This window comes from Corynebacterium sp. LaCa78 (assembly GCF_046717505.1).
Taxonomy (GTDB): domain Bacteria; phylum Actinomycetota; class Actinomycetes; order Mycobacteriales; family Mycobacteriaceae; genus Corynebacterium.
Genome location: NZ_CP177112.1, coordinates 57305 through 113817, shown reverse-complemented (window position 1 = coordinate 113817; position 56513 = coordinate 57305). Strand labels below are relative to the sequence as shown.

Here is a 56513-nt window from a genome sequence, read left to right as displayed (position 1 = left end):
CGGTGGATGGGGACTTGGGCGATTCCTTGGTAGACAAGGATGAAACCAGCAACGGATTCGGGCCGAATAATATCCCCGAATCCATCGAGCCTGAGGATCAGGATTCTGCTTCTGTGGGTGCCATTGGAGATAGCTCCCAAGATTCCGACTCCACCAGCCAAGACGATGCCACCGCTGGGACGGATAAGGAATCGGGCGGGGATTCTTCTGATGATTCGCAGGAGACCCGCCGCGCTGGGAAGAAGGCTTCAGAAAGCACCGATACGTCTGAAGGCGGTGTCCGCGGCACGAAGGGCGTCAATGGCTCGACCATGCACCTGCCCTTCAACTTGGACTACACCAGCGTGCCAGTCTTGGGCTCCTACACCGAAAGCCAAGAGTCGCTGTCCCAGGTAACCACGAAGTGGTATCACCTGCCGGAGACTACGGAAAATACCCCGGTTCTGGCTGTCAGCGCCGCGGGCAAGATTTATCACCACGATGTCAATGATGTGGAACAAGAGGGCATGGAGCTCACCTTGGAATACGGCACCATTGATGAGGATGGCAAGGTCACCGATAAGGGAGAAAAAGAGCTTTCCGATGTCGGCGCCACCCCCAAGTGGCGCAACCTGCGCCTGCCCATGGATGAATTGCCGGAAGAAGCCAATGTCGTGCGCCTAGTGGCCGAGGACGATTCCACCGATGAAGATGACTGGCTAGCCTTCACCCCGCCGCGCGTGCCGGAACTAGACAGCATCAATAACCAGTTCCCTGCGGAAAAGCCCGCGCTCTTGGACTGGGCGGTGGCTCTGCAGTTCCCCTGCCAGCGCACCTTTGACCACTACGCCGGCGTAACCGAGATTCCGGAGTATCGCATCCTCCCAGATGCGGCGGCGCAAACCTCCCTGACGGATTTCCAATCCTTCTCCGGCGGCGGTGCCATGTCCACTGCGGAAGCGGTGAACTACTCCTACGAAATCCCGAGCTACCTCAATAACGATTGGGCGCGCGACTGGGGCGCCATTGAAAAGTACGAATTGCGTACCGATTCACAGGGCAATACCCCGGCCAAGGCAGAGATCGATTATGAGGACGTTACTCGTTCTGGACTGTGGAAAGAGTCCGAGATGAAGATCCGGCCAGAGGGCGAGCAATAGCGACCGCCCCTAGCTGTGCAGCCAGCCGCAGCCGGTTTTATTGCGTCAGCTCACCGCGCAAAAATTCGGCTGCATCCTGCACCCGCTGGCGCGCCACGGCCGGGGTGGACACGCGGTGGGTCGAGACATAATCGCGCTCTTTAGCTTGGGGAATGTGGACACGATCGGCTATCTCATCCTCGGTCGCGGTCTGCACGAAGGTCTCAGGGAATTGTTTAGGCAGCTCATAGCCCACGCGGTAGTCCTCCGGCAGGTTGGCTAGGGCGCCGAAGTCGGGGAAGGTGAGCAAGAGGGCATCGGCAGGCGCGAGCGCTGCCAATGCACCGCCGGAAGAATATCCCCACGTGGTGACGTGGGAGGCGCCCTGCTCGCGGGCATAATCAATGGCGCGGTTGACCGCCGCGACCATGTCTTTGACCGTATGCTCCGGCGCGAGCGGATAATCCACGTCAATGATCGTGGTGCCGGAAAGCTGCGCGGCGGCGGCAACCTCGGGGCGCCACTGCATTTCCAGCGCCTTCCCATCGCCGCGCCACCAGCCGCCGGAGTGCAACGATACCGCCCACCGGCCAGTGGGCTCAGAGGGGCGAAAAATGGCGCCGACCTCGGCGGAGTCTACGGTAATGCCGTCCGTAAACGCCGTACCCGGAAGCGCATGATTAACGCCGGTGCCCAACACCATCATGGCGGCGTGGGTGATGCGGTCTGGCAGTAGGGCGCAATACTGGTCCGCCTCCGGCGAGCCACCGCCGACCCAAGGCGGGCGGAAATCCGGCGCCTCATAATGGGCGTCGATATAAGAAACCAGCTGCTCTAGCTGTTCTTCCTCGCTCATCTGGCGGTCTTGCCCGCCGATGCGCCATTGTTGGCCGGGCTCTAGCGGCCGGTGCGGATCTTTATCGTGTGCATCAGTCATATTTCCGAGCCTACGCGTGCACATGATGCGCACAAGGCAGGCTCGGGGAAGAACTAATTTACCAGATGGTGACGCGGTCCGCCGGGGCCAGGTACATCGGGGAGTCTTTGTCTACGTCGAAGGCCTCGTAGAATTCGGCGATATTCGCGGCGATGAGGTTGCAGCGGAACTCCGCGGGCGAGTGCGGATCAATGGCCAGGTACTGGGTCGCCATCTCCGGGCGGATGGCCGTGCGCCAGACGCGGGCCCAGGACAAGAAGAAGCGCTGCAGACCGTTGTAGGTGTGCTCGGCCAATTCCGGCTCGGCGCCGTCGACCACAAATTCTTCTTCTTGGCCCAGCAGGTCAATGCCCTTATCGGCGCAGTAATTCTTGTAGGCCACCACGGAAATGCCCAGTCCGCCTAGGTCACCAATGTTTTCACCCAAGGTGAATTTGCCGTTGACGCCGGAAGATTCGGTGCCAGCATCCTTTAGCACCGTAGGCACCTGGCCATCGAATTGCTCCACCAGCTTTGCCGTGAGCGCCTCAAAGTCCGCGCGGTCTTCATCGGACCACCAGGAGTTCAGGTTGCCCTGGCCATCGAATTGCGAGCCCTGGTCATCAAAGCCATGGCCGATTTCGTGCCCGATGACAGAACCAATGGCGCCGAAGTTCTCAGCGGCATCCGCATCCGGGTTATAGAACGGCGGGCGCAGGATGGCGGCCGGGAAGGTGATGTCATTGACCACCGGGTTATAGAAGGCGTTGACGGTCTGCGGGGTGGTGACCCACTCGTCGCGGTTGGCGGGCTTGCCAATCTTTGTCAGTTCATAGTCGTGGGAAAAGGCGGACCCGGCGCGGGCATTGGCAATCAGTTCCGCGCCCTGGTCAGAAATCTCCAGCCCGGAGTAGTCGCGCCAGGTATCGGGGAAACCAATCTTGGCCTTGAACTGGGAAAGCTTTTCTAGGGCGCGCTCGCGGGTCTGCGGGGTCATCCACTCCAGCTGGGAAATGCGCTCGCGGTAGGCAGCGATGAGATAATCCACCAGCTCATCCATCTCGCGCTTGGAGGATTCTGGGAAGTGCGCGTCCACGAACTCCTTGCCAATTTCCTCTCCTACCAGGCTTTCTGCCAGGCCCACCGCGCGCTTCCAGCGGTCGCGCTGCTGGGTCGCACCAGAGAGCCGGGTGCCGTAGAACTCGAAGTTCTTTGCGCCTACTTCTTCCGGCAAGAGGGCCGCGCGGGAGCGCAGGATGTGCCAGGTGGCCCACAGCTGCCAATCAGCCATGCGGTCAGCGGTAAAGAGCTTTTCCAGGTGCTCCAGGTAGGACGGCATCATATTGACCACGCGGTGCTCCGGCAGCTTTCCGCCGGCGAGCAAGGCTTGGGTGATGGAGGGCAGCTCAGAAAACTCGCACGGGTTATTGGTCTTTACCGCATCGCGGGTAGAAACCACGTCCCAGTGGCCCGCCGCCAGTTCTTTTTCCAAACCGACGATGCGCTCGGCGGCAACTTCGGTGCCGAGGCCAAATAGGCGGGTGGGCTCGATAAAGCCCAGCATCTCCGCCACGTGCTTCTCGTAGGCGGTCAGCGTTTCCGCGTGCGCTTCCTCGCGGTAGTAGGCCTCATCCGGCAGGCCTAGCCCGGATTGCACGATATAGGCAACGGCCTCTTCCGAGCCGGAGTCCTTTTCCACCCAGAACGTCGCCGGCGCCCCCACGCCCTCGCGCTCGAGCTCGCCCAAGCGGTGCGCCAATTCCGTGGGATCGGCGGCGCTCAAGCGGTCAAGGTCCGCATCCAATGGAGCCATGCCGGCATTGTTGACGCCCGCGGTATCCATGAAGGATGCATACAGCTTGCCGGGGCGAGCATCGTTGTCTTTGACGATGTCATGAACCAGTTCTTCTGCTTCATCGCGCAGCGCGTGGAAGGTGCCATCCACACCGCGATCATCTGGGACAACGTGATTTTCTACCCAAGGTCCGTTGACTAATTGATAAAGATCTTTCATGGTTGCCACTGTAGGCCAAACCTTCCAGTTAAGGTATGGACTATGGAAAAATTCCGCTTTCCACCAGCCCGGCCGCGCGTCCTCTTTATCGCCGTCCTTGCCTTCGTGACGGTGGTCCTCGCCTTGCCCGCCATCGTCCACGCGGTGCTACCGCCGCACCCCGCCGATGTGGAGCAAGTAACCCTGTCTGATCCCAGCCAGGACTGGGATATTACCGTGCCTGATCTGTACTGCGAGCGCGACTATACTTCGCTGGCTAGCGTTGGCTGGACCTGCGGTGACACCTCCGTGCAGGCGGTCATCGTGGAAGATACCGACGACGATGAACACACCCTGCGCCGCATGGTCCGGGCCTATGGCATGGCCCCAGGTCTTCCCGAGGGCGAGGTCTACGAAGGTAAAAATGGCGCCCTCGCGCTTGCCGATGCCCCCTCCTCCACCGCCGCCATCTCCATCAACGGCACCGGTGCGGACGAAAATAAGGACTGGGTGGTCACCGTCACCGGGGAATCCGCCGCAACGCGCACGACCACTCAACGCCTCTGGAAGGCCTTCGGGCAAGACGAACTACCAGAAGAAGTCACCGCTGATATCGAGGAGTTTTCTGGAAAGGCCTTGGTTTAAATGTCTAAGCTCTTTCGCACCGCGCTGTGGATTTTCTCCGGTCTGGGCCTTATCGGTTTTATCTCCCAGACGGTCATCACCCTATTGATCTCACCGCTGATGGGCATTATCAGCATCCTCATCGCGGCGATCCTCGTCGCGGTAGTCATCGCGCTATTGCGCCTGAGCCCTATGTGGGCGCGCCCGGCGCGCGTATGGGCACCGCTTGCCTTTTTATGGGGCTCCGGCATGGCCATTAGCTTGGCATCTATGAGCTCCCCGGCGGTCATGCAGCTCGCCATCAATTCAGGCTGGATCGATTCCTTCATGTCCTGGAGCGGCGCCTATCCCGAAGAGATTTCCAAGGCCACGGGCGTTTTATTCGTCCTGATGTCCTTCCGCCAACTCAACCGCCCCTGGCACGGGTGGATGGTCGGCGCCGTCATCGGCCTTGGATTTGAAGCCAACGAAAACATCCTTTACGGCTCCATGAGCGCTACCACCCACCCGGATAGCGATTTCACCGGGCTCATACAGATGTGGGGCCTGCGCCTTATCGCCGGCCCTGGCCTGCACGTTTTGCTCACGGCGCTGGCCGGTTGGGGCATCGGCTGGGCCCTCTACGCTGCCGCCAAGCCGCTCTGGTGGCGCATCAGCGTGGCACTCGGCTGCCTCGCGGTATCCTTCCTCCTCCACTTTGGTTGGAATTACCTGCACGATTCCGATATCGCGGCCGTTATCCAGGCCCTTGCCGTAGCTATTATCTTGTACCCGCTGAGCGTCTGGCTCATCCTGCGCGGCAATAAATACGCACACGACGATGACAGCTACAGCCACAGCACCGCAGAGGAGGCGCTATCCTTCACCCGCTAACCCCAAGCCGTGCTTGTTTCTCCCAAAATGTCCAAACCAACCGCATTCCGCCAAAACTTCTCCAGCTTTCAGAGAAACGCGGTTGCTTTAGACGCTCGAGCCTTCCGTAGATCCCCCCCGGCCGCAAAAATCTGTGGTTTAAGGCACATGCGGGTAGTGACTTTCGCTACACTCTCTACAAGGCGCTTTTGCCACCTATCCTCCACTTTAAGGACTGAGGACCTTCATGAATGCCCCAACCCACGAGTCCCGCACGGATGACAGCACGGAAAGTACCGAGGGGGCAGCTCCGACAAATTCCGCAGAGGAAGCCAACCGGCAGAAGGCGGTGGGCTCCGCCCTGTCTTGGGTCATCGCGCTTTTTGGCACCGGTGTTGGTGCCGGCATCCTCTTCTTGCCGCTCAACGCCGGCGCCTTCGGATTTTGGCCGCTCGTCTTCGCCACCGTGTTCATCTTCCCGCTGGTGTATTTTTCCCACCGGACCTACGCCCGCATAGTCAGCGGCGCACCACAAGAACAACACGGGAAAGACGTCCTAGAGCTGGTGCGCTACTACCTTGGCCGCAATAGCGGCCTTTTCATCGCCGTCTTGTATTGGCTGGCCATCGTGCCAACAGTGCTCATTTATGGCATCAGCATTACCAATGTGGTCGATAGCTTCATCGTCAACCAGCTCGGCGGGCCGAGCATCAACAGGTGGATACTATCCATTGCCTGCGTAGGCGTCATGACGGGCCTTTTTGCCATCGGCCGCCGCCCCATGCTGTGGCTGGCCCAGATGCTGGTCTACCCGCTCATCGTCGCCTTGGCGGCAACCTCCATTTATTTGATCCCCAAGTGGGATTTCGAAAGCTTCCTCAACGTTGAATACGAAGGCGGTATCTGGGGAATCCTTAAGGGCATCCTGCTTATTCTTCCGGTGCTGGTCTTTTCCTTTTCCCACATGGCCGCGCTATCGCAATTCTCCGTAGACGTGCAGCCGGCCTACGGCAAAAAGACGGAGAAGTTCGTCTCCCGCGTGGAGCTCTATACCGCCGCAATGCTCGTGGTATTTACCATGTTCTTCGTCTGGTCCTGCGTCCTCGCGCTCGGAGCGGACGGATTGAAGGAGGCAGCCGATCAAAACATCCCGGTGCTGTCTTATTTCGCCAACGTCACGGGCACGCCGTTCATTGGTTATATGGCACCGCTAATTACCATGTGCGCGATCATCTCTTCCTACTTCGGGCACATGCTTGGTTCCGAGGAAGGCACCGAGTACCTCCTGCGCATTGCCGTTCCCCGCATGGCCAATAAGCTTTCGCGCCGCGCGCTGCTCAACATCATTTATGTCATCGTATTCGTGGCAACGGCCCTCGTGGCCGTCTTCAACCCCTCCATCATGGACATGATTTCAGTGGTTGGCGGCATCTTCGTGGCATTCTTGGTCTATCTGGTGCCGGTCTACATGTTTAAAAAGGTCGATGACTATTCCCAGTTCAAAAACGACATCTGGAATTACTTCGTCTTTTGCATGGGACTTGTCATCATGGCCGTGACCGTCTGGAACCTGATCTAACGGCCAGTCCCTCGGCGCTTATTGGCACACCCGCACTTGGCTTACCTGCGCCAGGGCTTGATTAGCGTTCGCGCACGCTTGGCGCTCAAGATCGGCCGCGGTGCGGGTGGCATCGCGAAGCGCCTGCTGCGCAGGTTCTGGCAGGTTGAGGTCGTTTTCGATGCGCGCGCCGATGGCCTCACTGGACCCGCCGACCGGCGCATTGTCGATGCCGCGCATGACATCCGCGGTATGGGTCTGCGCATCGCCATACGTATTGGCGGCTACGGTAAACCCATGCCCGGTAGATACGGAGGCGTGGATGGTGCGGTCATCGGACCAACCGAATTTGGTGCCCCATACTCCGGGAATGTGGTCGGTGCCGAAATCCTGGCGGTACCCATCCGCAGCCACGGGAGCAGCAGTGGCCATTCCCGCAAAAATGGGTGCTGCGATGGGGTCGTGCTGGATCTCCGCGGTAAACCGCGCGATATCTTCGGTCGAGGTCTGCGTGGTTCCCCAGTAGCCGGTGTAGTGAGTTTCACTCAGCCCGAATTCTTGGATGATGCTGGGAATGGCCTGCGGGTAGCGGCGGTCCAGGTCGCTGGCCACATTATCGTCGCTATAGCGAATCATATTTTCCACTTGGGCCTTATCGGCGGCAGAACCATACTTGAGCACCCAATATCCCAGGTAGAGCTTGCTCAAGGATAGCGCCGGGCGGGACTCGTGACTATTGGCAGTCGAGACGGTGGCGCCGGAATCGTGCCTAACGGTGATCTGCGTACGATCAGGCACTGATTGGGGATCGAGGCTGACCGCTTGGGCAGCGGGAATGGTCACGAAGGAAAGTGCGGTAACGAGAGAACCAATAGCTAATTTTTTCATAACGCATATAGCGTAGCCGTGGATGTACATCGCCGCAGGCTATAAATGCAAAAAGTTTCCCTATTGTACTATCTATCGCAGCAATACTTCTAGGTCCCGCGCATCCATGCCGTGCTTATGCATGGCGACGCGCCCGTGGGAGTGCTCGATGCCCTCGCGGTTCCAGTATTCTTCCGCGCGAACGGGATCGTGGGAGGCACCATTGGCGCGGACCACGCGCCACCAGGCGGCGTTACCGCCGTGCCTATTCATCACGGTGCCGACATTGCGGGCCCCGCACCCGGCGAGTTTTGCCACCTCCCCGTAGGAGGACACATTGCCGGGCGGGATAACGGCCACGATGGCTAGCACGCGCTGTGCCAAATCAGAGGAGCCTGTCATCAACGCCTCTCTCCCCGCGCTTAGTCCCTGGTGGGGTTGAGCACGTCGTCGGATTCGGTGGGCTCATCCTCGGGGGCGTCTTCGACCTCAGTCAGGGTGACGGTCGCGCCGGTGGAATCCGCGAGCAGGCACATGCGCCCGAAGGGGGAATCCCACGGCTCGCGGATGATTTCACCGCCGAGCTCTACCGCTTTCTTGGCGGCTTCATCGATATCGCGCACCCCTAGGTAGGTCTGCCAGAAGCTCGGCACCTGGGGTGGGAACTGGCCTTCAGCATTCCACAGGCCCGCGAACGGGGCGCCGTCTTCTTCCACGGTGGCGTAAATGAAATTCTCGTCCTCAGACTCCATGGCGCGAATCTCCCAGTTGAATAGCTCGCCATAAAAGTCCATGGCCTGCTGGAATCGCGTCGTGGCGGTCAGCTCGTGCCATACCGGGGTGCCGGGTTCGCCACCGGCGACGAAGTGCTCTGGGCCAGAGGGCTGGATGAGGCCGAACATGCCACCGGCGGCATCGGCAAGCAGGGCCATGTGGCCCAGCTGCACGGGCTGGGGCGCGGCGAGGATCCTCCCGCCGAGGTTCTCCGTGCGCTGGCAATCGCCGTCGATGTCTTTGGAGAGGAAGTAGGTCACCCAGGTATCCGGCGTGGGGGCTTCCTCCGGCTGCGGGATGAGGCCGGCGATGGGCAGGCCCTGCAGGCGCGCCATCTGATAGGGGTTGTCCTCCTGGGTCTCGGCCGAAATTTCCCAGCCCAAGACCTGCTCATAAAAGTGGGCGGACTTGCGCGGATCCGAGGTGGTCAGATCGATCCAGTAGGGCATGCCTACTTCGGCTTCAAATGCGGGCATTTATAGATTCCTCCACTTTTCCGGATCAAAGTCATCGTCTGCGGTGGCTTCATCAAAATAGTCATCATCATCGTCGGGCTCGCCCACGCGCGCGCAGGTGCCTTCGATGCACACCTCATCGCCAATCTGCAGCGTAGCGCCGCGGCGGGTCTCGGTGTCACCGTTGACCGTGACCGCGCCTTCTGCGATAAGTTCCTTGGCTTCACCACCGGTTCCGACCAAGCTGGCCAGTTTAATAAACTGGCCCAATTTGATGGACTCGCCAGAAATTGCAACCTCAAGCATGCCGCCCAGCTTACCCAGAGCCCGTTGCCGCGCGGCTATGGGTGGGGGTGGACAGGCTTAGTCACGCGCGCGCAGGGAGACCGCCGTGCCCGTGGCGGTGACCAACAGCATGTCATTATTGGTGCCCATTGGGGAATAGTCGAAGGCGATGCCCACCACGCCATCAGCACCCAATTCCTGGCCGCGGCGCCACAATTCATCCAGCGCCGCCTCGCGGGCCTTGATGGCTTCGCTTTCATAGCCTGAGGCGCGTCCACCGGTAATATTGCGTATCGATGCCCCAAAGTCTTTGAGCATATTGATGCCGGTAACGGTCTCACCAGCGATGATGCGCAGGTATTTGGTGATTTCATAACCGTCGACGGTATTTGTGGTAGTAAAAATCATAAGTTCAGCCTACATCGCAATAAGCCCACGGATGCCTTCAAAGAGGATAACCACGCCGAGGAGCAGGAAGACGATGCCACTGACGATGTCCACCCACGCCGAGTTCTTGGCCATCCACTTCGATACCGCGCGCGTGCTCAAGCCGACGCCGACGAAGAGCACCAAGCTTTCCAGCACCAGTACCGCGGCGACGACGACGTTTCCGCCCACGCCCATTCCTGGGTCGATGAAATTGGCAAAGATGGCGCCAAAAAAGATGACCACCTTGGGGTTGGAAAGATCGCAGACCAACCCCATGCGGTAGGCCGTCTTTGCCTTAATAATTCCGTCCGGGGTAAACCCTCGCGGTTGGGGTGCCTGCTTTTCCGTGCCCACGACGGTGGCGGGTGCGCGCCGTTCCCGCAGGCCGGAGGAAATCGCGCTATAGGCCATCCACAGCAGATAGCTGCCGCCGAGGACCTGCAGGAGCACCAGGATGCCCTCATGCGTAGAGATCAATGCCGAAAGCCCGGCGAGCGAAGCGATGGTCCACAGGGCAAGGCCCGTCGTGCTGCCAATGGCCACCCACACCGCCGCGCGGGTGGACCGCGCACCCAGGCGGATAATCTGCACCACATCCGGCCCCGGCGAAGCCATGGCCGCGAACCATACGCCCATCAGGGTCACAAGGGCACCTATAGCCACCTAACACCTCCACATTCGTATGCATTTTTACTAACGCATTCAACTGTAGGAAGTGTCTCACCTGCAGCGAAACAGGTAACTACTGTGATTTCAGCAGCGCGGTGGCACCCTCCCCGGCCATCACCACACCGAGCAGGCCAAAGACGAGGCCTGAGACCATATCGATGCCGGCGGAATACCGCGCCGTCCACCGCGCGGCCGCGCGCACGAGCAGCGCAAAGGCGGAAAACCACACAAAGGACATGGCCGCGAGGATTAACGCCACCGCGATAGTCCACCCCACGGACATATCCGGGCGGATGAATTGGGCGAATACCGCACCGAAAAACACCAATGCCTTGGGGTTCGACAGGTTAGTCACCAGCCCCAGCTTGAAGGCCCGCCAGTTGGTCATGTCTTCGACGTCGGCATCGCCAGCCGCCCGTGCCTGGTCCGCATAGTCTTCCGTGTCCACCTCGTGAGCGGGCGCGCGCCGCGCGGCTAACCCGCTGCGCAGGGACGATACACCCATGTACAGCAAGAAAAGCCCACCGAGCAATTGCAAGATGCTCAGCACGCCCGGCCGCGCCGTAATTAGCGCCGATAAACCGGCCAGGGAGGCGACAATCCAAAAGACCGTCCCGCTAAATACCCCCACCGCGCACAATAGCCCGGCGCATGTGGATCGTGGGGCCACGCGAATGACCTGCACGATATCCGGGCCCGGAGACACCAAAGCCGCGAGCCAAATTCCCATCAAGGTAAGAAGAGAGGAAATGGTCACGGCTTTGTCTCCTTAATGTAAGCGGGCGTTAGTAAGCACCCTTCGGTGCCTCTTTGTGGTCACGGATTGCCTCGCCTTCGGCGTAGAGCGGCATATCCTCGTGTGCCTTGTACCACGGAGTGTAGTTGGGCTCGAGCGGCGTGCGGCCGGCAATGAGGTCAGCAGCCTTCTCGCCCACCATCATAGTCGGGGAGTAGATATTGCCGTTGGGAACCGAGGGGAATACGGAAGCATCGGCAATATACAGGCCATCGATGCCCCATACTCCCATGGTTTCTGGGTTCACCACGGCCATGGGATCGGACTCATCGCCCATCTTGGCGGTGCAGGATGGGTGCAGTGCGGTTTCGCCGTCATTGCGGACCCACTCCAAGATTTCCTCATCGCTCTGGACCTCTGGGCCCGGGCTGAACTCGCGGGCGCCAACTTCCTCCATTGCCTTGGTATCCAGCAAGGAGCGGGCGACGCGGACGGCTTCTACCCATTCGCGGCGGTCCTGCTCAGTGCGCAGGTAGTTAAAGAGGATGGAGGGCTTTTGCCGGATATCGGAGCTCTTGATGTGCACGTGGCCCTTGGTATCGGAGAACATCGGGCCGACGTGCCACTGGAAGCCGTGCTTAACGTCGGCCTTTTGGCCGTCATAGCGCACCGCCATGGGCAGGAAGTGGAACATCAAGTTCGGGTAGGCCTCATCCTCGTTGGAGCGCACGAAACCGCCGCCCTCAAAGTGCGAGGTGGCCACTGGACCCTTCTTCGTCAGCAGCCACTGCAGGCCCATGAACGGCCAGCGCCACTTATCCAGGTAGGGCTGGGAGGAAGCGGTGGACTTGGTGGTCTCGTACTGGATGTAGACCTCGAGGTGATCCTGCAGGTTCTCACCCACGCCGGGCAGGTGCTTGACGACGTCGATGCCGTGCTTTTCCAAGATCTCGCGGTCACCCACGCCAGAGACCTCAAGCAGCTGCGGGGTATTGATGGCACCGGCAGACAAGACGATCTTTTCTGCGAAGACGCGGTGGGTGCCACCCTGCCACTCGTATTCCACGCCCACTGCCTTGGTGCCTTCAAAGAGGATCTTGGTGGTAAATGCGCGGGTCCGCACCTCGAGGTTGTCGCGGTCCTGGTTAGGGTACAGGTAGGCGCGGGCAGCGGACCAGCGCTTGCCGTGCTTGATATTGCGATCGAAGGGGGCAAAACCTTCTTGGCGGTAACCGTTGACGTCATTGGTCAGGTTATAGCCAGCCTCTTGTACCGACTTAAATAGCGCCTGGAACAGCGGCGAGGTAGCAGGACCGCGGGACAGGTAGAGCGGGCCATCGTGGCCGCGGCGCGGATCATCGTCTTCTGCGGCAGCGGTGGTTTCCATGCGGTTGAAATACGGCAAGCAGTGGGCAAAATCCCAGTTATCCATGCCCGGGTTCTGGCCCCACTTTTCGTAGTCCATGGGGTTGCCGCGCTGGTAGATCATGCCGTTGATGGAAGAGGAACCGCCAAGCACCTTGCCGCGCGCATGGTAGATGCGGCGACCATTCATCTCCGGTTCCGGATCGGATTCATACATCCAGTCATAGTTCTTTGCCCCGATGGGGAAAGAGAAACCGGAAGGCATGTGGATGAATAGGTCCCACAGGGAATCCGGGCGGCCGGCCTCAAGAACGAGCACGCGGGTGTCTTTATCCTCGGTCAGGCGAGCGGCGATGACGGAGCCGGCAGAGCCACCGCCGACGACGACCACATCGCTGACCTCATCCGTCGCCCTCTTTGTCGAGCGCTTCTTAGTCAACTTGTCCACAATACCCATAAATCCCCTTCCTTCTGTGAGCCATCTCACGCGTAGTTCTCGCCGTATTTCGGGCGGATCCATTGTATCCTGCGCAAAAAATCTATACTTTTCCGCTTTCATTTATGCGCAATAGCGCCCCCAGAATACACATCTGGTGGACGTTTTCCCAGATTAATGTATATTTACGGTGTTCGGGTATGCATCTGAGTAGATGAAATCCGGGGTCTTTACGCATAGATTGCTCGCATATGATTTATGCCACCAACCTATCTCTTACCCCTCTTTTCGGGGAATTGCGGGGCAGTCTTGCGAAAGATTCGACACTTAATCGATCAAGACTAGGAGAAGTAGATGGCAAACCGTGGTCCGCACGACCATGAAGAGTCCCACACAGGGGATTCCGACACCTCTCTCGCTCACTCCACTGGGGAAACTCACCCAACTGGGGACAAGGGCCATAAACCGCGCAACCAAGTCCGCGCCATCGTCGGCAGCTACAAGGCCGAAACCGGCGACGATGTCGGCGCAGACGAGGTGGCCGCGCCCAAGCCCAATTGGCCGGTCTTTATCATTTCCGGTGTCCTGATTATCGCCATGGCCCTGTATGCGGGCTTTGGCAAAGAATCCGCGGCGAATACCCTCGCCAGCGTCACCGGATGGATCGGCACGAACCTGGGATGGTTCTACGTCCTGACCGCCACCATCGCCGTGGTCTTCGTCCTCTACATCGCCTTTTCCAATACCGGCAGCATCCGCATGGGCCCGGACCACTCCCGGCCCAAATTCAATACCTTCTCGTGGGTATCCATGCTCTTTGCCGCCGGCATCGGCGTGGACCTCATGTTCTTCGCCGTGGCCGAGCCGGTCACGATGTACATGGACCCGCCGGTGGGCGATGGCGAAACCATGGAGGCCGCAAAAGAAGCCGTGGTCTATGCCATGTTCCACTACGGCCTTACCGGCTGGGCGCTCTATGCGCTAATGGGCATGGCCTTTGGTTACTTCGCCTACCGCCTGAATATGCCGTTGGCTATCCGCTCGGCGCTGTACCCGCTCATCGGCAAGCGCGTGCATGGGCCCATTGGTTCGGCGGTGGACATTGCCGCCATGCTGGGCACCGTCTTTGGCGTTACCGCATCCCTGGGCATCGGCGTGGTGCAGCTGTCCTACGGGTTCCACCTCATCTTCGGCATCGAGCAAGGACTGGGGCTGCAATCAGGGCTCATCATTATCGCGGTCGCCATTGCGACGTTGTCTGCCGTATCCGGTGTGGATAAAGGCATTCGCTTCCTCTCCGAGCTCAATGTCTACCTGGCCATCGCGCTGATGATCTACGTCGTGGTCTTTGGCAAGACCGCCTACCTTTTCGACGCCATCGTCACCAATATCGGTGACTACGTCTCCAAGTTCCCCTCCTGGACGCTGGAGACCTTCGCCTTTGCTGAGGACCAAGCCAGCGTGGATACCTGGATGCAGTCCTGGACCCTCTTCTTCTGGGCCTGGTGGATTGCCTGGGCAACCTTCGTCGGCCTATTCCTGGCCCGCATTTCCCGCGGCCGCACGCTGCGCCAGTTCATCCTGGGCACGCTGACCTTCCCCTTCCTGTTCATCTTGATGTGGATGTCCTTCTTTGGCAATACCGCCCTGGACATGGTGCGCTCCGGTGACTATCCGGAATTTGCAGAAAACGCCATCAACGTTCCGGAGCAGGGTTTCTACGACATGCTCCAGGAATTCCCTGGCTCCGCCATCGTCATCTTCCTGACCACCTTCATCGGCCTGCTGCTGTATATCACCTCGGCCGACTCCGGTGCGCTGGTCATGTCGAACTTCACTTCCCGCATCACGGATAACCGGCAAGATGGCGCCCGGTGGCTGCGCATTTTCTGGTCCATCACCGTCGGCGCGCTCACCTTGGCGTTGCTACAGCTCGATGGCATTGCCACCGTGCAGTCTGCAACCGTGGTCATGGGCCTACCCTTCGCGTTCGTGGTCTACCTCATCATGTTCTCGCTCTGGAAGTCGCTGCGCCTGGAAATCCTCCAGCGTGAGGCCCGGAAAACCGCGTTGCACGGCGCCATCAGCAGCCGCACCGAGCGCGAGCCGAGCGATTCCAACCTGTGGAAGAACCGCCTGGACCGCGCCAATTCCTTCCCCACCAAACAGGACATGGATGACTACCTGCGGGGAACCGCCACCTACGCCCTCGAGCAGGTGGCCACGCAAATGCGCACCCGCGGCTATGACGCCATCTTGCTCACCAGTGAGCTTCCCGATGCCGAATTGCCCCAGCTCGATCTCGAAGTCCGGCTGCACAACGAGCGCCAATTCCGCTACCAGCTCTTCCCTGTTTCCGCGGAGCGCCCGGACTTCTGCGAGGGCGACGGCGAGTACTACCGCCTTGAGGTCTACGACATGACCGGTTCGCTGGGCTATGACGTCTACGGCTACTCCGAAAACCAGATCATCAATAACGTGCTGGACCTGTACGAGCGCCACCTGGCATTCCTCTACATGCAGCAAAGCCAGCCGGGCGATTCCGATGTCTCCGATGGCGCCGAGCCGGAACGCACCTGGCGCGAAGATAGTTAAACTGGCGGGCGATACCGCCGCAATTAGAGAAAGGTTGCTTGCACTTTGAGCACCCAGAACACCTTGTTCGATCCCACGACCACCGAATTGCTCCAGGGCGTGCACTCCGGTGATGCCCCGAAGTCGCTCTTCATCAACGGCCAGTGGGAGGCCGCCCAGGATGGCGAGACCCGCACCATTGTCTGCCCTGCCGATGGCTCTACCGTCGGCGTCGTCTCCGAGGCATCCGAGGCAGATACCCTGCGTGCCATCCAGGTTGCACGTGAAACATTCGATAAGGGCGAGTGGGCCGCAACGCCGTCCGCCGAGCGCGGCAAGATTGTCATCCGCCTGGCGGATTTCATCCGGGAACACAAGGAACTTTTTGCCCAAGCCGAATCCGCGGATACCGGCAAGCGCTACGAGGAATCCCTGGGCGATATGGACGATATTGCCAATGCTTTCGAGTACTTCGGCACCTTGGCCCAGCACCAAGCCGGCCGCGTGGTCGACCCGCAAGATCCCAACCTGCGCTCGCGCATCGACGCCGAGCCGGTGGGCGTCTGCGGCCTGATTACCCCGTGGAACTACCCGCTGCTGCAGGTGTCCTGGAAGGTGGGCCCAGCCCTTGCTGCCGGCAATACCTTCGTGCTCAAGCAGGCGGAGCTGACTCCGCACACCGCCATGCTGCTCATGGCGGCGCTGAAGGAATGCGGCCTGCCGGATGGCGTGGGCAACCTCATCACCGGCGCCGGCGCCAACTGCGGCAATCCGCTCTCCCAGCACCCCGACGTGGACATGGTCTCCTTCACCGGCGGCCTTATCACCGGCAAGCTGATTGCAAAGAACGCGGCAGAGACCGTCAAGCGCACCGCGCTGGAGCTCGGCGGCAAGAACCCGAACGTCATCTTCGCCGATGCCAACTTCGACGTCGCCGTGGATAACGCGCTCAACGGCGCCTTCTTCCACTCCGGCCAGGTCTGCTCCGCTGGCTCGCGCATCGTAGTGGAAGAGTCCCTGCACGATAAATTCGTTGCCGCACTGGTCGAGCGCGCCGAGAAGATCAAGATCGGTGGCCCCACCGATGAGAAGGCCGAGACCGGCCCGCTCATTTCGGCCGATCACCGCGAGAAGGTAGCAGCCTACGTGGACAAGGCCCGCGAACAAGGCGCCAAGATCCTCACCGGCGGCCGCGCCGCCACCAGCGAGGACACCAACGGCCAGCACGGCACCGGCACCACGGATCTGGGCCAGGGCGTGTACTACCTGCCCACGATTATCGATGGCGCTACCCGCGAGATGGACTGCGTCCACGACGAGGCCTTCGGTCCGACCGTGACCATCGAGACCTTCACCACTGAGGAGGAGGCCATCGAGATCGCAAACGATACCGAGTATGGCCTGGCCGGCGCGGTGTACACCTCCGATGCCGGCCGCGCCGAGCGCGTTGCCCGCGCCCTGCGCCACGGCACCATTTGGATCAATGATTTCCACCCGTACCTGCCGCAGGCGGAATGGGGCGGCTACAAGCAGTCCGGTAATGGCCGCGAGCTGGGCCCCACCGGCCTTGCCGAATACCAAGAGCACAAGCACGTGTACCAGAACCTGGCCCCTGCCGCATGGGATCAGTTCGGTCTGCAATAAGGCGCAAAAAATTATAAAGCCTAAGGCCCCTCGCTCATTGATGAGCCTGCGGGGCCTTAAAAACTATTCATTAACCCATTTTGCTGCTGTGTAATTCATCTCGATCACCGCGTTGGCAACTATAATCATGGCCTGTACTTGGCCAAATCTATTTTTTAGGATCTCTAATGAAAGATCTCAGCACCCTCGAATTAGAAATAGAGAACCCCAAAACACGAGCACTCCTCTCCGAAGTTATTAATTGCTATCATGCAGGCGCCCACCGTGCCTCACTAGTTTCGCTGTGGATCACAGTTGCCGTAGACCTTATCCATAAACTTCGATATCTGGCAGATACTGGCGATAATGAAGTGCGCAAGCACTTGGAAGGCTATGACACTGCTATTAGCAGATAAAAACGTCACCCGAGCTCAAGAGTTCGAAAGGACACTCCTCAAGAAGTGCGAAGAAGAATTTAATCTTCTAACCCACCGGGAAAGAGAGGAACTCCAAAGGCTTAAGACAGATCGAGATTTGTGCGCTCATCCTGGCTTCATCGAGAATGATAAACTGTTTGAACCCGACGGAGAACTAGTACGCTCTCATATTATCGCCGCACATCGTGCAACATTCTCTCATCCACCGATAGCGGGTAAGGCTCAACTCGAACTATTCAAAAAAGAAATCTTAAGCGACGGTTGGCCCGACGATGAAGACTACTTTGTTGACCGTTTCTACCGGCATTCCACAAAATCGACACAACTGAATCTTTGCAAGCTCTTGATCAAGTGGAGCTTAAAATCCACTGCGGAGCTACCAGAGAAAGATCCGAGGGTAGGTTCACGGGCACGGTCATCAGCTTGTAGCCTGAGCACTGCAGCACCCGGTGATTTCGAAAGAGCTCTTAACAGCGTTCTTGCTAACTGGGAGAAAAGCGGAAAGCTAGATGACGCCACTCTTATTCGTGCTGTCGGGGCATACGGCTCACAGCAGACTTTTTGGGATACTATCCCGGGAACCGCCGAAAAACGTCTATCAACGGTAATCTCCGCAGCTAAAGACTCCGATCTCTTTTCAAAAGGTTACTTAGCTGGCGACCCTCCGCTCAAACAGAAATTTAGGGACCGCAGATCTCAACTAATCGACAATCTGGAAGCAAAGCAACTAGCTACATTACATAATTTAACTTCCGATCGTGAATCTTTAATTCAACGGGCTTTAGTGCTGGTCAGGGAATCTTGCAGTTTTCGTGATGCCGAGGCGAATCTTCGCGCTTTGGAACTTTTTGCTAAAGATTTAAAAAAGGATCATATAGAGACACTATTTCAGGCAATAAAGAACAATAAATACGATCAGGTTCGTCTAGCGGCGAGAACCGAAACAATTCTTATCAGCATCATTAAACAACAAGAAAATATAGATGCGTCACTGGATAATTGGAAGTCAATTGTCAACTGGCTTAGCGAACGTGGCTCAGAAGATTCAAATGATGACTACTTGTACTTAGATCTGTCAAAAGCCCTCAAGGATTTGAGTCACTAGTGACCGAGCATAACAGGCAGAGTAGTTTTGAAGTGAAACTCATCTAAACTCAGAAAACTTCACAAGCTTAATCATCCAAGCTTGGTTCCATGTACTAAGTAAAATTTGAGGCTTCGTAATTTATTTGAAAATCGCGAGCGCTTAATCCGTTTTCGCGATGTTCATCCTCGCATGTCACTCCAAGTCGACGGAACACATCAGCTAAGTAATTTTCGTTGTTCAAATCCTATTTGACTGCTTCTCGTGCAAGTTTGCACTGCTACTTAAACGCTCCAAACCTTTGGTGAACTTTCAAGAAAATTTTCAAAACTCTATAAATATTTGTCGCACAATATCGAGAACTCAGGTTCCTTTTCTCTCTTCTTCTAACTTACTTGTCGTTACAAAGGGATCGTCATTTACACTCCGGAGTATCAAAGGTTCGATGCTCGAAAGCAAGGCAGCCTAGCTTTGCGTGCGCGGCTTGATGGTCATCGTATCCACGTTGACGTGGGCCGGTTGGGCAGCAACCCAGCGGATGGCCTCGGCAATATCCTCTGCCACGAGGTTGAGCTGGCCGTCATACACCTTGGCCGCGCGTTTCTCATCGCCCTTGAAGCGCACCAAGGAAAAGTCCGTGGCCACGCGGCCAGGATCGATCTCGGTAACGCGCACATCGTGGTTTTCTAGGCGCAGCGCGCGAGAAATCACGCGCACGCCGTGCTTCGCGGTGTTATAGCCTGAACCGCCTTCGTACACCGTCCAGCCGGCAATGGAACCGACATTAATAATCAGCCCGGAAAGATCCGGCACCCGCTCTAACTTGGGCATGAGCGCCTGAATCATGCGCACGGTGCCGAGCACGTTGGTCTCGTACATCCACTGCCAGTCCTCAATGGAGGTATCGACAAGCGGCTCCAAGCCCTTGGCACCGCCGGCGTTATTGACCAAAAGATCTACGCGGTCGAGGTGGGAGACGAACTTGGAAACAGAAACATCGGAGGTAACGTCCAGCTCATAGGCCTCGCCACCGATTTCATTGGCAAGCTGCTGCAGGCGGTCTGTGCGGCGAGCTCCCACCACGACGTGCCAACCGTCCTTGGCCAAAGAGCGCGCGGTGGCCTCCCCAATACCAGAGGAGGCACCGGTTACTACTGCTACTTTCTTTTCAGTCATGCACCCCATGCTACGCAGCGCGCAGCACGGTGCAGGGCTTTTTCTACTGGAGTGCGTCCTCGAGCTCAGAAAGCAGGGAATTTGCGCGCTCGTAGGAGTCATCGCTGGGGCGGAATTCGCCGTCGTTCCAATCGGTAAAGATATTAAAGTCCAGCTGGTTGCGCAGCTGTGGCATGGAGAAGTTAGCCACGACATTGCGCCATGCCTCGACCGCGCGCACGCCGCCGACGGAACCATAGCCCACGAAGGCCACCGGCTTGCCCGCCCATTCCGCGCCGAGCGAGTCGTAAGCATTCTTGAACGCACCGGGCACGGAGTGGTTGTACTCCGGGGTCACGAAGACGAAGCCATCGCAGGCATCGACGGCCTTGGACCATTCCTGCACGTTGGCGTCATCGTACTGCTTATTCGCCGCACCCGGAACAACCTCGCTGGTGAGGATGGGGATATTGAACTTCTTGAGCTCCAACAGCTGGTACTCCACGCCATTCTCACGGCCTTGGGCGAGGTCGTTGACCCACTCGCCTACTGCCTGGCCTGCCGCCTTATCGCGGGTGGAACCGATGATGATGCCAATTCGGGACATAAGAAAAACCTCTTTTCTTCAACCTTTATGTAACCCGCCCTAGCCTACCGCGCTCGCCGAAACTTGTCTGATGGTGATATTGATTCTGCCTTCTTGCAGCCCGCATCCCTCCGGCAGCGTGCCATCATTTACCCGCACCACCCCGTGGTAGGCAAAGCGCTTCGGCCCGCCAAAGACCACCAAATCACCCGAGCACAGGGTCACATCGTCCCAGGGCTTGGTGCGATTTTCGGTATGGCCTATGCGGAAGAGGGCCTCATCCCCAATCGAAAGCGAAATCACGGGCGCGGGCGATTCCTCAGAGTCATCTACGTGCATGCCCATCGCCGAGCCGGGCGGATAATAATTCACCAGCGCCATCTCCGGCACGAAGTTATCCACCCATGGTTCCAGCTCCGGGGCAATCTGGGCCGCCTGTCGCAGCGCCGCCGGGGCCAATTCCCGCAGGCTATCCGGTACCGGCGGCACCCGCGTGCCTTCCATATTGTCCACGTACCGGTAGCTGGGATAATGCCAATACCGGCCAAGATGCAGCTGAAATACGCTCATCTGCCCACCCGATTTCAGCCGCGGCTGCACCATCGCCATCGGCGTATGCGCATACGCGCGAGCGATCTCCCGTGTCTCTTCTACCAGGGCCTTTTGCTTGCCGATGCCCACCCATCCCGGCACGTGCCCCACGCCCGGCGCGACGTACGCATTCGGCCGCGGCAGCGAATCAAAAAGCATGCCTCCACCCTAACCGCTAATCGGTTAGGCCACGCGCCCTCTACAATGGCCACCATGGATGAACAGAAGCTGCACGACCTGCAACGCTACGGCACTTGGGAGCGAATGACCGGTGGGCAGTGGCATCTGCCGGGCATGGGGGACATCGATAAGGAGCACCAGCGCACCTTTGGGTTGATTGGGCAGTTCAACGATCTGCACAACACCGATAAGGAGCAGGCGCAGGCAATCTTGCGGGAGATCTTGCCGGAGGAATCACACGTGCCGGGGGCGCACGCGCCGCTGAATATGGAATACGGTTGCAATATCGTCTGTGGGGAAGGCGTCTTCATCAACTTTGGCAGCAGCATATTGGCCCAGGCCAAGGTCACATTCGGGGACCGCGTGCTGATTGGGCACAATTGCTCGTTTATTACGGTGGGCCACCCCGTTAACGATCACGCGATGCGCGAGGGCGGGTGGGAAATCGCCCACCCCATCACCGTGGGGCGCAATACGTGGTTTGGGGCCAATGCCACCGTCATGCCGGGGGTTACCATTGGTGAAAACTGCGTTATTGGTGCCGGCACGCTGGTGACCAAGGATATCCCGGATAATTCGCTGGTCCTGGGCACGCCCGGCCGCGTGGTGCGCACGCTGGACGGCGATGAGGATTCGTGGGAGCGCAAGGATTTGGACGGCCCCGTGGAAGGTTTTGGGGCCGCCAACTAAATGTTCGATCTCGCCAGCATCGGCGCGGGGCTGCCCGTAGCCGAGACCATCGATTCGCTGCCTCGCACCGGAAACGTCGTCATTCAGGCACCGCCCGGCACGGGTAAAACCACGCTCGTGCCACCAGCACTAGCCAATCATTCCGCAGGGCGCGGCAAGGTCATCGTCACCGCCCCGCGCCGCGTGGCCGTGCGCGCGGCCGCCCAGCGCTTGAGCACCCTCAGCGGCACCCCGGAGAAGGTCGGTTTCGCCATCCGCGGCGAATCCCGCACGGGAAGCGAGGTCGAATTCGTCACCCCGGGCGTGCTGCTGCGCCGCCTGCTAAAGGATCCGGAGCTCGAGGGCGTGGCCGCCGTAGCCATCGATGAGGTCCACGAGCGCCAGCTGGATACGGATCTGGTGCTCGGCATGTGCCTAGAACTGGCCGAGCTGCGCGAGGACTTCCGCGTCATCGCCATGTCCGCCACGGTAGACGCACAGCGCTTTTCCCAGCTCATGGGCGCGCCCGTCCACACCACCGAGGCGGTGACCTATCCCCTGGATATCCAGTACGCGCCGCAGCCGGGGCGCGCGGCGGGATCGCGGGAGTTTTACGGGGGCATCGCCAAGCAAGCGGCCCGCCAACACGAATCCACGCTGGTCTTCGTGCCCGGCGTGCGCGAGGTCAACCTGGTGTGCGAGGAGCTGCAGGGCCATAATGTTTTCCCGCTGCACGGCAAGCAGACCACCGCGGAGCAGGATGCCGCGCTTTATACCGATGAGCAGCGCATTGTGGTGGCGACATCCATCGCAGAGTCTTCGCTGACGGTGCCTGGCGTGCGCGTGGTGGTAGATGCGGGGCTGGCCCGCGTTCCCCGGCGCGATGCGCAGCGCGGTATGTCCGGTTTGGTAACGGTCTCCACGTCGAAGTCGAGCGCGGACCAGCGCGCGGGCCGTGCCGGGCGTGAGGCGCCAGGTACGGTCATTCGTTGCTATTCCCAGGACGATTACCAACACTTTTCCCCGCACACCACTCCGGAGATCCTGTCCGCGGATCTCACGCAGGCTGCGCTGTTTTTGGATTGTTGGGGCGCGGGCCCGGATTTCCCGCTGCTCGATCCGCCGCCCGCCCAGGCCCTTGCGGCCGCGCGCGCCACCCTCGAGCGCATTGGCGCGACGCAGAAGCTCGCCCTCCTGCCCACCGATCCCCGCCTCGGCGCGGCCCTTATCCGGCACGGCAGCCAGGCGGCGCCCACCATCGCCGCGCTTGCCGATGCCCCCACCAATACCACCGATCTCACCCGCCGCCCCGCACCGCAGAAGGAAGTCAAGCGCCTGTCCCGCCTGGTGGAGGATCTCGGCCCCGCAGACCCCGGCGAGGTCGTCGCCACCGCCTATCCCGAGCAGGTGGCCAAGCGCGTGGGTGAAGACTATCTGCTGGCCAGCGGCACTCGCGCCCGGCTGCTGGATAACTCCGGGCTGGCAGGCTCGCCGTGGCTCGCCATCGCGGAGGTCACCCTCTCCAATGCCGGAAACCCCATCATCCGCACCGCCGCGCGCATCGCAGAATCCGCCGCGCTGGATGCCATCGGCGTGACCGAAGAAACTCGCGCCTTCCTGCGTGGGGGCCGCGTGCGCGGGGTCAAGGTCCGGGCGGCCGGGGCGATTGTGTTGTCCGAAACCCCGGTCAAGGTCACTGGCGATGCCGCTGCGCAAGCCCTAGCCGCCGGCATCCGCGAAGAGGGCCTGGGCTTATTTACCTTCAGCGAGAAGGCCCAGAGCTTAAAAGATAGGCTCCGCCACCTGCACGCGCACTACGGCGATCCGTGGCCGGATGTCGATACCGCCGATCCCGCCGAGTGGCTCGGGCCCGAGCTGCACCAGATTGCCGCGGGAACCCCCACCGCCAAGATAGACATGTACCCCGCCCTGCAGCGCCTGCTCCCCTGGCCCGAAGCCACCCGCTTAGACGAGCTCGCACCTCAGCGCCTCCCAGTGCCCTCCGGCCGCGATGCCAAAATCGACTGGTCGGGCGAGCGCCCCGTGGTCCACATCAAGTTGCAGGAGTGCTTCGGCCTGGCCGAATCTCCGGAGTACTGCGGCAACCGCGTGCAATTTCACTTGCTCTCCCCCGCCGGCCGCCCGCTGGCGGTCACCGATGATCTTGCTAGCTTCTGGTCCGGCCCCTACGCCGGGGTGCGCGCCGATATGCGCGGACGCTACCCCAAGCACCCGTGGCCCGAGGATCCGTGGAATGCCATCGCCACCGCGCGGACCAAGAACCGGATGTAGCCTAACCCCACTGCTGCCAGGATAAATAGCAGCTCATGACCACTACCAAGGTAAGCAGGGCATAGCGGATAAACTTCGTCCCGCCGCTGAGCACCGTCCGCGCGCCCACCTGGGCGCCGAGGATATTGGCGGCGGCCAACGCGATACCAAGGGTCCACCACACGTGGCCGCCAAGGATAAAGGTCACCAGCGCGCCAAGGTTCGTGGCGGTATTGACCACCTTGGCCATCGCCGCGGATTTTAAGAAGTTCTGGGAGAAGATAAAGGTAAAGGCCATGATCAGGAACATGCCGGTTCCCGGGCCAAAGATGCCGTCATAAAAGGAGATGGCCGCGACCGCCACAAGCCCCGCCCAGGTGCGCCATCCGCCGCGGATGCCGGGTGACTCGGTGGTGCCGAAGCTCGGCTTAAAGGTCACGAAGACGCCCACCACCACTAACAGCACGATAATGAGCGGGCGCATGATGTCGCTATTTAGATTCGCCGCCACACTCGCGCCCAGCCCGGCGCACACGAGGGCGATGAGGGCGTAGCGAACGAGCTCTCCTGCCGGCGGGCCCACCCTGCGCGCCAAGGTCACGGCCGCCGATGCCGTGCCCGATACCGCCGCGAGCTTGTTGGTGGCCAGCGCCGTTGCCGGTGCCAGCCCCGGCACGACGGCAAGCAATAGCGGAATAAGCACGAGGCCTCCCCCGCCAATGACCGCGTCGATCCAGCCTGCCCCCGCCGCTCCCATAAGGAGCACCGCCCACTGCGCCACGTCGATATCCATGAGGAGATCATAAACCCCGCGGCGGGGAGGTCTAGACTCGATCGAGGACGAGCAGAAGATGGGAGAATACGTGGCTAAACGGCACTGGGGAATAAGCGTAGACACCCACACCATCCTGCGGTGGGGCATCGTCGTCCCCGTCTCCATCCTCTTGGGCTGGCTTTTTAGCATGTGGCACGTGCCGGCCGCGTGGATTTTGGCCGCGATCATCGCCTCTGGAGCCATGGCCCTTATCACCGGCGAAGACCTCAAGGTCAACCGCAAATTTTATGGTCTATCGCGCGGATTCATCGGCATCATGGCCGCGCTGCCGCTAACGGTGGTCTCCTTTGGCCAATTGGTGGGATACCTGCCGGCGGCCATAACCATGTCCTTTGTCACCATCGCGCTGGGCATCTTCTGCGGCGTCATGCTGCACCGCCAGCAGCCACGGGACGTCTCCTCCGAAACCGGCATCCTGTCCATGCTCCCCGGGGGTGCCTCGCTCATGCCCGCGCTTGCCGATGAACTCGGTGCCGACTACCGCTACGTCGCGCTCACCCAATACCTGCGGTTATTGATCGTTTCCGTATCCCTTCCCGCCGTCGTGACCTTCCTCGATACGCCTGCAGGAAGGGGCGGTGACTTAAGGCTGGAGGCGGAAACCACCTGGTGGATCATCGCACTAGTGCTCGTTATCGCGCTGGTCGGCGAAAGCCTTGGCAAATTCCTGCACCTGCCCGCCGCTGCGGTCCTCGGCCCGCTGATCTTGACGGTGCTGGCCTCGTTCTTCCTGCCGGAGGGCCATACGTTAGAGCCGATCTATGCCTTTAAGGTCATCGCCTTTTTATCCATCGGTTGGGTCTGCGGCGGCGGGCTGTCTCTCCCATCGCTCAAGGCCTTTGCTAAGCAGCTTCCCGCGACGATTCTTTTTATCGCCGCGGTCCTCGGCCTGTGTGCGGCCACGGCGTGGCCGCTGATGCACTGGCTCAATATCAGCTACTTCGAGGCCTACCTAGCTACTAGCCCCGGCGCGCTAGAGACCGTGCTCGCGCTCTCCGCGGAAGGCGGGGCTGGCCCCGTGGTTATCGCGGTGCAGCTTACCCGCCTCATCGCGGTGCTGGTCATTGCGGGGTACCTGCCGCAGCTCATTAGGGCCGTCGGCAAGTTTGCTAAAAGGCGCTAGCCGGCGCGTTTAGTTATTTAGCACGGCCTCGCGCAGCACCGACATGGGCACCGAGCCAAGAGCCAAGGCCTCGGAGTGGAATTCGCGGGCGCTCATGTCCTGCTCCTCGGCGGCGGCGCGGGTTTCTTGCCACAGGCGCTGGCCCAAGGCATAGGACGGGGCCTGGCCCGGCCAACCCAGGTAGCGGTTGACCTCAAAGTTGAGGTTCGCATCATCCATGGCGGTGTTTTCGCGCATGTAGGTCTTCACGTGGGCCTTATCCCACGCGCCGGATACGGTGCAGTCCGGTAGCTTCTTGCCCAGGTGCAATCCGATGTCCACCACGACGCGGGCCGCGCGCAGGCGCTGGGCATCGAGCAGCCCCATCCGCACGCCAGGATCGTCCATGTAACCCAGCTCGGCCATGAGCTGCTCGGCGTATAGGGCCCAGCCCTCGCCGTGGCCGGAGTTCCAGGTCACCGCGCGGCGCCACAGGTTCAGATCCTCTTGTACCAGGGCAGAACCCAGCTGCAGGTGGTGGCCCGGTACGCCCTCATGGTGCACGGTGGTCAGCTCCTGCCAGGTGTGGAAGGTGTCTTGGCCCTCCGGCACGGACCACCACATGCGGCCCGGGCGCGAGAAGTCATCGCTCGGCGGGGTGTAGAAGATGCCACCGGTACCCGCTGGGTCGATGCGGCACTCGATCTCTTCGACTTCTTCCGGAATGTCGAATTCCTTGCCGTTGAGCTCGGCGATGACCGCATCGGCCTTGCTCTGTATCCACTCCACCAAGGCATCAGTACCGCGCAGGGTATAGCGCTCCTCGTGGTTCAGCTTGCGCATGGCAGAGCGCACCGAGCACTCCGGGCCATAAAGCTCGTGCGCGATCTTTTCCTGTTCCCCGCGCAGGTAGCGCACCTGGTCAAGGCCCCATTCATAGGCCTCGTCCAAGTCCACGGAATCGCCAACGAAAAGCTTGGAAAAGCGCTCGTAGCGCTCGCGGCCCACCGCGTCCTTATTAGAGGACTGCGGCTGCAGATCATTAGACAGCCAATCCGAGAACTCGCCAAAGGCCTCCTTGGCATTCTTCACCTCGGCGGAGTCGGGGGCGAGGCCGAGGCCCTCGAGCATGGAATCGGCATCGGCAAGCCGCTCGCACTGCACAATGACCTCAGAGATCTGGCGGTGCGGTGCCACCATGCCGTGGGAGGCCGCTTCCTTCAGGGACTCGCGGTAGCCATCGAGGGAGCCCTTGACCTTGGACAGACGGGAGCGAATGGCCTCGCGGTCCTCCTGGGTCTCCTGCGGCATAAGCAGCAGGGAATCCCGGATGGTCTGCACGGGCGAGGCAATATTATTAAGGCTGCGAATATCCTCGCCGTGGTGGTGCAAATCCAGATCTAAGCAGAGACGATCCCGCAAGACGGCGGCGGTGACATAATCCACGTCATCAAAGTCATCCTCATCATCGGATTCATCGGTGGTGTCATCCAAGGCATCCAGATCCGCAACCATATCGCGGGTGCGATCAGCGACAGCCTCAAAATAATCGGGGGAAAAATCCTGCAATTCGCCTTCAAAACCGTCAATGCCCCACGCGGTTGCATCTGTTGGGGATAGTTCGGCTAGGTCGTGAACGAAGTTATCGCACGAAGCGTCCAGTAGAGAGGGCTGGCGCTTAGCGGTCTGCTCAGAACTCATAAGAGGGAAGTCTAACCCTTTATCTTGTTGATAGGCCACCCAGCCCCACCCAAATGTTGCAAACTTGTTAGCTAATCGTTGTTCCACTTCGTGCCTGGGTAGTGCCACTGGGCAAAACCATCCAGCACGGCCGCGGGATTTTCCTCTATGAACAGCGCTTTTACAAAGCGGGGCAGGATGAAGCCCGCCTCGGCCATGGCGGCATACATGTCATAAAAGGGCTGCCAAAAGCCCTCCACGTCAACCAAGCCAACGGGCCCGCGAATGCTGCCCAGCTGTTGTTGGGTCAGTACCTCTGTTACTTCCTCCAACGTGCCCACGCCGCCGGGCAAACAGATAAAGGCGTCCGCCAGCTGCTCCATCCGGGTTTTCCGCTCGGCCATAGAATCCACTACCTCGAGGCGGGTCAAACCTGGATGGGAAATCTCTAAATCCACCAAGGATTGCGGCATGACGCCAGTGACGGTGCCGCCAGCCTGCAGGCAGGAATTGGCCACCTCGCGCATGAGGCCGATATTTCCGCCGCCATAGACCAAGTTCAGCCCGCGACGGGCAAGCTCGCCGCCCAAGTGTTGTGCCGCTGCGCTATAGGCGGGCGAATTGCCCACGGCAGAGCCGCAATAAACCGCTACTGATCTCATGCGCCCCAGCATAGGGAATTTTTGGCCTACCTCCACCTTTAGACCATTCGGTACATACACCTATGAATAGATTAGACAAAGCAGTCTGTGACACATATACTTTCTTTCATGATCAAACCTGGCCCCGTGTTCACCCGCCCCCGTACACCGGCTGCTAAGTGCCTTCACCTGGTGCGCCTGAACCCGATCATTACCCGTAGTGAGCTGGTAGAAGCCACCGGACTCTCCCAGCCCACCATTACCCGCGCTACCACCGCGCTCCTCAACGCAGGACTCATCCAAGAGCGCACCGACCTCACCCAATCCCAGGGCCGAGGCCGCCCTACGGTCCCCCTCGAGGCCGCGGATAATAACTGGGTGCTCGGCGGCATCGCCGTCGGCACCTCCGAGACCTATATCGGCCTCTATGACATCAAGGGCCGCACCATTTCGGAGGAAGAGATTGCCACTCCTGTCGCCCGCCTGACGGAGGAAGACTTTCTTGAACACATCATGGCCGGCATCAACCGCATGATGACGGGCCTGGATCGCCGCCTCGTGGCCTTGGGGATTACCACCTCGGGCACTGTGGACGAAGAGGGCCTGGTCACGGCGGATAATCTGGGATGGCACGGCGTGGATATCGCGGAGCGCTTGCGCTTCCAATTTAGCGTTCCCGTGGTGGTTACCTCCGCCATTTCCGCCATTTTGGGCTCGGAGACGCAGGCCGCCGAGATTGGTACGAACGAGCGCGTGCTCCTGCTCTTCGCGGATGATTCTTTAGGATCGGCGCTATCCGCCGATGACGAGGTAAATTCCATCATCCCACTGCCACAAACCCGCTCTGACCTACTGGGGCACGGCGCTTCCGAACACCTCTTGGCCACCCAGTCCATCCTGGAGGCCGTGCGCCGGCACGGCATCGAGGTCAACACCCTGCCCGAGGTCGCGACCATCGCCGAATCCAATTCAGCCGTGCGCGCCATTTTGGATGAGCGCGCCCGCCAGCTGGGCCAGATTACGGCGGAGATGGTCCGCGAATACTCGCCGAAAACCGTGGTCATTGCCGGCGGGGCCTTTACCGGCGATTCCCGCGCGCCCCAGCTTTTTGCCTCCACCGTCCGCGATTCCACCTCGGATGAACTGGAACTGCGCATGATCCCAAGCCACAAAGAAATCGTGCGCGCCGTCGCCCGTACCGTGGCTACCGATCAGCTATTGCGCGAACCATTGGAGCTGGGCCGCTCACTCCAGACCGCGTAAAACCTCGCGCGCGGAGTCGATCCCGGTAAACAGGTGGGCTTGCAACCCGCAATAAGTGGCGCCCTCGATGTAGTCGATGCGGTCATCGAAAAAATGCGTGTCCTTGGGCTGCGCCGCTAGCGCGTCTACCGCCACTCGGTAGGCCTCTGGGTGCGGCTTGGCCACCCCGATATCGCAGCTCAACGTTACCGCCGCGCACTCTGCCAACCACGGGTGCTGCGCGCGCACCTGTTTCGCCAAGGTCGTGGGGATATTGGATAAAATCCCCACGCTAAAGCCCTCCCCGATGAGCCCTCTGACCAGCGCTACCACCTCTGGGTCCGCCTCAAGCAGGTACTGGTTCTCGCAGGCCACGGCCCCAGCGCAGTCAATGGGCCCCATTCCCGCGCGGGCGGCTATCTCATTCCAGTAGTGACTATCACTAAAAATTCCGGCATCGTAATCCGGCCGGAAATAGTTATAGGCCTCCCAGAAGGCCTCCGGGTTCGCAGGCTCGAGGAAGCGCTCTAGTTCAGCGTGCGCTTCCGGCGTGGCGGGGCGCAGCAGCACGCCGTATAGATCAAACAGCAACTTCGGCATAATGCGTCCAGTTTATGCGCGCCTAGTAGCTTGGGTCTGCACGGCCACAATCCCTACCGCGGTGCCGGCGATAAAAATCACCAGCGCCAGCGTCGCCTGCGCCATCGGCAAAACGATGAGCACGGCCAGCGAAGCCAAAATCAGCATTCCACTCAGGGAATATAGGGAGCGGTTGACCAGCCCGCGCTTACCGATGACCCCACACGCCAGCATCACCACCCCCGCAAACGGGCTCAGCATAAGCGCTGCGGTGGTCAAAAAGATGCCGAGGGTGACGTGGCTTGAGATGACCGCAGCCCCAATGATGAGGCTTAATGCCAATACCGCCAGGGTGGCGGAGAGGGTTGTTTTGAGGTGTCCAGACATACGTCAATCCTCCCACAGCAGCGCAGTGCCATGGGAGGATTGATTTAAATCTTGATGTGTTTGTTATTCACAACTTAGGAGTTGCGGTTAGCCAAACGGGAATCGATGCGCAGCAGGCCAGCGCCATCGTTGCCCACCAGCTTGATCTGGTCGATGATCTCAGAAACGGTGTCCTCTTCCTCGATCTGCTCAGCCAAGAACCAGTCAATGAGCTGACGGGAGTCCAGGTCCTGGATGTCAAGGGCAACGCGGGCGATCTCGCGGATCTGCTCGGAGACCTTCTGCTCGTGTGCCAAGGAAGCCTCGAACGCATCCAGCGGGGTGGCAGCCTTGATGGAGCCAACCGGGATATCGTTGAGCTCTACGCGGTAGCCGCGTGCCAAGAGGTGATCCGCAAGCTTCTGTGCGTGAACGCGCTCTTCGCCAGCCTGAGCCATGAACCAATCGCGCATGCCCGGGAAGGACAGGTTGTCCATCTCGTAGGCCAGCTGGGTGTAGACCATAGCGGCGCCGTGCTCGTTAATGACCTGATTGTTTAGCAGGGTTTGCAGCTTCTCATCCATTGCTAAATCCTTTCTGTAGGAATCAATTAATTGGTTGTAGGCACTACAATACCCAAATAAAATCTCCCGTCTAGCAAGGCATGCTTAATCAAACCCGCACCTCAGGGGCATTTTTCAGATTGGATCACCTAAGTTAGTTAAGACAAAGCTGCTCCACGGCCCGAAGTTAATATCGCCTAATAGTTCGAGGTCATCGCCCTAAACGGCCAACCTCGCCGCGCTAGCCCACTCCATCCGACCCCCTACAGCCAGTACGCCCCCGCATATCAGATTTGCAATGTGATATTAATCACCCAGTTGCCCACTCAGGCGTTCTAGGCGCTGCGCGCTCGCCCCATCGAGGCCCCGAAACTCCACCTCAATGCCGCGATCCGCGTACTTTTTCTGCACCGCATCCAGCGTCGCCACCGTCGAGGCATCCCAGACCTCGGCATCGGAAAGGTCCACCACCACGAAGTCCGTATCGAGCGTGTAATCGAAGGCGTAGACCAAATCATTCGAGGAGGCGAAGAAGAGCTGGCCATGCACCACGTAGGTATATCCATCTACCAACTCAACCTCCACGAGGTGTGCCACCCGGCGGGCAAAGCCAACCGATGCCGCCACCACGCCTAATACCACACCCACCGCGAGGTTATGCGTAGCCAGCGTGCCCGCGACCGTCAGCAGCATGACGAGGATTTCAGAAAGCGGCATCAACTTCAGCGTGCGCGGGCGGATGGAATGCCAATTCACCGTCGTCGCCGCCACGAGGATCATCACCGCGACCAGCGCGGCCATCGGAATGCGGCCTACGGCCTCGCCAAAAAGCAGGCACAGCACGAGGAGGAAGGCGCCGGCGAGGAACGTCGACAAGCGCGTGCGCGCCTGGGATACCTTGACGCCGATCATCGTCTGGCCAATCATCGCGCACACGCCCATACCGCCAATGGCTGCGGCCAATATATTGCCAATGCCCTGGCCAAAGGACTCGCGGGTCTTATCGGAATGGGTATCCGTGATGTCATCGACAAGCTTTGCCGTTAGCAGCGATTCCATCAGGCCCACCAGCGCCATCCCAAAGGCGTAGGGCGCAATTACCTGCAGGGTCTCCAGGTTCCACGGAATATCCGGAATGAAAAGGCCCGGCAGCGTCGTGGGCAGCTCGCCCTGGTCCGCCACATCCGGCACCTTCCACCCCGCCGCGACGGCGATGAGGCTTACCACCACGATGGTCACTAGCGGCGCCGGAATTACCTGGGTAAACCGCGGCAAAACGATCATGATGGCTAGGCCTATAGCCACCAGCACGTAGACCATCCAGGGGACATCGATAAGGTGCGGCAGCTGCGCGGTAAACATCATAATTCCCAGCGCATTGACGAATCCGGTCATCACCGAACGCGGGATAAAGCGCATGAGCTTGGCGATGCCCACCCACGCCAACAGCACCTGGATGATACCGGCCGCAAGCACCGCCGCCACCACGTAATCATGCCCATATTCGTGCGCGAGCGGGGCCACCACCAGGGCTACCGCGCCCGCCGCCGCGGAAATCATGGCGGGCCGCCCGCCGGTAAAGGCGATGGCCATCGCCATAATCACCGAAGAATACAGCCCCACCCGCGGGTCGAGGCCGGCGAGAATGGAAAAGCTTAAAACTTCCGGGATCAAAGCAAGCGCCACCGCCAGTCCGCCAAGGACCTCCTTGCGCAAACGCGCAGGTGAGGAAAATGCAAAGCGGAAACTGGCGATGACGCCGGTGGGTGCAGGCTGCTCGTTAATCACGCCTGCACATATTAGTAGCTACTACGAGCCTTCCTGAAAGGAGCCATCCGCCGTGATCACCGGCAGCACCGACCAGGCAAAGTTGATCCACTTATCCGTCTTCTTCCACGAATAATCCGGCTCAAAGATGGTCTTCGGCTTGGTATAGACCACAGCGGAACGCACCTCATCGGCGGTTTCTTCCAAAAAGTTCACCACTAGATCCAGGGTCTTGCCGGAATCGGCCACGTCATCAACGACGAGCACCTTCTTACCCTTAAGGGAATCCGTATCCAACTGCGGGGACAAGATGATCGGCTCATCCAAGGTCTGGCCAATATCGGTGTAGAACTCCACGTTGATAGCGCCCATGGCCTTGACCCCGATGGCATAACCAATGGCACCGGCTGGGATCAGTCCGCCGCGGGCAACACCCACGATCAAGTCAGGAAACCAACCGGATTCCACGATTTGCTCCGAAAGATTCCGGCTCGCTTCGCCGAAGACTTCCCAGGTGAGGTTCTCCCGGTCCGGGTGGATCCAATTCTCAGTCACGATTGCGCGGCTCCTTTTGCGTCATGGGCTTTCTTTGTAGTTTAACTAGCGATACCTACCAAGGGAAAGCAGCTACCGGAAAGGAACCTCTCCCAACGTGCGCCGCAGCTTGCGCGTGCGCAGGCGCTCCGGGTTTTCTGCCAACTGTTCCACCGCGCGCACCGCGCACATGACGTGGGCTTCCTTGGAGTTGGAATAAAACGCCTGGGCCTGCGCCGGCAGCTTCGGCACGGCGTGCAGTGGCAGATCCGATACGGATAGCAGCGTGCCATAGGGCACGCGGTAGCGGTACCCATTTGCCGCCAAGGCGCACGATTCCATGTCCACCGCCACCGCGGTAGAAGTGCGCAACCACTCCCACAGATCCCGGCTGGTGCGCCACTCCCAATCGCGGTCATCGGTCGATAGCACCGTGCCGGTGCGCATGAGCGAATTATCGCTGCCGTAGACCTCATCCACGGCCGCCTCCAGCATGCGCTGAACCTCTGGAATAGCCGGAATTGGCGTGGAAGAAACCACCTGCCGGTCCAAAATGTGGTCGTGGCGCTCGTAGGCATTGCCCAAGATCAGGTCACCGATGCGCATGCGCCCATCCATGCCGGCGCAGTGACCAATCATGATCCAGGCCTCCGGCCGCAGCACGGCCAAGCAGTCTGTAATGGTCTTCGCATTCGAAGGCCCCACCCCGATATTGATCATCGTGATTCCATCGCCACCTGCGGTAATGAGATCGAACCGGGGCATCTGAAAGCGCGAGGTCAGCGTCAGCCCATCCAGGTCGAGGTCCACCGCATCATTGGGGTGAATGGTCTCCCCATTGGGCAATACGAGCGCCGTATATCGCGAATCTTCCTTGGTCAGCTCGCGCAGGCCAAATTTCACGAATTCCGTGGTGTGCATCGCGTAATTGGTAAACAGGATGTATTTCTGCACCGTATCGACCTCGATGCCGGTGTAGTGCTCAATGCGCGCACAGGCAATATCGAAACGCTGCGCCCCGAAGTGAAAGAGCGGCTTTTCCCCGCCGTGAAAGGCGTCCCACTCGCCATCAATAATCGCATCGTTGACCTCATCCAAGGTCGGGCGCGGGATGGGACCGCGCTCCTGCGGCGCCGCCGGGGCATCCTTGATGTATTCCGGCGGGATGCGCTCATCCGATTGGCCGACGAAGATATCGCACGGATAGTTATTAGTCAGCCGCGTCAGCTGCTCGTGCAAGTACTCCCGGATGATGTGCGGCTTGGAGACGACCGCAGAATACTTGCCAGCCTCGTCCACATAGCCAAAGGGCTCGGAGCGGTCAATCGGCTGCCATTTACGAATCTCCACTGTCACCTTGGGATAGACCACGTGGCGATAATCATCGAGGGTGCCGGAGGCAAGGGCCTCGCGCCCCAACACACACGAGGTTTCATAATGTTCAATTAAGCGAGTCACCGCTTCATCTACGGAGTGGACATGCTGCAGATCGGTCATACCGGCGAGTTTAGCGGGGACCGAGCAGCACGGCAGCGGAGTCTTTTCTACCCTGAATCCTAAACGCCCACTTGGTATCGTTAGCTCTATGCCTGCCACTAATATTGGGGTGGAGCTTTTTGCCGCCACCCGTGAATTTCCCGTTGATCTTCCCATTCCCCCGCATGAGGATGAAGCACCCGCCGCCTGCTTCGACGACTAACCCTCCCGAGGCATAAACGAAGGCCCGCCGACTGCGCATCGGCGGGCCCTCTCCCCATGACTAATCTCTGGCACTTAGCGGCAAGGAGTGGAGCGCCCTACGCCGTAAGCACCGCCCGTGATTAGGCAAGCCTAAGTTTACAAAGATTGTGGCGTGAGGTCAAGGGCTTGCCCATAAATTTCTTCAACTTTTCCAAAGAGGCCATTTACCTGCATTAACGCGTATGATTGGAAGGCATGGCTGTCGAATCTCTTGCAGAGTTGAAAAGCATTATTTCTGAACAACTCCTCAAGTTCGGGCGCGTGAACGAGGAAGATACACCCGAAGAAAAAGATTCGCCTCGCCTTGGCATCGCCTCCCCGGCCGCGGCCAGTGCTTTGCAGGATGACGTTGCCGATGAGATCGTTGACCGCCTCAAGGCCGAAAAGGATAAGTCCAGTCCCGGCGATTCCGCCCTCGACGCCGATGCCGCTAGGACGCTCCCTCTCGGCGCACGCACGAAGCCGCGCGGCGTTTTCGAAGACGATTGGGGCGCCCGCCCGAGCGACGAGCGCCCCTGGCCGGTCATCCTGGTCCACGGCACCTGCGATACCAAGGGCGTCTGGCAGATTATGGGCAATATCTTGCGCCAAGACGGTTGGGCGGTCTTTGCCCCTGACTACGGTCACCGCGCCACGCAGACCATCCCGGAATCATCCCAGCAGCTTGGCGCGTATATCGATACCGTGCTCGCCGTCACCGGGGCAGAAAAGGTCATCTTAGTAGGCCACTCCCAGGGCGGACTGCTCGCGCGGTACTGGATGCGCATGGACGGCGGCGCCGAAAAGGTCATCCACCTCATGAGCATCAGCGCGCCTAATCATGGGACGACCCACGGGGGCATCGCCAGTCGCCTCATTCGCACCCAACGCCAAGAGGCGGTGATCCGCTCCATTATCGATGGCTGGTTTGGCCCCGCCGGCATGGACCAGGTGGTAGGCAGCGAGGTGCTTCGCGATGTCAACCGCGACGGCGACCTCGAATCCGGCGTGAGCTACACCTGCATCGCCACGCGTTCCGATGCCGTCGTCGTCCCGCCCGAGACCTGCTTCCTCGACCCCGAGGGCGCGCCCGAAGGTGCGGTGCGCAATATCTATATCCAAGATTTTGACCGCCACGCCGTGGTCATGCACGAAGATATGCCCATGGATAAGCGCGTGCACGCCATCGTGCGCACGCTGCTCAGGATGGTCGAGCACACGCCGCGATAATTAAATCTCCAGCTCATCGAGCAGGGCATCAAAGGCCGGGCCCACCTGCGTGCGCCACAGCGTATCCACCTTCTTGTCCCCGCGGCCAGGCCCACCGTTAATAACGGCCACGCGCTTGCCCTGCTTCTTTGCCTCAAGCACAAAGCGATATCCACTCATCACCGCCAGCGAAGAACCGGCCACCAGCAGCGAATTAGCCTCGTTCAAGAGCGCAAAGGCCGCATCCCGCCGCGTGGCTGGCACGGGCTCGCCAAAATACACCACGTCAGGCTTGAGCAACTCCGATCCGCAACGCTCGCAGCCAGCCATTCGAAACGCCGCGACGTCTTTCTCATCCAGCGTCACGTCACCATCCGGGTTAACTTGGTCCCTTTCCACCACTAGGCGCTCCAGGTAGCCCGGGTTCGCGGCAGCCAATCGCGCATCGAAGTGCCCGCGATCCTCATAGTGACCACACAACAGGCAGACCACGGTTTCCATATCGCCGTGCAGCGTGACCAGCCTGTCCGTACCCGCCCGTTTATGCAGACCATCCACGTTCTGGGTCACCACACCATTGACCAGCCCGGCGCGCTCCAACTCCACGAGCGCATAATGCGTGCGATTGGGTGCCGCGGAATCCATCACGCGCCAGCCCACGAAACTGCGCGCCCAATACCTATGGCTAGCGGCCGGGTCGTGGCGAAATTCCTGATACGTCATCGGCCGGTGCCTGCTCAGCGAGCCCCGCGGTCCGCGATAATCCGGCACCCCCGATTCCGTCGATACCCCCGCCCCGGTCAGTACCATCACCGGCCCTTCTCGCAGCTGCTTGGCGATGTCCCCCAAAGCCTGCCCCGCCTCCGTATGCGGAGCTGTCTCCTCCACGACGCGCGCAATCGATCGCAGCGCAGACTGATGTGCGTGGGCTACGGCGGGATCCATACCCACCAATCTAATCAAGCGATTGCGAGTTTTTACCAAATTTCGCAAGTAGGACGTACCAAATCTCTAAAGTAGAGCGCACAAAATTTCGCAAGTAGATTTACCTATCCCCAGCTCACGGGTATTTTTTAATAGGAAAAGGAGCCGCCTGCCTTGCGGCAGCGGCTCCTTATCTTGGTAGTGCTAGCTCTCTGGTAGCTGCTCTACGTATAACCACTCAGAATCTAGCTCCCCGTGGCGCGAGCACTTGGTATGCCAGCCATCGGGGCGCACCTGGGCCACCATGCGGCGGCCGCAGATCTGGCAGTAGCGCGGCACGTCGAGGCCGGCAGCTGCAGCAGGGTGCAGCGTGAAGACCTCTTCGATCGGCTTGCCGGTATTGGGGTGGAAAATTGGCTCGTCCCCGGCCAGGACGGCGGTTGCCAACTCAGAGTTCGGCTCGGACACTACAGAGCCTTGATCGGGAGATCGATGCGGCCCAGCATGTCCACATCCTTTTCGATTTCCTGACCCAGGGTGGTCAAGTAATTGCCGGCAATGATGGCGTTGATGCCGCCGAGCAGACCGCGCTCGGTGCCGTCATCGCCAAGCGAAAGCTCGCGGCCGCCAGCGAAGCGGAGGGTGGTGGAGGGCATCGCCAAGCGGAATGCAGCAACGGCGCGCAGGCCCTCACCCAGCGGAACCAGCGGGCGATCAGCGAATGGGGTGCCCGGGCGAGGGTCGAGGAAGTTCATCGGAACCTCGCACGGATCGATCTCTGCCAGCTGGGCTGCGAACTCGGCGCGCTGCTCCAGGGACTCGCCCATGCCGATGATGCCGCCACAGCAGACTTCCATGCCTACCTCGCGCACGTAGTCCAGGGTCTTCTTGCGCTCTTCCCAGGTGTGGGTGGTGACCACGTTGGGGAAGTAGGAGCGGGAGGTCTCCAGGTTGTGGTTGTAGCGCTGTGCGCCCATGTCCTTCAGGCGCTGTGCCTGCTCGCGGGTCAGGGTGCCCAGGGAGCAGGAAATCTCGATGTCAACGGCATCATTAATGGCGGCGATGGCCTCGCCCACCTGGTCCAGCAGGCGGTCATCCGGGGACTTCACCGCAGCGACGATGCAGAACTCGGTAGCGCCGGTCTTGGCGGTCTTCTGCGCCGCCTCCACCAGCTCAGGGATGTTCAGGCGCACTGCGCGCACTGGGGACTCGAAGAGGCCGGACTGGGAGCAGAAGTGGCAATCTTCTGGGCAACCACCAGTCTTGATGGAGATAATGCCTTCCACCGATACGTCCGGGCCGCACCACTTCAGGCGGGTCTGGTGGGCGATATCAGCAATTTCTTCCAGCTGGGAATCTGGAACCTGCAGTACTTGTAGTAGTTCTTCCTGGTTAAGGCCTTTGCCTTGCTCCAGAGCTTTCTCACGGGCGATGTCGATGATGCTCATGCAGTGAACCATACTTGAACGCCGTTCAACTTTGGCCAAAATCACAAAATTTTTTTCGCGGGATTACCCTAAGGGGCATGACGCTTTACAATGACACCCTCGAACTCCTCCAAGAACTCATCCGCAATGCTTGCGTGAACGACCTCACCCCGGATTCCGGCTTTGAGGTGCGCAATGCCGATACGCTAGAGAACTTTTTTGCCGGCGAAGACGTCTCCATCGAGCGCTTTGAATCCCACCCGGGCCGCGTCTCCATCGTGGTGACCGTCCCCGGCGATCCCGCCAAGGAACCACTCACTCTTATGGGGCATACCGATGTCGTGCCCGTCGACGAACCCAAGTGGACCAAGCCGCCCTTCGAGGCACTCATTGAAGACGGCAAGCTATACGGCCGCGGTTCCGTAGATATGCTCTTTATTACCGCCACCATGGCCGCCGTCACCCGCGAGGTAGCGCGCGCCGGCAACCCCGGCGGAACGCTTGCCTTCGTGGGCATGGCCGATGAAGAGGCCCGCGGTGGCCTGGGCGTGCGGTGGATGGCAGAAAACCACCCCGATGCCTTCTCCTGGAAGAACTGCCTCTCCGAGACCGGCGGTAGCCACCTGCCCGGCGCGGTGGGCTTCAACGTGGGAGAAAAGGGCGCTGGCCAGCGCCGCCTCCACGTCACTGGCGATGCCGGACACGGCTCGACGCCCTACGGCAAGGACTTTGCCATCGTAAAGATTGGCGAGGTCGCCCGCCGCATCGCCGAGGCCGAGCCACCCACAGCCTCCAACGAGATCTGGGAGGGCTTCGTCCGCACCTTCAAGTTCGATCCTGAGACCGAAAAAGAGCTTATCGATGGCACCGGTGACTACACCAAGTTCGGCAACCTCGATGCCTACGCCCACGCCTTTAGCCACACCACCATCGCCGAGACCGTCCTGCGTGCCGGCGGGGCCATCAATGTGCTGCCTTCCCACGCCTACCTTGAGATGGATATCCGCCCCTTCCCTGGGCAAACCCAGGAAGACTTGGACGATTTCCTCCGCAGCGCACTGGGCGATCTTGCCGATGAGGTAGAAATCGAACACCTCATTACCGAAAACGCCACCCAGTCCTCCACCGATACCGAGCTCTGGCGCACCATTGAGGCCACCGCCAAAGAGTTCTTCCCCAATAAAGACGTCGTCCCCGTCCACGCCACCGGTGGTTCCGACCTCCGCTTCGCCCGCCGCAAGGGCGGCAATGCCTATGGCTTTGCGATGCACGCCGAGGGCCGCGATATGGCCAGCGCCAACTCGCAATTACACAGCCACGATGAGCACCTCTACCTCGAGGACCTAGATCTCACCGTGCGCGCCTACCACAGCTTGGTCAACCGCTTTTTGGGTCTGAACCAGTAGCACTCTCCCCTCGCTTTTACGCGGTGACCTGAAAATAGATCCCGGCATGCGCACTGCAGCCGGGATTAAACATATGCCCACACTTCGGGCATGCCTCGACAGAGGAATACAGCCGGTAATCCATCTCGAGGCCACAGGAACCGCAGAGGGCAGCGGGGGCATCGACAAGCATGGGCCCAAACTCATGATCCGTCAGCTCCGCATGGCACAGCGCGCACGCGAAGTACTCGCCGCAGGTCGCGCACTTATTGGCCACCACGTCGAGCGGGGAATGCCAATGCTTGCACCGGCCCTCCGCATCAATCGCGCCGCGAATCTTCATGGTTCTGCCACTCCTTCTTCTTCGCCTCCGACTTCTTTGCATTGCGCACCGCCATCACCCCAAAGGCAATGGCAATAACTATAGGCATCCACACCCTGCTGTAATCCATAAGGAAAACCACCCATTCCGGAGGTACAAAGTGCACCGCAAACTGCGGCGCGGGCAAGGTAATCTGCGGTGGCTCCGGCAGGTTCGGCAAATTTGGCAGCGGAAGGTAAATCTCTGGGAAATCTACATCTGGCAGCTCCCAATCCGGCAGCAAGCGCGAGAGGATGCGGCTAATAATAGGAGCCAAAACAATCATCGCGATGGCCCACCCGGACTTCCCCAGCCCACCGAGCAGTGGATACAGCACGCGCTTGAAGGGGCTTTCTTCCATTGCCCGGCGCCGCTTTTCACCCAAGGAGCCCGGCGGCGGATCAAAGGCCACGGCCTCCTCCCCATCGCGGTAGTAGACATCCTGTATCTCCCCGAAGGGCGTGGCTTGGATATCTACATAAGGCTTAGTCAGCGGCGCACTATTCTCACTGAATGAGAGATCGTTTTCCAGATTCTTCTGCAATGAATAACGGCCGCCACGCGGCTTGTCGTGCCGGCTGCGAACCTCGCCATTGACCACGATCTGCATGCGGGGTGCAGGATTCTTGCGCCAGAGCTGGATGCGGTGGATAAAGGGGGCATCGCCAAGCACCGGCGTAAATTCCTTCGGCTCCTTGGGCCATTCGCCCTGCTCAGCGAACTCGGCATCGTAGCCGCGCTCAACCTCGAGCAGGCCAGCCTCAGGGTGGTCCAACCGCCAGATTTCCATCAGCGCTTCCTCAACTTGGCGCCCAATTTGCTAGCACCCAACGCCAAAAGGACCACTACCGGCAGGTAAATCCATGTCCCCTCGTTGAAGTACATCTCCATGGCCGCGAAATAGGCGATGCCCGCAACCCAGAAGATGGTCCATGAGTAGCGGAATGTGGCGGCATCGATAAGAGCAATAAGCACGGTAAGCCCACCCATGATGCCGAGCAGCGTCGTTCCGGAAACCGCCTGGTAAATCGCCGGCGGGAGCACCAGGAAGTTAGCGATCATCGCCAAAGGCGCCCACCACTGCCACCACGCGCGGCCGGGTTCTTCCTGCGTTTCCTGCTCCTGGCTCATACCCTCCTCAAGCTAGCACATAATTTTGTTTTTTGAGCCGGTTATCCTGACGGAAGAATATGCATTCCTACCTGCGAAAACGCGTTAAAACAGGCGAATGTCCGGCGGGTGTTCTATAGTGTTTTTCGTACACACGTTCACAACACAAATTTAGGTTTTAAGCGCCATGGAAGATCCATACTTTTCCACGACCAACACCAAAGACCCCACTACACGCTTAGCTTTTGAGATGCGAAAATCTGAATACGAGTTCTGGACTGAACAGATCCCCGATCTCGATTCTGATTTCGAATTAGTCACCCAATCCCTTTACCGCACCACCGGAGTTAATCAGGGGCGAATCGGCCATATTCTGATGGCCCTGTATCGCCTAGAAGAGCTCCCGCAGCTGAAAGAGCTGCAGCACCAGCTTTACCACTTAGATTTAGACCGCCTCATTGCCATCAATAAATCCCTTAACCGCCTGGGCAACCCGGCCCCGGAGGTAGTCGCGCGCATCGATGAGCAGCTCACCGCCTACCTCACCCCCACCCGCGCCAACCAGGCCATGCGGACGCAAGCGCAGATTAAAAGGAAGATCAACGAGCTCATCAACCTCGAAGATGACACCCTTGCGGTCAAGAAGGGGCCGACCCAGCCGCGCTACACCATGGAGAATTGGGGAAACAATACCGCAGCAATGACGCTGAGCGCGGATCCCTCGGTGATGGCGTGCGTAGATAAGTGCATCAAGGAGACTGCGCTCAAGCTGGATTGCTCGCTTGCCGATGCCGCCATTTCCCTCCTCACCGGCAATACCGAAGCACCCCAGGTCATCCTGAATGCCTACAAGGCAACCGATGTCCCCAACTCCCCCGCATTCATTGAATCCGTTGGGTGGCTCGACCCGGCGCGCTCCAACGCCCTGCCCTACTCCAAGATCCGGGAACTGAACCCGGATAAAGAGGTAAAGGGATATGTCACCCCGCCGGATATGGCAGCCTACCTCGAAGGATTCGACGGCACCTGCCGCTACCCTGGCTGCAACCGCCCTGCCACGGTGTGCCAGAAGGATCACCGCATCAACCACGCGGATGGCGGGCCGACGACTCCCGCAAACCTTGCGTGCCTGTGCCAACACCACCACAACATAAAGACCGATGGCCGGGCCTTTTACGTCATGGATCCGCACACCCGGGACATTATTTGGTTCTTCGAGGACGGCACCTGGACCGTCACCGAGCCCTCCGGCCCGCTGGCGGAAAAGAATAAGAATTGGGTGCAGACTTTTGCACAAACCATGACCGCCCACCGCGCACGGGCCTACGAAGAGGCCCACGAAGCACAGGAAAAAGAAAAAACCATCCCAAGGAAGGAGGATTAAAAACGCCCACTGCCATACATTGGTTGGCATGATGCAAAAATTATTCACGCTCGACGAGCTGATCATTTCCCAGACCAAGTCCCTCCTCAAGGATCGATTCATGATTTCTGATGTCAACGGGACCCCAGTGGGCACCATCGTGCAATCCACCAGCCTTAAGGAGATGGTGTTTAAACCCTCCCGTAGCTTGGAGGTCGCACTCACGGATGCCGAAGGCAACCCCCAACAAACAGTCATGACGATCTCGGATCCGCCGAATTTTTTGCGGGATACCTACGAGGTACACCTACCGGGAATTGAACAGCCCATGGCCGTTATCACCAAGCGCTTCTCCATGTTCAAAACCAAGATGGAATTAACAATGGGGGGCTTTGCCGACGTCGAAGTGCACGGCGATTTCTGGGATTGGAACCTCACCATCACCTCCCAGGATCGCCAGCTTGCCGATGTCTCCAATAAATGGACCGGCATGGGCAACTACTTCATGGGTAAAAACACGTATCTCCTGCGGATCGCGCCAGGCCTCAACGAGCAACAGCACGCCGCCATCATCGGCGCCGTAATGAGCATGGACATGCTGCGCACGAAGAAAAAGAAAAACAGCAACTAGGTGCGCGCATGGAAATCATTGCAAACGGTGTTTCAGGACTGGCCCTACTGTAAGCACCGAGGTTCCAATTCCGGATACGGCAAGTGCCGCTGCCGGGCCGATGGCACTTACGATAGGCGCCCCGATAATGTATCCGATAAGCATCGCAGAGCTATTTATCGATCCCATCGTAGAAAGGGCTTTGGGCTTCACCCCATCAGGTACGGTTCCCACCACGATGATTCGCAGTGCGGCCACCTGAATGGCATTGCATACTCCGCCAAGGAATGAAGTGCCCCGAGTTTTGTTCCTAGGCATTTGCCTTGATTTCTATTATTGCCTGTGGCGGGTTCTGCTTCCAAAACTCGGTTTCCACCTCGGCTGGGGTTCGGTATCCCAAGCTTTGGTGGAGCCTTACCTCGTTCCACCATGACACCCACTCGAACGTCGCAATTTCTACCTCGATAACATCATTCCACCTGCGAGTATGGATGAGTTCGTTCTTATGAGGGGCCGTTAACGTTTTCAGCCAGTGCATTGTCATATAAGTCACCACACTTCCGGTGGAAGCAGTGATCCCGTGTTGGGCAAGTCGCTGGTTGTAGACCACGCTGACATACTGCGATCCGTGATCCGAATGGTGAATGAGACCTGTTGTTTCCTCAGCACACACGATTGCCTGGTTGAGAGCTTGCAGCGGCAGTGCTTCGGTGCGCATCGAGTCTGATAACGCCCACCCAACGATCCGTCGGGAGTAAACGTCGGTGACAAACGCGGCATACACAAAGCCTTTCTTCGTGCGCACGTAGGTAATGTCGGCCACCCACAGCTTATTCGGGCCCCGGGCTTTAAATTCACGCTCGACCAAATCCGGGCGCAGATCCGGCACGTTGAGGTGTACGCGTTGTGATTGGTGATCCGCCTGTGCCTGTGCCAGAAACACCAGCCAGGCGCATCAGCCGAGCGGTTTGTTCACGACCGATATCGATTCCGTCACGGTGAAGCGCATGCCACATTTTCCGCACGCCGTAAACACCGTCATTATCCCGATGAACAGCACTAATGCGTTCAACCAACGCAGCATCGCGAAGTCGACGAGCACTTAACCCACGGGCCTTGGACTGGCGATACCCACGCGAGGTGATAAACCCACCAGCCCGGTTATTTTTCAACGTCTTACAAATGAACTCGACAGAGAAATAATTCCGGTATTCATCGATGAACCGGATCATAACCGAGGCTTGGGGCCTGGTCATGAGGCGAAAAAGCTGAGGCAGCCTTCAGCAGCTCATTAGTGTCGCGTAGCTGGTGATTTTCACGGCGCAGCCTCGCGTTTTCGGCGGCCAAATCTTCACACACAGGTTCTGGGATGTTTCCCGAACGGCGGGCCTGCTGGGTCCATTGACGAGCCGTGTGCCATGAAACCCCCAACTTTGGAGCTACTGCCTGGCACGCGGGGTGCATCGACATATTTTCCGCCACGATGCGATCTTCCACGAGACGGACCACACGATCCTTTGCATCCTGGTCAAATTTTCTCGGCACGTTCCAGATTTTCCCATCTACTCAAACGGAACAAAACCTGGGACACTTCACACCAACGCCGTGTCCACTACTCGGGGGACACCCCCGCCCACCTCGGCACTCAACCCTGCTGTGGGGGTTACTCGTAGCGAAGCGAGCTGAACATCCCGGTTTCCAGGTGATAGGCGTTATGGCAGTGAAATGCCCACTCACCGGGGTTGTCAGCGATCAGGTCGGCGATCATGGTTTCACCGTGGCGGAGAAGGACGGTGTCCTTGCGTAGCCCGCCGCTGCCGGGCAGCGCCCACGTGTGGCCGTGGATGTGCATGGGATGGGGCATCATGGTTCTGTTGCGCATGACCATCCGCAGGCGCTGGCCCTCCTGCACGGTCGCGGAGGAGGATTGGCCGTCGGTGAGAATGCTCCATTCATACGGCATCATCTGCCCGCCCAGGTCGATACTGACTTCTCGGTCTGGTGTGTCCTCGGGCAGGAGTGCACGGTCTGCTGGCTTCAGGGAGGACAGAAGCAGTCCGGTGGACGACAACTCGGGGAAGTCGACATCGGGGTGGGGGGCCTGGCCGCCGGCGGTGCGGATGACGGCGAAGGCGCGGTCGTCCTTACCCACCGCCAAAGCCGTGAGCGGGAAGATGCCGTCGCCGAGGATGACCTCGACGTCGACACGCTCGCCCATCGACAGGTAGATCGATTCGGTCTCCCGAGGCTGGACGGGGAAGCCGTCGGTGTGGGTGACGGTCATGCGGTGACCACCGAGGGCCACCTTGAAGATGGTGTCACCGCCGGAGTTGATAAACCGCAGGCGGGCCTTGTCGCCCGGGCGAGCCTCGAAGGTCCGGTGAGCACGGGGGATACGTCCGTTGATGAGGTAGTGCGGATACATCACATCGCCAGCATCCCCGCCCAGTACCCGGTCCGGGGTGCCGTGCATCATCTGGCCGTGACCTCCCATTCCCTTCTTCCCGTTATGGTCGCCTGAACCCATTCCGGTGAGCTTGTCGAGCTCATCGTCGGGAGTGCCCTGAATGCCATCGACCCAGTCGTCGAGCACGATGGTCCACTCGACGTCCTGGTCCTCAGCGTCTTGCGGGTCACGGACGATCAGTGGGGCGTGGAGGCCGCGATCAAGCTGCAGGCCGGAGTGGGAATGGTAGAAGTAGGTGCCACTGTGGGGGACTTCAAAAACATAGGAGAAAGACTCGCCAGGTTCAATGGGGTCCTGGGTCATGCCGGGCACACCGTCGGCTGCGTTGTGGAGTGCGATACCATGCCAGTGGATGGAGGTGCTCTCAGGAAGTTCATTGGTGATATCGACCTGGAGGACGTCGCCGGCGGTGGCCTCAATGGCCGCATCCCCGGTGTCAGAGACGTACCCCCACGTCTTGGCTTCGATGCCGCCGATATCCAGAGAGAGGGGCCGGGCGGTCAGTGTCCGGCGCACCGTCGGCTCACCTCGCGCAGTGGGGGTGGGAGTGGGGCGAAGAGAGGAACCTGGTGCCGAGGCAGCGGGTCCAGGGTCGCTGGTGCAGGCGGCCACGGCCCCGGTGCCGGCGAGGACGAGCCCGCCGAGCAGAAACTGTCGTCGGGAAAATCCGTTCATCATGATTTAACCTTCCTTGGTGTTAGATTTCAGTGACACGGGAGACAGGCGCAGGTGAGGACCCTGCTGAGCCATCACGTCAGGTGCAGGTCTGTGACACAGGTGGCACCATCGTCGGCGGTGGAAAACTCCGCGGTGCCGGTACGCCCCTGGTAGCTGACCTCAATCAGGCCGGTGGCATCATCGGGAAGCCAGAAGCCAATAAACCCGTTGTCGAAGGTGGTTGTCGCCTCGTCCACCAGCACCTCACCGGTCGCCTCATCGGTGATCGTGATCTGGATATCCTCATTGTCGAGTTCCCCCAGGCAGGTCGTGAGGCTGTGGTAGAAGCAGTCGTGGGTGGAGGTGAGATAGGGCGCGATCGAGACATACGTCTGATTGTCGGGAAGATCGACCACGACTTCCTGGTCATCGCTCGAGAGCAGCAGTTCATCGGCACGCACTGAAGCGATCAGATCCGTGGGACGCTCAGTGACCTTCTGCCGGTCGAGGTGATCAATGATCTCCACCGCGTCCATGGCGGCCAGGCCATGGGTAGTCAGGAATGTATCCCGGGACACCGTCCCGTCGGCGGTGGGTTCCGGGTCGGCGGCCGAACACCCCGTGAGGGCGAGGGCAAGGGCGGCGGCTGCGATCGCTGCTCGTTTCACGTCAATCTCCTTGGATCGTGGTAAGACCGTGAGAAGACACCGCCTCAAGGTCGATGTCATACCTTTATCTAGCACGGGTGCCTGACGGACTAGAAATCAAAAGCCCTGCTCACAGCCTTATAACAGGGCGAAAAGGGGGTGGATTCGGTGGGCTGGGTCACCACCGGGACACCACCCCACAGCCGTGGGCGATGTCCTTCTACCCGCCCCGGGTATGCGGTGCAGGCAGTGAAATCCCTGGTGGCGCCTGCTGAACCGACCAGGGGAGGCGATGCCGCCGGCCCGGGGTGGGGCACAAGGGTGACGGCAGTCGAAGGGTGATGTTTGAAGATTTGATGAAGATTGCCCCGCCGGGCACTGAGCGAGGGTGGTATTCCCCCCTGACCGGAGCAATACTGGGGCCTATGGCTGACCGCACACCGACCACCGCCACGCCCCCGGGGCGGGTGCTGGTCGTCGATGATGAACAACCCCTGGCTCAGATGGTGGCCTCCTACCTCATCAGGGCCGGCTTCGATACCCGCCAGGCTCACACCGGCACCCAGGCCGTGGACGAGGCTCGTCGCTTTTCCCCTGATGTTGTGGTGCTGGATCTGGGGCTGCCCGAACTCGACGGCCTGGAGGTGTGCCGACGGATCCGCACCTTCTCGGACTGCTACATCCTCATGCTCACCGCGCGTGGCAGCGAGGACGACAAGATCAGCGGTTTGACCTTGGGGGCGGATGACTACATCACCAAACCTTTTAGCATCCGGGAACTGGTGACCCGGGTGCATGCGGTGCTGCGCCGCCCGCGCACCAGCACCACCCCACCGCAGGTGACCACCCCCTTGATCGTTGGTGACCTCATCCTTGACCCCGTCGCCCATCAGGTGCGGGTGGGGGAGACGACCGTGGAGCTCACCCGCACGGAGTTCGAGCTGCTGGTTGCCCTGGCCCTGCGCCCCAGCCAGGTGCTGACCCGCCACGACCTGGTCACCGAGGTCTGGGACACCACCTGGGTCGGTGATGAACGCATCGTCGATGTCCACATCGGCAACTTGCGTCGCAAGCTCGGCACCGACACCCGGGGCCGGGGGTTTATCGACACCGTGCGTGGCGTGGGCTACCGGGTGGGGCAACCATGAATCACGGACCCGGCCTGACCTTCCGCTTCCTGGCCGCCCAGGTGTTGGTCGTGGTGATTAGCCTGCTGGTGGCCGCGGCCGTGGCCACGACGGTGGGTCCGACCCTGTTCCATGATCATATGTTGATGACCGGCCAGGAGGACCCCTCGCTGGAGCTGTTCCATGCCGAGCAGGCCTACCGGGGCGCCAACCTGATCACCCTGGCCGTCGCCCTGCCCACCGCCTTGATCAGCGCCCTGCTGGCCAGCCTGTGGTTATCGCGTCGTCTGCGCACCCCCCTGCAGGATCTCACCCGCGCCGCTACCAGCCTGACGGCCGGCAACTCCCGTATCCGCGTGCCCGCCGGAAAAGCAGGCCCCGAGGTCACCACCCTGGCGCATGCCTTCAACACCATGGCCGATCGGCTGGAACACACCGAACAGGTCCGCCGCCAGATGCTCTCTGATCTGGCCCACGAAATGGGCACCCCCTTATCGGTGCTCACGGTCTACCTCGATGGTCTCCAGGACGGGGTCGTGGACTGGAATAATGCCACCCACACGATCATGGCTGACCAACTCACCCGCCTGACCCGGTTGATGGAAGACATCGACGATGTCTCCCGGGCCCAGGAACACCGGATCGATTTGGACCTGGCGGAGGAAGGGCTCGGGGATCTGCTCCATACCGCCGCTGCTGCCGCGGGGGAAGCTTATGCTGACAAAGGCGTCGATTTACAGATCGAGACCATTACACACACCGCCCGGGCGCTCGTGGACCGGCAACGCTTCGGCCAGGTGATGAGCAATCTCCTGTCGAACGCGCTACGACACACCCCGGCCGGCGGGCAGGTCCGGATCAGCGTCCACCGACAGGGGGCGTCCACCGCACTCATCCACGTCGCCGATGACGGCGAGGGCATCCCGCCTGACCAGCTCAGATACATCTTCGAACGCTTCTACCGGGGGGATGCCGCCCGCAGCCGGGACGACGGCGGGGCCGGTATCGGTCTGACCATCTCCAAGGCATTGATCGAGGCCCACGGCGGCACTCTCACCGCCACCTCCCCCGGACCCGGTCGCGGAGCGGTGTTTGCCCTCCGCCTCCCGCTGTCCCCTCCCGACAGTGAGGAGGCTGCTCGGTGACCACACCCTGCCCCGCATGAGAGCCGCGCCCTCCACCCATTGAAAATATACCCCTGGGGGGTATATGCTAGAGAGTGGCATCGCCGCATCCCACCGACTCGTAGGAGCTTTCCCATGATCACCTCCCCGCCCCGCCTCTTGCCGATGGCCTCCCACGGCTGCAGCTGTTGCGGACCTGCCTCACGTGCCGACACCGCCTCCACCCCTGCCACCAGCGACTCGTCAGCAGGAGGGTCCTCCCCTAGCTACCAGGTCACCGGCCTGACCTGCGGGCACTGCGCGAAAAGCGTGACCCAGGCCCTTCAGGCCCTCCCCCAGGTCGACGACGTCCAGATTGATCTCGCTGCTGGTGGAGTTTCCACCATCACGGTCACCGGTGCCGTACCTCCGGAGATGGTTCGCCGGGCCATCGAGGAGGTCGGCTACACCGTCTTATCCTGATCAGTTTTACCCATCATCTCGACCCCGACCGGGTTGAGCGAAAGGAACGTCATGAGCACTCCCCACCATTCGGGTGATCACCATGGTGATCACCCCGCTCCGGAAACAGACCACACCCACCACCCGGATCATGCCAGCCACGAACACCACGCAGATGCCGACCCCCACGGCCAGGCAATGCCCCACGATCACCCGCATTCCGCCCCGGACGAAGACCACCACGTTCATGGTCACGGCGAACACGCCGGACACAGCACCGCAATGTTTCGGGACCGCTTCTGGTGGTCGCTGATTTTGTCCATTCCCGTCGTTATTTTCAGCCCCATGGTCGCCCACCTGCTTGGCTACCACCTCCCGGCATTCCCCGGATCCACCTGGATCCCCCCGGTGCTGGGCACGATCATCTTCGTCTACGGCGGAACGCCTTTCCTCAAGGGCGCATGGAAAGAACTGAAATCCCGCCAACCCGGGATGATGCTCCTGATCGCCATGGCCATCACCGTGGCGTTTGTCGCCTCCTGGGTCACCACTCTGGGGCTGGGTGGTTTTGACCTGGACTTCTGGTGGGAGCTGGCCCTGCTGGTGACCATCATGCTGCTGGGCCACTGGCTGGAGATGCGCGCTCTCGGGGCCGCGTCCTCCGCGCTTGACGCGCTGGCTGCCCTGCTGCCGGATGAGGCCGAGAAAGTCATCGACGGGACCACCCGCACCGTGGCCATCTCCGAGCTGGTCGTCGACGACGTCGTTCTGGTGAGGGCCGGTGCCCGGGTGCCGGCCGACGGAACCATCCTCGACGGAGCCGCCGAATTCGATGAGGCGATGATCACCGGCGAATCCCGTCCCGTCTTCCGCGACACCGGTGACAAGGTGGTCGCCGGTACTGTGGCCACCGACAACACCGTCCGCATCCGGGTGGAGGCTACCGGCGGGGACACCGCCCTGGCTGGGATCCAACGCATGGTTGCCGACGCCCAGGAGTCCTCCTCCCGGGCCCAGGCCCTGGCGGATCGGGCGGCGGCGTTGTTGTTCTGGTTCGCGCTGATCTCCGCTCTGATCACCGCGGTGGTGTGGACCATCATCGGCAGCCCGGACGATGCCGTGGTGCGCACGGTTACGGTGCTGGTCATCGCCTGTCCGCACGCCCTGGGCCTGGCGATTCCGCTGGTCATTGCGATCTCCAGCGAGCGGGCCGCGAAATCCGGGGTGCTCATCAAGGACCGGATGGCGCTCGAGCGGATGCGCACCATCGACGTGGTGCTCTTCGACAAAACCGGCACCCTGACCGAGGGTGCGCACGCGGTCACCGGTGTCGCGGCAGCTGTCGGCGTCACCGAGGACGAGCTACTGGCCCTGGCCGCCGCTGCGGAGGCCGACAGCGAGCACCCCGTGGCCCGCGCCATCGTGGCGGCCGCGGCCGCCCATCCCGAGGCCTCCCGTCGGCAAATCCGTGCAACTGGTTTCAACGCCGCCTCCGGCCGGGGAGTCCGGGCCACTGTCGATGGCGCTGAGATCCTCGTGGGCGGGCCGAACATGCTGCGCGAGTTCAACCTCACCACCCCGGCCGAGCTCACCGACACCACCAGTGCCTGGACCGGGCGTGGGGCCGGTGTGCTCCATATTGTCCGCGACGGTCAGATCATCGGTGCGGTGGCCGTCGAGGACAAGATCCGCCCCGAATCCCGCGCCGCTGTGAAAGCCCTGCAGGAACGCGGGGTGAAGGTCGCGATGATCACCGGCGACGCGCAACAGGTGGCCCAGGCGGTTGGTCAGGACCTAGGCATTGATGAGGTCTTCGCCGAGGTCCTGCCCCAGGACAAAGACACCAAGGTCACGCAGCTGCAGGACCGGGGTTTGAGCGTGGCCATGGTCGGTGACGGTGTCAATGACGCCCCCGCTCTGACCCGCGCGGACGTCGGTATCGCCATTGGTGCCGGCACGGATGTGGCCATGGAATCTGCCGGGGTGGTCCTAGCCAGTGATGACCCGCGGGCAGTGCTGTCGATGATTGAGCTGTCCCAGACCAGCTACCGCAAGATGATCCAGAACCTGATCTGGGCCTCTGGCTACAACATCCTCGCCGTGCCGCTGGCTGCCGGAGTGCTCGCCTCGATCGGGTTCGTGCTGTCCCCGGCCGTGGGCGCGATCTTGATGTCTGCCTCGACCATCGTGGTGGCCCTGAACGCCCAGCTGTTGCGCCGCATTGATCTGGAGCCGGCTCACCTGGCTCCGACCGACGGGAAGGAGGAACACAGTAGGTCGATATCCCCCGTAACCGTTACTGACTGACCTTGTCTCTCGACCCCTAACTCACACCACCTTTGAAAGGAACGCTCATGAAACGCAGCATTACCCTCGCCGCCTTGGTACTGACCTCCACCCTGGCGCTGACCGCCTGCAGCGACGCCACCGACAACTCCGACGATGCCGACACCACCAGCACCACGACGGCAACCGCAGAGACCAACGAGACCCACCAGGAAGACACCACCACTGCCGACGAAGAGCACGGCGGGCACGACCACCCTGCCGACGGCGGGGCACCGCCGGCAGGCATTGAAGAGGCCGAGGATCCCACGTACCCGGTGGGCACCGAGGTCATCCTCACCGCTGACCACACGCCCGGCATGGACGGGGCCACCGCCACCATTTCCGGGGCGTTTGACACCACGACCTATTCGGTCAGCTACACCCCCGCCGAGGGTGGGGCCCCGGTTACCGACCACCGCTGGGTCGTCCATGAGGAGCTCGTCGATCCGGGTCAGGCCCCCCTGCCCGACGGGGCGAGCGTTGTCCTGGATGCCGAGCACATGTCCGGCATGAAGGGTGCTGAGGCCACCATCGATTACTCCACCGAGGAGACGGTCTACATGGTTGATCTCACCGTCGACGGGATGACGATGACCAACCACAAGTGGGTCACCGAGAGCGAGATCCAACCCGCCGAATAGTCCACCCACCCTGAACCGCGAGACCAGACAAGGCACCCGCTCCAGAGTCGGTCATCAATCGCTGCCGACCATGCCGCAGCACACCAGCCACACACGGAACCTGCACGCCCACAGGGCCCACGCTGAGGTAGACCTTCTGTGTCACTGCTTCTCTTAGTCAGGGAAATATGCCCTGGAATGACCCTGGTGACAGGAGTTCATTCCAGGGCTTTGGGTGCTGTTGCAAAGTTGGGGCAGTAGGAAGAGCGACGTGAAATAATCACAGCCATGGGTATCTTCTCCGGTCGTCATTTCCCCCGTGACGTCATTCTGTGGGCAGTGCGGTGGTACTGCCGCTAGGGGTGAGCTACCGAGACTTGGAGGAAATGATGACTTCAGCGGGGTGTGCCGGTTGATCAACCACGATCTACCGCTGGGTCCAGAAATACGCCCCTGAGCTGGACAAGCAAACACGGTGGTACCGGCAGGTACCTGACTGGCAGGCCAGTTCCTGGCGGGTGGTGAGACCTATATCCGGATCGGCGGCAGGTGGTGCTACCTCTATCGGGCGATCCCCGCCGGTGGCCAGACCCTGGACTTTTACCTCTCTCCGAAGCAGAACGTGGCCGCAGCGAAACGTTTTCTGGCCAAGGCTCTCAGATACAATGCGTCAGCCGGGTATCCCAGAGTGATCAACACCGATAAAGCATCCTCCCTAGCCAGGGCAATCGCCGAGTTGAAGTCAGGGGGAACCTGCCCGCCAACAGTGGAACACCGACAGGTGAAATACCTCAACAACATCCTAGAAGGCGACCATGGTCGACTGAAGCGGATCCTCGGGCCGAAAGGTACGTTTAAGAACCGGACATCTGCATATCGGACGTTGAAAGGGATGGAGGCGATGCACTCATTGCGGAAAGGGCAAGGCACTGTGTTTGACCTCACGGGCAACCGAACCCGGACGCGGTGATCGTCAACAGGGTCTTCGAGACGGCCTAACAACGCCCACACGCAGCGGCCATCAGGGAATGAGAAACTGAGTCTTCGCTACTCTCCGCCCAACTTTGCAACAGCACCAATCAAAAGGAGTCCAAATTGTGCAGCCACCCGACGATGACGTCTTCGGCCGCACCTTCGTAGTTGCCGACCCTGATGGAAACCTGTTCCGCGTCAGCCCAGTCGTTTAATTCTTAAATTGGGATTCAACAACTAGGAAATCCTCCAACAGCCCAAGGAAAACATCTCAGTTGGAGGATTCCAATTGCCCCGAAGCGGGAGCTAAAGCCAGAACGTCAGATCAAAATAACAAGCAAAATGACTTGTTGACACCATCGAAAACAAGAGTTCGACAGAAGAGAGCGGGAGTTAGGATGTAAATTCCCACACTTGCAATCCTCAACCGCCAAAGTTCAGAAAAACAAAGAAACCGAAGGTCACGAACCCTTTCGAGTTTGTTACCTCCGGTGTCGCAGTTTGTTCAACTGCTCTTTGTGCCCGGGGCGGGACTTGAACCCGCACGTCCTTATCGAACACTGGCACCTGAAGCCAGCGCGTCTGCCAATTCCGCCACCCGGGCAGGGTGTGGTTGTCAGTGCGACTAGATAAAGATAGCACAGGGAGTGCATACAATTACAAATCAGCAGGAAAAGCGGATTATTTTGCGCATTTAATGGCGAAAAACTAGGAACTTTCGCGCCGCCGTCTACGTTTGAAAGGGGTATACAAACTATAATGGCTACTACTGATCACTACTGATCGCTGTATAGCGGAAAGGAGCAAAATTCGTGGCGTTTTTAGAAAGGCTGGCGAAGCTCGATTCCGCTATGCAACGCGGCCTTGATAACGGCATGGCTTTTGTCTTCGGCGGCAAGGTCGTTCCTGCAGAGATTGATGAGCTTTTGAAGCAAGAAGCCCAGGACAATCTCGGCCACGGGGACGATGACAAACTCTATAGTCCCAATGTCATGACTGTAGGTGTCTCCTCCAAGGATTTGGAGAACTTGTCGCAAGACCCCGATTTGCCTGCCGATTGCGCAGACCAATTATCTCGCTTTATCCGCAATAACGGATGGTCCCTCGCTGGTCCCGTCATTGTGCGGATAGCGGAGGAATCGGGCCTGCGCACGGGCCAGCTTCGTGTGTCCTCGTTTATAGATCACGAGCCCACAGAAGAGACCGGTTTCGAGGCGATTTTCCACGACTTTGATGGTCAGGAGGACCAGATGACCAACCCGCACGAAAATAATGCGGATGACGCAGCTACTACCGCTTTCATTGCGCAAGATGACCAACCCGCGCCGCAAACGCAGGGCCCCGCTGTCAATTTGATGTTGCAGGATGGCTCTTCCCGCGTCTACCACGTGCAGGAAGGGTCAAATATTATTGGCCGCAGCAATGATGCGGATTTGCGCCTGCCGGATACGGGCGTGTCCCGCCAGCATGCGGAAATCACGTGGAACGGTGAAGATGCCGTATTGGTGGATTTGCAGTCCACCAATGGCACCACGGTCAATGACACTCCTATTGATAACTGGCTGCTTGCCGATGGCGATGTGATCACCATGGGCCATTCCCACGTCGAGGTCCGCATTACGGGCCTTGATTCGCATAGTTACTAATTCACACTGAGGAAGGGAGGCCGCCATGGATGCAGTCATCATGCTGGCGCTTCGCATCGGCTTATTGGCTCTTTTGTGGGTATTTGTCCTGGTGGCCTTGAATGCCATGCGGCGGGATACCAATAAATCCGCAGGTGCTATGCCACAGTCGTCAAAAATGGGTGCGTCCCCGCGCAGTCACGCTGCGGTAAAGCAGCTTTCTATTGTGGAGGGCCCCTTGCAGGGATCCCACATGGATTTGGGCACGCTCGAGGAATGTACCTTGGGACGTGCCGCCGACTGTGATTTTGTCACTGGGGATGATTACTCCTCCGGCCATCATGCACGCCTATTTCGCCGCGGCAGCGAGTGGGTAGTGGAGGATTTGGAATCGCGCAACGGAACCCTCGTCAATGGTGTGCGCATCGACCAACCTGAGGTAGTCGGCGCGAACTCCGAAATTAAGCTAGGCCGCACTACCGTGAGGTTGAACGCATGACACTGAAGCTAAACTTTTTTGCCAAGTCGGACCGCGGGCTTATCCGCGGAAATAATGAGGACTCCGGATACGCCGGATCCCACCTGCTGATTTTGGCCGATGGCATGGGCGGGCATGCCGCGGGTGAGGTCGCCTCCCAACTCATGGTCAACCACCTCGAAATCTTGGATCAGGATCCGGGTAAGGAGGACACGGAGGCGCTCCTTGCGGCTGCTGCCGATGACGCCAATGAGGCCATCAGCGAGCACGTCACCGCCCACCCTGAGACCGAAGGCATGGGCACGACGCTGTCCACGATGCTGTTCAATGGCACCACCTTTGGTGTTTGCCATGTGGGCGATT

Annotated in this window: 57 protein-coding genes, 1 tRNA gene and 2 pseudogenes (2 of these 60 running past the window's edge); 26 read left to right on the top strand and 34 right to left on the bottom strand. The window is 59.9% G+C overall.

Annotated elements, in window-relative coordinates:
• A protein-coding gene (locus ACLI1O_RS00575; RefSeq protein ID WP_239269654.1) for an arabinosyltransferase domain-containing protein crosses the window boundary here: on the top strand, positions 1 to 1139 show its 3' portion. It extends 2308 nt beyond the left edge of the window; only the last 1139 of its 3447 coding nucleotides appear in the window; the start codon falls outside the window, past its left edge; the stop codon is at positions 1137 to 1139.
• 37 nt (positions 1140 to 1176) lie between these two features.
• On the opposite strand, the gene ACLI1O_RS00570 is transcribed toward ACLI1O_RS00575, so the two are convergent.
• Entirely contained in the window at positions 1177 to 2055 is an 879-nt protein-coding gene (locus ACLI1O_RS00570) for an alpha/beta hydrolase (RefSeq protein WP_239269655.1), read from the bottom strand.
• A gap of 58 nt (positions 2056 to 2113) precedes the next feature.
• Complete coding sequence (locus tag ACLI1O_RS00565; RefSeq protein WP_239269656.1) at positions 2114 to 4048, bottom strand: M13 family metallopeptidase; 1935 nt, start codon at positions 4046 to 4048, stop codon at positions 2114 to 2116.
• A gap of 42 nt (positions 4049 to 4090) precedes the next feature.
• Between ACLI1O_RS00565 and ACLI1O_RS00560 the strand changes: the two genes are divergently transcribed.
• The 3 genes from ACLI1O_RS00560 to ACLI1O_RS00550 all read left to right on the top strand — a co-directional run bounded on the left by ACLI1O_RS00560 (position 4091) and on the right by ACLI1O_RS00550 (position 7082).
• Positions 4091 to 4672: a hypothetical protein gene (locus tag ACLI1O_RS00560; RefSeq protein ID WP_239269657.1), complete on the top strand. Its 582-nt coding sequence runs from the start codon at positions 4091 to 4093 to the stop codon at positions 4670 to 4672.
• Entirely contained in the window at positions 4673 to 5524 is an 852-nt protein-coding gene (locus tag ACLI1O_RS00555) for a PrsW family intramembrane metalloprotease (protein WP_411706894.1), read from the top strand.
• A 226-nt stretch (positions 5525 to 5750) separates the two neighbouring features.
• The gene (locus tag ACLI1O_RS00550; protein ID WP_239302394.1) at positions 5751 to 7082 is read left to right on the top strand and encodes a septum formation initiator; all 1332 of its coding nucleotides are present in this window, start codon (positions 5751 to 5753) and stop codon (positions 7080 to 7082) included.
• Between the two features lie 18 nt (positions 7083 to 7100).
• On the opposite strand, the gene ACLI1O_RS00545 is transcribed toward ACLI1O_RS00550, so the two are convergent.
• The 8 genes from ACLI1O_RS00545 to betA all read right to left on the bottom strand — a co-directional run bounded on the left by ACLI1O_RS00545 (position 7101) and on the right by betA (position 13098).
• A complete protein-coding gene (locus ACLI1O_RS00545) occupies positions 7101 to 7949 on the bottom strand; it encodes a hypothetical protein (protein WP_239269660.1) in 849 nt (282 codons plus the stop codon).
• Between the two features lie 72 nt (positions 7950 to 8021).
• A complete protein-coding gene (locus ACLI1O_RS00540; RefSeq protein ID WP_239269661.1) occupies positions 8022 to 8330 on the bottom strand; it encodes an MGMT family protein in 309 nt (102 codons plus the stop codon).
• 20 nt (positions 8331 to 8350) lie between these two features.
• A complete protein-coding gene (locus ACLI1O_RS00535) occupies positions 8351 to 9178 on the bottom strand; it encodes a VOC family protein (protein WP_284772150.1) in 828 nt (275 codons plus the stop codon).
• The gene (locus ACLI1O_RS00530; protein WP_023016489.1) at positions 9179 to 9463 is read right to left on the bottom strand and encodes an RNA-binding S4 domain-containing protein; all 285 of its coding nucleotides are present in this window, start codon (positions 9461 to 9463) and stop codon (positions 9179 to 9181) included.
• A 57-nt stretch (positions 9464 to 9520) separates the two neighbouring features.
• Entirely contained in the window at positions 9521 to 9850 is a 330-nt protein-coding gene (locus ACLI1O_RS00525; protein WP_005276253.1) for a YbjQ family protein, read from the bottom strand.
• A gap of 9 nt (positions 9851 to 9859) precedes the next feature.
• Positions 9860 to 10507: a LysE family translocator gene (locus ACLI1O_RS00520; protein ID WP_005276251.1), complete on the bottom strand. Its 648-nt coding sequence runs from the start codon at positions 10505 to 10507 to the stop codon at positions 9860 to 9862.
• 106 nt (positions 10508 to 10613) lie between these two features.
• Entirely contained in the window at positions 10614 to 11297 is a 684-nt protein-coding gene (locus ACLI1O_RS00515) for a LysE family translocator (RefSeq protein ID WP_239269663.1), read from the bottom strand.
• Between the two features lie 28 nt (positions 11298 to 11325).
• Positions 11326 to 13098 (bottom strand): choline dehydrogenase, encoded by a 1773-nt coding sequence (gene betA, locus ACLI1O_RS00510; protein ID WP_239269664.1) that lies wholly within the window; start codon positions 13096 to 13098, stop codon positions 11326 to 11328.
• A gap of 333 nt (positions 13099 to 13431) precedes the next feature.
• Between betA and betT the strand changes: the two genes are divergently transcribed.
• From betT to ACLI1O_RS00490, 4 genes are all read left to right on the top strand, one after another.
• Entirely contained in the window at positions 13432 to 15672 is a 2241-nt protein-coding gene (gene betT, locus ACLI1O_RS00505; protein ID WP_239275737.1) for a choline BCCT transporter BetT, read from the top strand.
• A gap of 45 nt (positions 15673 to 15717) precedes the next feature.
• The gene (locus ACLI1O_RS00500) at positions 15718 to 17295 is read left to right on the top strand and encodes an aldehyde dehydrogenase family protein (RefSeq protein WP_239269666.1); all 1578 of its coding nucleotides are present in this window, start codon (positions 15718 to 15720) and stop codon (positions 17293 to 17295) included.
• 167 nt (positions 17296 to 17462) lie between these two features.
• Entirely contained in the window at positions 17463 to 17690 is a 228-nt protein-coding gene (locus ACLI1O_RS00495) for a hypothetical protein (RefSeq protein ID WP_411706893.1), read from the top strand.
• Entirely contained in the window at positions 17668 to 18816 is a 1149-nt protein-coding gene (locus ACLI1O_RS00490; RefSeq protein WP_411706892.1) for a hypothetical protein, read from the top strand. The genes ACLI1O_RS00495 and ACLI1O_RS00490 overlap by 23 nt, the downstream gene beginning before the upstream one ends.
• Before the next feature lie 444 nt (positions 18817 to 19260).
• Here ACLI1O_RS00490 and ACLI1O_RS00485 read toward each other — a convergent pair whose 3' ends face one another.
• From ACLI1O_RS00485 to ACLI1O_RS00475, 3 genes are read right to left on the bottom strand one after another with little or no spacing between them, the layout of a single operon-like run.
• Positions 19261 to 19980 (bottom strand): SDR family oxidoreductase, encoded by a 720-nt coding sequence (locus tag ACLI1O_RS00485; RefSeq protein WP_237792272.1) that lies wholly within the window; start codon positions 19978 to 19980, stop codon positions 19261 to 19263.
• Between the two features lie 34 nt (positions 19981 to 20014).
• Complete coding sequence (locus tag ACLI1O_RS00480) at positions 20015 to 20557, bottom strand: NADPH-dependent FMN reductase (protein WP_284772148.1); 543 nt, start codon at positions 20555 to 20557, stop codon at positions 20015 to 20017.
• Between the two features lie 39 nt (positions 20558 to 20596).
• Entirely contained in the window at positions 20597 to 21286 is a 690-nt protein-coding gene (locus tag ACLI1O_RS00475) for an alpha-ketoglutarate-dependent dioxygenase AlkB family protein (protein WP_239269669.1), read from the bottom strand.
• 45 nt (positions 21287 to 21331) lie between these two features.
• On the opposite strand from ACLI1O_RS00475, the gene ACLI1O_RS00470 reads away from it, so the two are divergent.
• Both ACLI1O_RS00470 and ACLI1O_RS00465 read left to right on the top strand, forming a co-directional pair.
• Positions 21332 to 21997 (top strand): sugar O-acetyltransferase, encoded by a 666-nt coding sequence (locus ACLI1O_RS00470; protein ID WP_411706891.1) that lies wholly within the window; start codon positions 21332 to 21334, stop codon positions 21995 to 21997.
• Positions 21998 to 24268, top strand: coding sequence for an ATP-dependent RNA helicase (locus ACLI1O_RS00465; RefSeq protein WP_411706890.1), 2271 nt, complete (start codon positions 21998 to 22000; stop codon positions 24266 to 24268).
• 1 nt (position 24269) lies between these two features.
• Here the strand turns inward: ACLI1O_RS00465 and ACLI1O_RS00460 are convergent, their stop codons facing one another.
• Complete coding sequence (locus tag ACLI1O_RS00460) at positions 24270 to 25040, bottom strand: TSUP family transporter (protein ID WP_239269672.1); 771 nt, start codon at positions 25038 to 25040, stop codon at positions 24270 to 24272.
• A gap of 58 nt (positions 25041 to 25098) precedes the next feature.
• On the opposite strand from ACLI1O_RS00460, the gene ACLI1O_RS00455 reads away from it, so the two are divergent.
• Positions 25099 to 26205 carry an AbrB family transcriptional regulator gene (locus ACLI1O_RS00455; protein WP_239269673.1) on the top strand — a complete coding sequence of 369 codons (1107 nt, stop codon included), beginning with the start codon at positions 25099 to 25101 and terminating at the stop codon, positions 26203 to 26205.
• A gap of 9 nt (positions 26206 to 26214) precedes the next feature.
• On the opposite strand, the gene ACLI1O_RS00450 is transcribed toward ACLI1O_RS00455, so the two are convergent.
• The gene (locus ACLI1O_RS00450) at positions 26215 to 27885 is read right to left on the bottom strand and encodes a DUF885 domain-containing protein (protein WP_239269674.1); all 1671 of its coding nucleotides are present in this window, start codon (positions 27883 to 27885) and stop codon (positions 26215 to 26217) included.
• A gap of 71 nt (positions 27886 to 27956) precedes the next feature.
• Entirely contained in the window at positions 27957 to 28526 is a 570-nt protein-coding gene (locus ACLI1O_RS00445) for a TIGR00730 family Rossman fold protein (RefSeq protein WP_239269675.1), read from the bottom strand.
• 108 nt (positions 28527 to 28634) lie between these two features.
• Between ACLI1O_RS00445 and ACLI1O_RS00440 the strand changes: the two genes are divergently transcribed.
• Positions 28635 to 29768: an ROK family transcriptional regulator gene (locus tag ACLI1O_RS00440; RefSeq protein WP_239269676.1), complete on the top strand. Its 1134-nt coding sequence runs from the start codon at positions 28635 to 28637 to the stop codon at positions 29766 to 29768.
• Here the strand turns inward: ACLI1O_RS00440 and ACLI1O_RS00435 are convergent.
• The 6 genes from ACLI1O_RS00435 to amn all read right to left on the bottom strand — a co-directional run bounded on the left by ACLI1O_RS00435 (position 29751) and on the right by amn (position 35053).
• Positions 29751 to 30347 (bottom strand): HAD-IA family hydrolase, encoded by a 597-nt coding sequence (locus ACLI1O_RS00435; RefSeq protein WP_239269677.1) that lies wholly within the window; start codon positions 30345 to 30347, stop codon positions 29751 to 29753. The genes ACLI1O_RS00440 and ACLI1O_RS00435 overlap by 18 nt on opposite strands.
• Before the next feature lie 12 nt (positions 30348 to 30359).
• Positions 30360 to 30713 (bottom strand): hypothetical protein, encoded by a 354-nt coding sequence (locus ACLI1O_RS00430; protein ID WP_239269678.1) that lies wholly within the window; start codon positions 30711 to 30713, stop codon positions 30360 to 30362.
• Positions 30714 to 30787: 74 nt separating this feature from the next.
• Positions 30788 to 31276 (bottom strand): ferritin, encoded by a 489-nt coding sequence (locus ACLI1O_RS00425; protein WP_023016464.1) that lies wholly within the window; start codon positions 31274 to 31276, stop codon positions 30788 to 30790.
• A 285-nt stretch (positions 31277 to 31561) separates the two neighbouring features.
• Complete coding sequence (locus ACLI1O_RS00420; RefSeq protein WP_239275735.1) at positions 31562 to 33043, bottom strand: SulP family inorganic anion transporter; 1482 nt, start codon at positions 33041 to 33043, stop codon at positions 31562 to 31564.
• Between the two features lie 21 nt (positions 33044 to 33064).
• Positions 33065 to 33577 carry a phosphoribosyltransferase gene (locus ACLI1O_RS00415; protein WP_005276176.1) on the bottom strand — a complete coding sequence of 171 codons (513 nt, stop codon included), beginning with the start codon at positions 33575 to 33577 and terminating at the stop codon, positions 33065 to 33067.
• A gap of 72 nt (positions 33578 to 33649) precedes the next feature.
• Positions 33650 to 35053, bottom strand: a complete 1404-nt coding sequence (gene amn, locus ACLI1O_RS00410; protein WP_239269680.1) for an AMP nucleosidase — start codon at positions 35051 to 35053, stop codon at positions 33650 to 33652.
• A 438-nt stretch (positions 35054 to 35491) separates the two neighbouring features.
• On the opposite strand from amn, the gene ACLI1O_RS00405 reads away from it, so the two are divergent.
• The gene (locus ACLI1O_RS00405) at positions 35492 to 36505 is read left to right on the top strand and encodes an esterase/lipase family protein (protein ID WP_239269681.1); all 1014 of its coding nucleotides are present in this window, start codon (positions 35492 to 35494) and stop codon (positions 36503 to 36505) included.
• Here ACLI1O_RS00405 and ACLI1O_RS00400 read toward each other — a convergent pair whose 3' ends face one another.
• The 3 genes from ACLI1O_RS00400 to bioB all read right to left on the bottom strand — a co-directional run bounded on the left by ACLI1O_RS00400 (position 36506) and on the right by bioB (position 38856).
• Positions 36506 to 37429 (bottom strand): Sir2 family NAD-dependent protein deacetylase, encoded by a 924-nt coding sequence (locus ACLI1O_RS00400; RefSeq protein ID WP_239275733.1) that lies wholly within the window; start codon positions 37427 to 37429, stop codon positions 36506 to 36508.
• Positions 37430 to 37612: 183 nt separating this feature from the next.
• Complete coding sequence (locus tag ACLI1O_RS00395) at positions 37613 to 37876, bottom strand: hypothetical protein (protein WP_023024778.1); 264 nt, start codon at positions 37874 to 37876, stop codon at positions 37613 to 37615.
• Positions 37876 to 38856 (bottom strand): biotin synthase BioB, encoded by a 981-nt coding sequence (bioB, locus tag ACLI1O_RS00390; protein WP_005276160.1) that lies wholly within the window; start codon positions 38854 to 38856, stop codon positions 37876 to 37878. The genes ACLI1O_RS00395 and bioB overlap by 1 nt, the downstream gene beginning before the upstream one ends.
• Positions 38857 to 38933: 77 nt before the next feature.
• Here bioB and ACLI1O_RS00385 point away from each other — a divergent pair, with 77 nt between their 5' ends.
• Positions 38934 to 40241, top strand: coding sequence for a M20/M25/M40 family metallo-hydrolase (locus ACLI1O_RS00385; protein ID WP_239269683.1), 1308 nt, complete (start codon positions 38934 to 38936; stop codon positions 40239 to 40241).
• 16 nt (positions 40242 to 40257) lie between these two features.
• Here the strand turns inward: ACLI1O_RS00385 and ACLI1O_RS00380 are convergent, their stop codons facing one another.
• Genes ACLI1O_RS00380 through ACLI1O_RS00370 form a run of 3 tightly spaced genes read right to left on the bottom strand, consistent with a single transcriptional unit; the run spans position 40258 to position 41712 of the window.
• The gene (locus ACLI1O_RS00380; RefSeq protein ID WP_239269684.1) at positions 40258 to 40563 is read right to left on the bottom strand and encodes a CHY zinc finger protein; all 306 of its coding nucleotides are present in this window, start codon (positions 40561 to 40563) and stop codon (positions 40258 to 40260) included.
• Entirely contained in the window at positions 40541 to 41371 is an 831-nt protein-coding gene (locus ACLI1O_RS00375; protein WP_239269685.1) for a hypothetical protein, read from the bottom strand. Before ACLI1O_RS00375 ends, ACLI1O_RS00380 begins: the two co-directional genes overlap by 23 nt.
• Positions 41371 to 41712 carry a heme transporter gene (locus tag ACLI1O_RS00370; protein ID WP_239269686.1) on the bottom strand — a complete coding sequence of 114 codons (342 nt, stop codon included), beginning with the start codon at positions 41710 to 41712 and terminating at the stop codon, positions 41371 to 41373. The genes ACLI1O_RS00375 and ACLI1O_RS00370 overlap by 1 nt, the downstream gene beginning before the upstream one ends.
• 166 nt (positions 41713 to 41878) lie before the next feature.
• Between ACLI1O_RS00370 and ACLI1O_RS00365 the strand changes: the two genes are divergently transcribed.
• Both ACLI1O_RS00365 and ACLI1O_RS00360 read left to right on the top strand, forming a co-directional pair.
• A complete protein-coding gene (locus tag ACLI1O_RS00365; protein WP_411706889.1) occupies positions 41879 to 43075 on the top strand; it encodes an HNH endonuclease signature motif containing protein in 1197 nt (398 codons plus the stop codon).
• A 28-nt stretch (positions 43076 to 43103) separates the two neighbouring features.
• The gene (locus ACLI1O_RS00360; protein ID WP_239269688.1) at positions 43104 to 43685 is read left to right on the top strand and encodes an LURP-one-related/scramblase family protein; all 582 of its coding nucleotides are present in this window, start codon (positions 43104 to 43106) and stop codon (positions 43683 to 43685) included.
• A 289-nt stretch (positions 43686 to 43974) separates the two neighbouring features.
• Here ACLI1O_RS00360 and ACLI1O_RS00355 read toward each other — a convergent pair whose 3' ends face one another.
• The 5 genes and pseudogenes from ACLI1O_RS00355 to ACLI1O_RS00335 form a co-directional block, all read right to left on the bottom strand.
• Complete coding sequence (locus ACLI1O_RS00355; protein ID WP_239275731.1) at positions 43975 to 44607, bottom strand: IS3 family transposase; 633 nt, start codon at positions 44605 to 44607, stop codon at positions 43975 to 43977.
• On the bottom strand, positions 44519 to 44896 hold the full coding sequence (locus ACLI1O_RS00350) for an IS3 family transposase (RefSeq protein ID WP_239275729.1): 378 nt from the start codon (positions 44894 to 44896) through the stop codon (positions 44519 to 44521). The genes ACLI1O_RS00355 and ACLI1O_RS00350 overlap by 89 nt, the downstream gene beginning before the upstream one ends.
• A pseudogene (locus ACLI1O_RS00345) lies at positions 44877 to 45234 on the bottom strand (transposase). Before ACLI1O_RS00345 ends, ACLI1O_RS00350 begins: the two are co-directional and overlap by 20 nt.
• Before the next feature lie 93 nt (positions 45235 to 45327).
• Entirely contained in the window at positions 45328 to 46809 is a 1482-nt protein-coding gene (locus tag ACLI1O_RS00340) for a multicopper oxidase domain-containing protein (RefSeq protein ID WP_411706888.1), read from the bottom strand.
• A 71-nt stretch (positions 46810 to 46880) separates the two neighbouring features.
• Entirely contained in the window at positions 46881 to 47456 is a 576-nt protein-coding gene (locus ACLI1O_RS00335) for a CueP family metal-binding protein (protein ID WP_023016447.1), read from the bottom strand.
• Between the two features lie 404 nt (positions 47457 to 47860).
• Here ACLI1O_RS00335 and ACLI1O_RS00330 point away from each other — a divergent pair, with 404 nt between their 5' ends.
• From ACLI1O_RS00330 to ACLI1O_RS00300, 7 genes and pseudogenes are all read left to right on the top strand, one after another.
• Entirely contained in the window at positions 47861 to 48583 is a 723-nt protein-coding gene (locus ACLI1O_RS00330) for a response regulator transcription factor (RefSeq protein WP_239269691.1), read from the top strand.
• Positions 48580 to 49707 carry a sensor histidine kinase gene (locus ACLI1O_RS00325; protein ID WP_239269692.1) on the top strand — a complete coding sequence of 376 codons (1128 nt, stop codon included), beginning with the start codon at positions 48580 to 48582 and terminating at the stop codon, positions 49705 to 49707. The genes ACLI1O_RS00330 and ACLI1O_RS00325 overlap by 4 nt, the downstream gene beginning before the upstream one ends.
• Before the next feature lie 114 nt (positions 49708 to 49821).
• Positions 49822 to 50148, top strand: a complete 327-nt coding sequence (locus ACLI1O_RS00320; RefSeq protein WP_239269693.1) for a heavy-metal-associated domain-containing protein — start codon at positions 49822 to 49824, stop codon at positions 50146 to 50148.
• Between the two features lie 51 nt (positions 50149 to 50199).
• On the top strand, positions 50200 to 52434 hold the full coding sequence (locus ACLI1O_RS00315; RefSeq protein WP_239269694.1) for a copper-translocating P-type ATPase: 2235 nt from the start codon (positions 50200 to 50202) through the stop codon (positions 52432 to 52434).
• Between the two features lie 47 nt (positions 52435 to 52481).
• Positions 52482 to 53096, top strand: coding sequence for a YdhK family protein (locus ACLI1O_RS00310; RefSeq protein WP_239269695.1), 615 nt, complete (start codon positions 52482 to 52484; stop codon positions 53094 to 53096).
• A 267-nt stretch (positions 53097 to 53363) separates the two neighbouring features.
• Positions 53364 to 54074: pseudogene (locus ACLI1O_RS00305) on the top strand (IS6 family transposase).
• 65 nt (positions 54075 to 54139) lie between these two features.
• On the top strand, positions 54140 to 54262 hold the full coding sequence (locus ACLI1O_RS00300) for a VOC family protein (protein WP_005276107.1): 123 nt from the start codon (positions 54140 to 54142) through the stop codon (positions 54260 to 54262).
• Between the two features lie 304 nt (positions 54263 to 54566).
• On the opposite strand, the gene ACLI1O_RS00295 is transcribed toward ACLI1O_RS00300, so the two are convergent.
• Positions 54567 to 54651: transfer RNA gene (locus ACLI1O_RS00295), tRNA-Leu, on the bottom strand.
• Between the two features lie 208 nt (positions 54652 to 54859).
• Between ACLI1O_RS00295 and ACLI1O_RS00290 the strand changes: the two genes are divergently transcribed.
• The 3 genes in view from ACLI1O_RS00290 to ACLI1O_RS00280 are tightly spaced (at most 25 nt apart) and all read left to right on the top strand, a layout consistent with a single transcriptional unit that may run on beyond the window.
• Positions 54860 to 55693, top strand: a complete 834-nt coding sequence (locus ACLI1O_RS00290; RefSeq protein WP_005276103.1) for a DUF3662 and FHA domain-containing protein — start codon at positions 54860 to 54862, stop codon at positions 55691 to 55693.
• A gap of 25 nt (positions 55694 to 55718) precedes the next feature.
• Positions 55719 to 56171 (top strand): FHA domain-containing protein, encoded by a 453-nt coding sequence (locus ACLI1O_RS00285; protein WP_239269696.1) that lies wholly within the window; start codon positions 55719 to 55721, stop codon positions 56169 to 56171.
• Positions 56168 to 56513, top strand: partial view of a PP2C family protein-serine/threonine phosphatase gene (locus tag ACLI1O_RS00280; protein ID WP_237801249.1) — the 5' end (the start) only. The gene runs 1019 nt beyond the window's last position; the window shows 346 of its 1365 coding nt (coding positions 1-346); it begins with the start codon at positions 56168 to 56170; its stop codon lies off the right edge, out of view. Before ACLI1O_RS00285 ends, ACLI1O_RS00280 begins: the two co-directional genes overlap by 4 nt.

Bases quoted from the DNA above. Each gene is read 5' to 3' on its own strand.
- ACLI1O_RS00370 (WP_239269686.1), bottom strand. From the start codon at position 41,712: ATGAGCCAGGAGCAGGAAACGCAGGAAGAACCCGGCCGCGCGTGGTGG.
- ACLI1O_RS00375 (WP_239269685.1), bottom strand. From the start codon at position 41,371: ATGGAAATCTGGCGGTTGGACCACCCTGAGGCTGGCCTGCTCGAGGTT.
- ACLI1O_RS00325 (WP_239269692.1), top strand. From the start codon at position 48,580: ATGAATCACGGACCCGGCCTGACCTTCCGCTTCCTGGCCGCCCAGGTG.
- ACLI1O_RS00560 (WP_239269657.1), top strand. From the start codon at position 4,091: ATGGAAAAATTCCGCTTTCCACCAGCCCGGCCGCGCGTCCTCTTTATC.
- ACLI1O_RS00320 (WP_239269693.1), top strand. From the start codon at position 49,822: ATGATCACCTCCCCGCCCCGCCTCTTGCCGATGGCCTCCCACGGCTGC.
- ACLI1O_RS00525 (WP_005276253.1), bottom strand. From the start codon at position 9,850: ATGATTTTTACTACCACAAATACCGTCGACGGTTATGAAATCACCAAA.
- ACLI1O_RS00400 (WP_239275733.1), bottom strand. From the start codon at position 37,429: ATGGATCCCGCCGTAGCCCACGCACATCAGTCTGCGCTGCGATCGATT.
- ACLI1O_RS00465 (WP_411706890.1), top strand. From the start codon at position 21,998: ATGTTCGATCTCGCCAGCATCGGCGCGGGGCTGCCCGTAGCCGAGACC.
- ACLI1O_RS00340 (WP_411706888.1), bottom strand. From the start codon at position 46,809: ATGATGAACGGATTTTCCCGACGACAGTTTCTGCTCGGCGGGCTCGTC.
- ACLI1O_RS00330 (WP_239269691.1), top strand. From the start codon at position 47,861: ATGGCTGACCGCACACCGACCACCGCCACGCCCCCGGGGCGGGTGCTG.
- ACLI1O_RS00385 (WP_239269683.1), top strand. From the start codon at position 38,934: ATGACGCTTTACAATGACACCCTCGAACTCCTCCAAGAACTCATCCGC.
- ACLI1O_RS00350 (WP_239275729.1), bottom strand. From the start codon at position 44,896: ATGATCCGGTTCATCGATGAATACCGGAATTATTTCTCTGTCGAGTTC.
- ACLI1O_RS00360 (WP_239269688.1), top strand. From the start codon at position 43,104: ATGATGCAAAAATTATTCACGCTCGACGAGCTGATCATTTCCCAGACC.
- ACLI1O_RS00450 (WP_239269674.1), bottom strand. From the start codon at position 27,885: ATGAGTTCTGAGCAGACCGCTAAGCGCCAGCCCTCTCTACTGGACGCT.
- ACLI1O_RS00365 (WP_411706889.1), top strand. From the start codon at position 41,879: ATGGAAGATCCATACTTTTCCACGACCAACACCAAAGACCCCACTACA.
- ACLI1O_RS00495 (WP_411706893.1), top strand. From the start codon at position 17,463: ATGAAAGATCTCAGCACCCTCGAATTAGAAATAGAGAACCCCAAAACA.
- ACLI1O_RS00430 (WP_239269678.1), bottom strand. From the start codon at position 30,713: ATGTCTGGACACCTCAAAACAACCCTCTCCGCCACCCTGGCGGTATTG.
- betT (WP_239275737.1), top strand. From the start codon at position 13,432: ATGGCAAACCGTGGTCCGCACGACCATGAAGAGTCCCACACAGGGGAT.
- ACLI1O_RS00315 (WP_239269694.1), top strand. From the start codon at position 50,200: ATGAGCACTCCCCACCATTCGGGTGATCACCATGGTGATCACCCCGCT.
- ACLI1O_RS00310 (WP_239269695.1), top strand. From the start codon at position 52,482: ATGAAACGCAGCATTACCCTCGCCGCCTTGGTACTGACCTCCACCCTG.
- ACLI1O_RS00435 (WP_239269677.1), bottom strand. From the start codon at position 30,347: ATGCCGAAGTTGCTGTTTGATCTATACGGCGTGCTGCTGCGCCCCGCC.
- ACLI1O_RS00455 (WP_239269673.1), top strand. From the start codon at position 25,099: ATGGGAGAATACGTGGCTAAACGGCACTGGGGAATAAGCGTAGACACC.
- ACLI1O_RS00380 (WP_239269684.1), bottom strand. From the start codon at position 40,563: ATGAAGATTCGCGGCGCGATTGATGCGGAGGGCCGGTGCAAGCATTGG.
- ACLI1O_RS00460 (WP_239269672.1), bottom strand. From the start codon at position 25,040: ATGGATATCGACGTGGCGCAGTGGGCGGTGCTCCTTATGGGAGCGGCG.
- ACLI1O_RS00470 (WP_411706891.1), top strand. From the start codon at position 21,332: ATGGCCACCATGGATGAACAGAAGCTGCACGACCTGCAACGCTACGGC.
- ACLI1O_RS00440 (WP_239269676.1), top strand. From the start codon at position 28,635: ATGATCAAACCTGGCCCCGTGTTCACCCGCCCCCGTACACCGGCTGCT.
- ACLI1O_RS00285 (WP_239269696.1), top strand. From the start codon at position 55,719: ATGGATGCAGTCATCATGCTGGCGCTTCGCATCGGCTTATTGGCTCTT.
- betA (WP_239269664.1), bottom strand. From the start codon at position 13,098: ATGGGTATTGTGGACAAGTTGACTAAGAAGCGCTCGACAAAGAGGGCG.
- ACLI1O_RS00520 (WP_005276251.1), bottom strand. From the start codon at position 10,507: ATGGGCGTATGGTTCGCGGCCATGGCTTCGCCGGGGCCGGATGTGGTG.
- ACLI1O_RS00485 (WP_237792272.1), bottom strand. From the start codon at position 19,980: ATGGGGTGCATGACTGAAAAGAAAGTAGCAGTAGTAACCGGTGCCTCC.
- amn (WP_239269680.1), bottom strand. From the start codon at position 35,053: ATGACCGATCTGCAGCATGTCCACTCCGTAGATGAAGCGGTGACTCGC.
- ACLI1O_RS00445 (WP_239269675.1), bottom strand. From the start codon at position 28,526: ATGAGATCAGTAGCGGTTTATTGCGGCTCTGCCGTGGGCAATTCGCCC.
- ACLI1O_RS00530 (WP_023016489.1), bottom strand. From the start codon at position 9,463: ATGCTTGAGGTTGCAATTTCTGGCGAGTCCATCAAATTGGGCCAGTTT.
- ACLI1O_RS00475 (WP_239269669.1), bottom strand. From the start codon at position 21,286: ATGCTTTTTGATTCGCTGCCGCGGCCGAATGCGTACGTCGCGCCGGGC.
- ACLI1O_RS00545 (WP_239269660.1), bottom strand. From the start codon at position 7,949: ATGAAAAAATTAGCTATTGGTTCTCTCGTTACCGCACTTTCCTTCGTG.
- ACLI1O_RS00490 (WP_411706892.1), top strand. From the start codon at position 17,668: ATGACACTGCTATTAGCAGATAAAAACGTCACCCGAGCTCAAGAGTTC.
- ACLI1O_RS00570 (WP_239269655.1), bottom strand. From the start codon at position 2,055: ATGACTGATGCACACGATAAAGATCCGCACCGGCCGCTAGAGCCCGGC.
- ACLI1O_RS00540 (WP_239269661.1), bottom strand. From the start codon at position 8,330: ATGACAGGCTCCTCTGATTTGGCACAGCGCGTGCTAGCCATCGTGGCC.
- ACLI1O_RS00405 (WP_239269681.1), top strand. From the start codon at position 35,492: ATGGCTGTCGAATCTCTTGCAGAGTTGAAAAGCATTATTTCTGAACAA.
- ACLI1O_RS00425 (WP_023016464.1), bottom strand. From the start codon at position 31,276: ATGGATGAGAAGCTGCAAACCCTGCTAAACAATCAGGTCATTAACGAG.
- ACLI1O_RS00550 (WP_239302394.1), top strand. From the start codon at position 5,751: ATGAATGCCCCAACCCACGAGTCCCGCACGGATGACAGCACGGAAAGT.
- ACLI1O_RS00480 (WP_284772148.1), bottom strand. From the start codon at position 20,557: ATGTCCCGAATTGGCATCATCATCGGTTCCACCCGCGATAAGGCGGCA.
- ACLI1O_RS00555 (WP_411706894.1), top strand. From the start codon at position 4,673: ATGTCTAAGCTCTTTCGCACCGCGCTGTGGATTTTCTCCGGTCTGGGC.
- bioB (WP_005276160.1), bottom strand. From the start codon at position 38,856: ATGAGCATCATCGACATCGCCCGTGAGAAAGCTCTGGAGCAAGGCAAA.
- ACLI1O_RS00535 (WP_284772150.1), bottom strand. From the start codon at position 9,178: ATGCCCGCATTTGAAGCCGAAGTAGGCATGCCCTACTGGATCGATCTG.
- ACLI1O_RS00565 (WP_239269656.1), bottom strand. From the start codon at position 4,048: ATGAAAGATCTTTATCAATTAGTCAACGGACCTTGGGTAGAAAATCAC.